This window comes from Nesterenkonia sp. YGD6 (genome assembly GCF_022565895.1).
Classification (GTDB): Bacteria; Actinomycetota; Actinomycetes; order Actinomycetales; family Micrococcaceae; genus Nesterenkonia.
Genome location: NZ_JAJOYY010000003.1, coordinates 224,917 through 282,587, shown reverse-complemented (window position 1 = coordinate 282,587; position 57,671 = coordinate 224,917). Strand labels below are relative to the sequence as shown.

Below are 57,671 nucleotides of genomic sequence, written 5' to 3'. Positions count from 1 at the left end.
GAAAGTCTGTCCAACTAGCCGCTATCCCGGGCGAAGGCCTGTGCTCACCCGGCCCACGTCCCTAGCAGAACGGAAACATCAGTTATGACTGGTCTTTCGACATACCACTCGCAGATCAGCCCGGTGGACGTTGTGATCATCGGTGCAGGTATCAATGGTCTGGCTGTAGCGCGGGAATCGGCAAGCTTGGGCCTCTCAGTGGCGCTAATTGATCAGGATGATGTGGGCGCGCGCACCTCGGCGATCTCTACTCGACTCATTCATGGGGGACTCAAGTATCTGGAGCGTTTCGAGCTCAACCTGGTGCACGAATCGATTCGTGAGCGCGACATTTTGCTGAGATGTGCTCCTCACTTGGTTCGTCCCTATCCCATGCTGATTCCCTTTTCGAAGACTCAGAGCCGACCCGGGTGGTTGCTCGCATGTGGACTGGTTCTGCATGATGTACTGTCCATCGGCAAGTTGTTGCCGCTGAACCGTATCGTGTTCCGCAAACGTCTCGCTCGTGATTGGCCAGCACTGGCCGATGCTGGACTCAAATGGGCTGGGCTCTTCCAGGACGCCAGTATTCCGTTCACGGAACGTCTTACGACCGAGTTGGCTATGGATGCGCAGTCCCACGGAGCGCTTGTGCTCACGCATACCCGGGTAGAAGAATTGGTTCGTGCCGATGGTCGGATTGCAGGACTGCGCTACCGTGACCGCAAAGACGGCACTCTGAAGCTTCTATCCGCGCGCGTCGTAATAAATGCAGCTGGACCCTGGGTGGACGACATCTTGGGATTTGCGGGTGGATACGATCGAAGGATCGGTCCGACTAAGGGCAGTCACTGTGTGGTCGACACATTCGCCGGCGCTCCCTCAACCTGTATCTTCTTCGAGTCGCCCAAGGACTCCCGTCCGATGTTCATCCTTCCGTGGGCGGGGAGGTACATGTTGGGGACGACTGACGTGCCCTATGACGGCAGCCTAGACACTATCGAGATGGACGACGAAGAAGTCGCGTACTTGCTTGACGCAGTCAACACGTTGATACCGCAAGCTGGCCTGGTGGCAACCGACGTGCTCTGGTCATACTCAGGCGTTCGACCGCTCCCGTATGTCGATAATCTGGAGGACCCATCCAAGGTTTCCCGGGATCATCAGATCATCGCCCATGATGGGCAGGACGCAGGCCTCATCACGATAATCGGGGGAAAACTCACGACGCATCGTTCGCTCGGTGAGCTCGTTTCTCGACACGTGTTGCGAGCCCTAGGACTCCCTAAGCGGCCGTCGCCAACGCGCAGAGCTTTACTGCCCGGGGCGCCGACCGATGTCTCTTGGGAGGAATACCGAGCAGAATATCTCGCGACCACGCGACTGCCGCCTCAGCTCGCGATTCGGCTCGTTGAGCTCTATGGCACGATCGCCGAACAGATTGAACAGCTCGCCATGTCCGGACCCGCAATGATGGAGGAGATTGACGAAGAGACCGGGGCAATTGCGGCCGAGGTCGTCCACGCGGTACGCAATGAAGGTGCGGTCACGCTCGAGGACATCGTCCTGCGGCGCACACTGATCGGTATCAATGGCGATGTTGGTCTCAGTGCCGCGCCGGCGGCTGCGGACGTGCTGGTCGCAGTCGGGGAGTGGACTGCCCCGTATGCCGAGGCGCAAACCACAGCCTATCGCGTCGCAGTCAAACGGCTGATGCCGCGGGCCCTGGTCACAGAAGCCACTTACGAGCAGGAAGGTGAGTCCAGCGCATGACTAGTCAGCGGTGTTTCATCGGTATTGATGTTGGATTGACCCAAGCGAAAGCCGCGGCCTTTGACGAGAACGGACTAGAGGTTCGGGCCTTCTCGGGATCCAACCCGCGAATCGCGGTCACGGGTGAACAGCAGGAAATCGACATGAACGCTCTTACCGGAGTCGTGTTTCGAGTTCTTCGGCAACTCACTGATTGGCTTGCCGCGAACCAGTGGACACCGGCCGCAGTAGGTGTGACTGCAGCCGGGAACGGCATCTATCTGGTCGACGAGCAGCTTCGCCCTGTCCGCTCTGCGATCGCGTCCAATGACTGCCGCGCTGAGCCCATCGTTGCCCAAATCCCCCGACAGACAGTCGATGAGATGCAGAGAATGACGGGATCGGTGCCGTGGGCGGGTCAACCCGTAGTCCTCCTGCGTTGGCTCTGGGAACATGAGCGAGTCAATGTCGAACGAGCACGCTGGTTGTTCTCCTGCAAAGATTTTATTTCATCACTCCTTACCGGGCTCGCAGTTGCCGATGTCTCTGATGCCTCCGCGATGGGAATCATGAATCTCGCTGCACACGACTATGAACCGGGCGTATTCGACATGCTCGGGCTCCCACGCGAACTCATGAGATTGCTCCCTCCCCCTGCAGCATCAGATTCCGTGGCAGGTCCCGTTACCAATGAGGCCGGTGTTCTAACCGGGTTGCCGGTCGGCATCCCAGTGGTGGCCGGGTGCATGGACTGCGTAGCAAGCCCTCTAGGTGCGGGGGCCACAGACGAGGGTGATGTCACCATCATCGTAGGCACTTGGGCGATCAACTCAGTAGTCGTACCAGTGTCAGAGAAGCCGCCAGCGGTGACTCTCAATGCGCTCCTTCCAGACAAGCGCTTCATGTTGGCTCAGGAAGTGGCGCCCACTTCGGCTGCGAGCATCGAGTGGTTCGCGTCATTGATGTCTGGACCCTGCAAGGAGTCAGTGAGCCCGCAGGCGCTCTTGGCCGCCGCATCTGATGTACCAGCCGGTGCCTTAGGAGCGCTCTTCATCCCGTTCATTCACGGTGCGCCTGAACACATCGGGGCTTCCGGAACCTTCCTGGGCCTCAAGGGGTGCCACGGTTATCCCGAGATGGCACGGGCGGTGGCTGAGGGCATCGCCCAATACCATCGAGTACAGCTGAAGAAGCTCTGTATGAGTGGTGCGTCAGTTTCAGACGATCCCTGGACCTTGGCCGGAGGTGGAGCCAAAAACGCTCTTTGGGCGCAGATGTTTGCGGACATCATTGGGCACCCAGTCCGTAGGCAGCTAGGTACTGAATTGGGCGCGAGGGGGGTTGCTTCGCTTGCTGCCAGCGGGGCCGGTAGCGACATTTCTGCTTGGCGCGTTGACCCGGACCCAAAGCTTGTCGTTGAGCCGAGCGCCGATTCAGAGATGTATCGCCGCCAAGGGGATCGATTCGATCGCGCGCTAGATGCCATGAGTTCCGTTTGGACGGAGCTGGCATGAGCGACATAAAGGGCGAGACTGCGCTGCAGGTGATCACGCGACTATCGAGAGTGCTCGGCTCAGACCCGTCGCTCGTCCTTCACGGGGGTGGCAACACCTCCATCAAGGGGTTTACCACCGATGTGACTGGGGCCGAGGTGGAGACGGTGTGGGTGAAAGGCAGTGGGTGGAACCTTGCAACTATCGAGCCGGAGGGGTTCGCTCCACTGCGACGCAAGCGAGTATTGGAACTGCTGAAGTGTGCTTCGCTCACTGATGCACAGATGGTGAATGAAGTTCGGCAAGCTTCTTTGGACGCGACGGCCCCCATCGCATCGATCGAGGCCCTCCTCCACGCGTTCATTCCGGCGCGCGTGGTCCTGCACTCACATGCGGACGCGATCGTGGCACTCACTAACCAGCTGGAGAACGGGCCAAACGTGAGTAACGTACTGGGGAGGAAAGTTCTCGTACTACCGTACGTGATGCCCGGCTTCAAACTTGCGCGTCAGATCGCGAGCTGTAACGAGGTGGCAACTGGTGAAGTCGATGCCATTGTCTTGTCCAACCACGGACTATTCACTTTTTCAGATGATCCAGACGAAGCCCTCGTTCGACATCAATCCATTGTGGCCTCCGCCTCTGCCGCAATGGGCAACCCGACGTGGGGGGATCCCGGCCCTGGGATCGAGCGTGCGGGGGACCCCCTCGACATAGCGCGTTTTCGGCGGGAGCTTTCAGCAATTGCCGGAGATCCCATGATTGTGCGTCAGTCTGAGTCAGCCAGGGCTACACAGTATGCCGGACGCCCGAACGTCAGAAGTTTGACCACCCGCGGAACCGCCACTGCAGAGCACGTGATTCACACGAAGCGTGTGCCGTTGATTGGGCGGGATGTGGCCGCGTTCGCAGCTGAGTATCGCCGCTACGTGGAGGAGAATCGCCATCGTGTCGGGGAAGTGGTGCCGATCGACGAGGCTCCCCGTGTGATCCTTGACCAGGAATGGGGCATGTTGACTGCAGGGAGGAGCGCCACCGCAGCTGAGGTGGCTCGCGATATCGCATTGCACACGATGGACATCGTCGATGCAGCTGATGGCCTCGCAGAGTACGCCTCCTTCAGCGAGGCGGAAAGTTTCGACGTCGAGTACTGGTCGCTGGAGCAGGCCAAGATCCGGTCCGGCAGTAGCAGACCCGCTTTCACAGGTGAGGTAGCGATAGTAACGGGGGCAGCCTCGGGGATCGGTCGGGCGTCTGCGGCCGCTCTCATCGATCAAGGCGCCGCTGTTGTGGGCATCGATCAGAATCCGCACGTAGCCTCAGCCTTCACGTCTGATTCCTGGCGAGGTGTCACGGGGGATGCAGCTGATGGGGCATTCCTGGCGCAGGCCGCGGAGCTCGCTGTCCGCGAGTTTGGAGGAGTCGATGTGCTGGTCATCGCAGCAGGGATCTTTCCGGAGAGCGCGGCCATCGTGGATATGGACGACGCGCATTGGGAGAAGACCGTGGCGGTCAACACCACTGCAGTAGCACGTGCCCTTCGCGCAGTCCATCCGTACCTGGCTCTAGCGCCCCGCGGCGGGAGGGTTGTGCTGGTCTCAAGCAAAAACGTGCCGGCGCCTGGACCTGGAGCGGCGGCGTACTCGGCAACTAAAGCCGCCGCGGCACAGCTCGCCCGGGTAGCAGCCTTGGAGTGGGCTACGGATGGTATTCGTGTAAACCAGGTGGAACCCGACGCAGTCTTCGACACCGGCATCTGGACCCCGCAGCTACTCGCGGAGCGCGCAGCTCATTACGGACTCTCCGTGGAGGAGTACAAGTCGCGCAATCTGCTCAATGTTGAAGTCACCAGTGACAAGGTAGCGGACGCCATCGTCGCGTTGTGTTCGTCAACCTTCTCAGCGACTACTGGGGCGCACTTGAGTGTCGATGGGGGCAATGCGCGAGTCATTTGAGCCCCACATACTTCTTGATTGGACCAGTCAGGGGGCGAGTGAAGGCACACGAGGTCTAGGGATCTGAAAAATCGGGGGTGAGTCGCCAGGGATGCTGCCACGATTTGGGCGATTCTGAACCGAAGTCATTCAGTCGCCTCAGCCGTCTAGATCATCGTCGCCGGTTCGATCATGGATCCACCGTCTCTGAGCATGTGAGGGATCAACTCGCCGGAATCTATGGTGATCGCCAAGTGGGGGCCGGTCGTGACGCTTCCGATAGCAACGTCCACGCTGTGCAGGTGTAGAGAGATCCAGTACGGTAATGGCCTCCCGGAGAGGGAACCTCGGTGACTATGAGCCTCCGGCGGCGCCCTCGCGAAGTGAATACGATCGTGCCCTGTTTGCGGGGTGGGCCCTCCGGGGCGCCGTCACGGTATTCAAGTGCACCCACGCACAGGCTCCTCTGGTCGCGCGGGAGCGGGGTGAACCACATCTTCCGATGGCTCCATTCAGCGTCATCGAGCCCTGAAGGTCCGCGCGCACCACGGCCATCCCGGACGCGTCCAGGAGAGCTCCATCTCGATCCCAGCTGGCAGGAATGGCGATGATGATTCCCGCAGCTGATCTCCCGAGTCCATCGGGAAGATTCTGCTGTCTTGCGCGGTATGGGCTGCGATTGTCGTATCGACGTCATCAGGCTGTCGGCGTTTGGAGTCAGTCCTAGTTCCCAAACCTCGCTGATCGGAACCCCAGGACGCAGAGTCTCAACCTAGGGGCCACGAGTCCATGACCGCTCCTTACCGCCGATGTCCCGGTAGTTACATATCTTCTGGCGGCACTTGACGGGCGGTCGTGGTGGGGCACTGGAGGCCGTCGGCGTCTCCATCGACGCTGATGATCCTCTTGCGCCCGGTGTGCGCCCAGCAGGGTGATCATCAGGCGCTGACATGGATCAATGCGTCTGATCAGTAGTAGTACGGGAACTCAGACCAGTCGGGTTCGCGCTTGGCGAGGAAGGCGTCGCGGCCCTCCACCGCCTCATCGGTCATGTATCCCATACGGGTGGCCTCCCCGGCGAAGACCTGCTGGCCGGCGAGACCGTCGTCGGGGGCGTTGAAGGCGAACTTCAGCATCCGGATGGCCTGCGGGGACTGCCGGGCGATGTCGGTGGCGTAGCCCAGGGCGACCTCCTCCAGCCGCTCGTGGTCGACCGCCTCGTTGACCGCGCCGGCGGCCACCATCTCTTCGGCCGAGTGTTCACGAGCCAGGAAGAAGATCTCGCGGGCCTTCTTCTGACCCACCTGGCGGGCCAGCAGCGCCGAGCCGTAGCCGGCGTCGAAGGAGCCCACGGTGGCGTCGGTCTGCTTGAACTTCCCGTGCTGCGATGAGGCGATGCTCAGATCGGCGACCACGTGCAGCGAGTGCCCGCCACCGGCCGCCCAGCCGTTGACCACGGCGATGACGACCTTGGGCATGGTGCGGATGAGCCGCTGAACCTCGAGGATGTGCAGCCGCCCGGCTCGGGCCGGGTCGATGGTCTCGGCGGTGTCGCCCTCGGCGTATCGGTACCCGTCACGGCCACGGATGCGCTGGTCCCCGCCGGAGCAGAAGCTGTGCCCGCCGTCCTTGGGGGAGGGTCCGTTGCCGGTGAGCAGCACCGCACCCACGTCTGGGGTCATCCGGGCATGGTCCAGGGCACGGTAGAGCTCATCCACGGTGCCGGGCCGGAAGGCATTGCGCACCTCGGGGCGGTCAAACGCGATGCGCACCGCTGGCAGATCTGCGGTGATCGTTCCGTCCTCGTCGCGCTGCACGCGCCGGTGGTAGGTGACGTCGGTGAAGTCGAATCCCTCCACGGTGCGCCACTGCCACGGGTCGAAGATGTCGGAGACCTTCGCGGGCAGGCTGGGGACGGTCGGGCTGCTGGGGGTATCGGATCCGGTCACATGGCCGAGTCTACCGAGGAGCATGGGTGCGTCGTCGTCATGATCTCGCTCGCGGATCTTCGCGACGCTCTACGATGTCTCGGGAGAGAGTGGGCCTGGACCACAGTCAAAGCCGCTGATGAGGCGGTGCTGGAGAGGGAGAGCATGACCGGGAAGCGTTTCACCGAGGAAGCCTGGGCGAGCACGGAGGCAATCCGTGCCGAGATCGAGAAGCTGCCGTTCCTGCAGCAGCTCGAAGACGGGTCGCTGCCGCGGGCGACCTTCGAGCACTATATGGGCCAGGACGCGCTGTACCTGACCGAATACGCCCGGGCGCTCGCCGCCTGCGCCGTTCAGTCCACCGACCCCGAGCACATCATGTTCTGGTCCCGAGCCGCCGCCGGCGCGATCGAGGAGGAGCGTGCGCTGCACGCGACCCATGTGGTGGACTTCTCCGCGGTGCAGCCCTCACCGACCACCGTCGCCTACACCTCCTACGAGCTCGCCCTGGTCTCGGCCGGCTCGCTGCCGGTGCTGGCGGCGTCGGTGCTGCCCTGCTTCTGGATCTACGACGACGTCGGCACGCGTCTCAAGGCCCGGGTCGGGACCCTCGATGGGCACCCCTACGCGGACTGGATCAGCGCCTACGGGGATCCGGAGTTCCACGAGCTCACCGAAGCTGCCAAGCAGGTCGTCGACGAGCTGGCGGAGACCGCCAGCGAGCAGACCCGGGCCGCGATGCACGCCGCCTACCGCCGGGCGAGTCAGTACGAGTGGATGTTCTGGGACTCAGCCCACCGGCAGGAACGCTGGCCGGTCGGCTGAGCGAGGATGTCATACACCGACTCGGCGGCCCCGCGCAGCCTCCCGAGCAGGGGGATCAGTCGGGCCTCTGAACCAGGAAGATCATCTCCGGGGAGTCATCGCTGAGCTCTTCGCGGTCCCAGTCGCCCCAGAGCTGAACCGGGCGGAACCCGGCGGCGCTCAGCGTCTGGCGCAGGACCGACAGCGGCCGGTAGCGCAGCGTCTCCTCGGCGATGAGCTCACGGGAATCGGGCAGGATGTTGTGCGCCCGGGCGGTGATGAGCGCGCCGTCCGCCGGGTCCTCGGTGACGCGGACGATCTCCATCCAGGAGGTGAACTCTCCGCCGTCGGGGTGCGGCTGGGTCTCCCGGGTGGACTCCGGATCCCAGGCGTCGAGCTCCAGCGCGGCCGGGTTGCGCACCTCGAAGGCCAGATGCCCGCCGGGCCTCAGCGCCTGGAAGGCGTGGTCCAGCACGGCCTCCCAGTCGGCCCGGGTGAGGAAGTACTGCGCCACGTGGCCCTCCATGACGACCAGGTCCGCCGCCTGCGCCTCCAGCTGATCGGCGAAGCCGTGGATCCAGCGCGGCGGCGGAGTCAGCTGCGACTCGGCGGTCCGGGAGCGAGCGACGTCGATCATCGCCGCCGCCGGGTCCACACCGGTGACCTCGATGCCATGCTCGGCCAGCAGGATCCCGAAGACCCCGGTGCCGCAGCCGATATCGGCCACGCGGGCGGCACCGAGCTCCTGGGCCAGCTCGAGGTAGAACTCGTGGTCCCAGCCCCCGGAGTTCTCCACGTCATAGATCGCCACAAGCTCCGGGTCCGTCACCCAGGCGAAGGCCGGGTCCACCTCCGGGGCTGAATGTCGGCTCGAGCTGCCCGGCTCCGCAGGGTCCCCGGGGCTTTCGGTCTCGGCAGGGCTCATCGGCGCGGCTGGCTTGCGCTGGGAATCTCAACGGCGCTGTGAATCTCACCGGCGCCCAGACGCTCGCTTGCGCCGAGGTGATGCGCGATGAACGCGTAGTCCCAGGCGCGTTCCTTCCAGGTCTCATACCGGCCCGACGCCCCGCCGTGGCCGCCTTCCATCTCGATCTTCATCACCACGGGGGCCTCGCCGCGCTGGTGCTCGCGCAGCACCTGCACCCATTTCGCGGGCTCCACGTAGAGCACCCGGGTGTCGTTGAGGCTGGTCACCGCCGCGATCGCCGGGTATGCCAGGTCGCGGACATTCTCATAGGGCGCGTAGGACTTCATATAGCGGTAGACCTCCGGGTCGGTGATCGGGTTGCCCCATTCCTCCCACTCCAGCGCCGACAGCGGCAGCTCCGGGTCCAGGATGGTGGTCAGGTTGTCCACGAAGGGCACCTGCCCCAGGATCGCCACATACTTCTCCGGGGCGAGGTTGGCAACCGCTCCCATCAGCAGTCCGCCGGCGGAGCCGCCCAGCGCGGCGACCCGTGCCGGATCAGCCCAGCCCTGGGTGATCAGGTGATCGGTGGCTGCGATGAAGTCGGTGAAGGTGTTGGTCTTCTTCAGCTTCTTGCCGTCCTCGTACCAGCCGCGGCCCAGCTCACCGCCGCCCCGGATATGCGCGATCGCGAAGACGACCCCGCGGTCCAGCAGCGACAGCCTTGGGATTCCGAAGCTTGGATCCATGCTCATCTCATAGGAGCCATAGCCGTAGACCAGCGTCGGATTCGTGCCATCGGCTGCGACATCGCGATGATGCAGCACCGTGACCGGAATCGCGATCGCCGAGCCGTCCGCGCGGGTGTCCCCGCTGGGTGCCCAGATCCGGGTGGCGCGGTAGGCGCCGAGATCCACGTCGTTCACCGGGGTCTCCCGGCGCAGGAGCGGCTCCGCGGTCTCATGGTCGATGTCATAGATCCGGGTCGGGGTCAGCCAGGACTCATACGCCACCCGGAACAGCGGCGCCTCGTACTCCGCGGCGATCACCGCACAGGTGTAGAGCTCCTCGTCGAACTCCGGGCCGGGCAGCGTCGAGGTCGGCACCGGGTCGGCGCCGGCGAGCGCCGCGCGCAGCTGCTCCAGGTTGAGCAGCTGGATGGACTCGATGGTGTCCCGGCGGGCGGTGACGATGATCTGCGCGGCGGTGACGCTCACGCCTTCGAGCTTGACCGTCTCCTCATGCGGCAGCACCGGCCGACCCAGGTCCAGCGGCCGGTCAGCGCTCGGCGCGGCGTTCGGGTCCTGGGCGGTCAGCGCCGCGGCTGTGGTCACCGAGAGGGCGTTGTTCGGTCCGGACTGGTTGTGTGTGACCAGCAGCAGGCGCTCGCCGTCGAGCTCGATCGGGTCGATGCTGTGCAGCAGGCGCTGCTCGGCGCTGATCAAGAGCACCGGCTCCGCCTGCGGGTCGGTGACGTCGAGGAGCCGGGACTCGTCGTACTCGGAGTTCCCGGAGATGATCACCAGTTCACGCTTGTCCGCGGAGAGCCCGACGCCGGTCCAGAGCTGCTCGTCGCTGACCTCCAGGATCAGCCGATCCTGCTCCGCGTCGGTGCCCAGGGTGTGCATGTACAGCTGGTGGGGCCGCCACGCGGCGTCGGCCACCATGTAATAGGCGCGCGCGCCGGAGGGCTCCAGCACGGGTCCGCCGTGGACGTTGCTGATCTGCTCGGGCTGGTTCTCCCCGGTGGTGAGGTCGCGGAAGCGCACGGTGTAGTGCTCGTCGCCGGAGGTGTCCTCGGAGTAGGCCAGCAGCGTCCCCTCGGCGTTCAGCGACATCCCGCCGAGCTGGTAGAAGGGGTGCTTCGCGGCCTCGGCGTTGGTGTCGAAGAAGGTCTGTTCACCAGGGAGGACGACGCCGGCCTCGACCTGCGGCGGGGTCCAGGACCCGCGCTCGCCGTCGTTCTGCTCGGTCTCCGCTGCGCTGCCGGCGGCGACCCGGCAGTACACCGGGTGCTGCTCGCCTTCGATGGTGCGGGTGAAGTACCACCAGTCTCCGCGGCGAGAGGGGACCGAGAGGTCGGTCTCCACCGTGCGGTGCTTGATCTCGTTGAAGATCGTCTCGCGCAGCGGCTTCTGCGCGGCGGTCACCGCATCGGCGTAGGCGTTCTCGGCGTGCAGATGTGCCAGGACCTCGGGGGAGTCCTTGTCCCGCAGCCATTCGTAGTGATCCACGAAGGTGTCCCCGTGATGGGTGCGTTCGGTGGGGACCTTCTTGGCCTGCGGGGCAGTTGAATCAGACATGCCGCCATTCAATCAGACCGCCGAAGTCCGCATCACTCCCCGGCGCGGACCAGCCCGCACTCATAGGCGTAGACCACCATCTGGGTCCGGTCGCGCAGCGCCAGCTTGGTCAGGATCCGCGACACATGGGTCTTCACGGTCTGCTCGGCGAGAAAGAGCTCAGCGGCGATCTCCGCGTTCGACCGGCCACGGGCGACCGCGGTCATCACCTCCTGCTCACGCTCGGTGAGCTCGGAGAGCAGCCGCGACTGGACCGGGGTCGCCGTCGGGCGGGCAGCATAGTCCGCGATCAGGGTGCGGGTGATCTTGGGCGAGAGCAGCGCGTCGCCGTCGGCCACCACCCGGACGGCCTGGACCAGCTCCTCCGGGGTGGCATCTTTGAGCAGGAAGCCGCTGGCTCCGGCGCGCAGCGCGTCGAAGACGTACTCATCGGCGTCGAATGTGGTCAACATCAGGATGCGCGGGGGAGTCCCTTCCATGCTGAGGATCTGCCGGGTGGCCTCGAGACCATTGACCTTCGGCATCCGGATGTCCATCAGCACGACGTCTGGGGTGGTGCCGCGCACCACCTCCTCGATCCCCTCACCATCGGCGGCGGTGCCGGTGACCGTGATGTCCACCTGAGCGTCGAGCAGGGCGGCGAAGCCGGCGCGGATCATCGACTGGTCATCGACGATGAGCACCCGGATGGCAGAGCCGGAGAGCGGGGCCGAGGAGTCGGCGGAGACGGCGGGGGGCATGCTTCAACGCTACCCCGGTACCGCGCCCGCCGATGCCTATGGTGTGATGTGAACACCATGCCTCCCCAGCCCAGGATTCCTCAGTGCACAGCCCTCGACCTGAATCCCTGACCCGACGGCTCCTGCGCGACAGCGCCTATGTGTTGCCGGGGCTGCCGATCGCGCTCTTCGGCGCCAGCCTGCTGATGACCCTGCTGGCGGTCTCCATTGCGACGGCGCCGCTGTGGGTGGGTGCCCTGGTGCTTCCGCTGGCCCTGGTCACAGCCTCGGAGTTCGCGGAGCTCTCCCGGCGTCGGCTGCGGATCTGGGGCGCGGTGCTCGCCCCGGTGAGCTATCGGCCCAGGGACCCGGGCCTGGCCGGTCGACTGCGCCCGGTGGCCGACCCTCGCCGCTGGCTGGATCTGATCTTCGAGATGATCCTCGCGCTGCCGGTGCGGCTGGTGACCTTCGTCGTGGCGGCCCTCTGGATCCTGATGGGCCCGGTGGGGCTCACCTACTTCTTCTGGTCCCGATTCATCCCCGGCGAACGGGGCCTGATCCGAATCCTGGAGCTGATCGAACCCGCGCTGGTGCCGGCCAGCGGGTTCTGGCAGTACGTGCTGGACGCCGCCGTGTTCTTCATCCTCGGCGTGGTCTTCCTGGTCACCCTGCCCGCCGTGATGCGCGGGCTGGCCGCACTGGATGCGCTGCTGGCCACGAGCCTGCTCGGCGCAGGCGGCCGGGGCCGACTGATCCCGCTGGAACACCCCCAGGCGCATCCGCTGGAGCGCACGCTCTCCCGCGCCGCCGTGGGTCGCCCGGGAGCCCGGGTCGAGGAGTCCTCAGCCTCCTTCAGCGCCGCCGCCTGGTCCTGGATCGGGATCTGCTTCGCCGCGGTGGTGCTCTTCGTGGTGGCCTGGCCGCTCACCACCACGGTCTATGGGATCCACCCGGCCTTCGCCCTGGTGCTGACCCTGGGGCACTGCCTGAGCCTGGTGCTCACGCTGAAGTTCCCCTGGGCCGGGATCGGCGCCTCGGTCCTGGTCTCGGCGGCACTGATGGGCGCCACCGCGGAGGCAGGGGTGGGGATCTGGCCCTGGCCGGTCACCGCGATGCTCATCCAGTGCGGGGTGATCCTGGTCGCGGCGCTGCGCGAACCCTGGTACTGCGCGGCCAGCGGCTGGGCGGCCAGCGCGCTGCTCACGTTCGCGGCCATCGTCATGGCGGCCCCGGAGCTTCCTGACGGGGCGGTGAGCACCGGCATCGTGTTCGCCTCGGTCGGCGGGGGCGTCGCCGTGCTCGGCAGCCTGACCCGGCAGTGGATCCGCGACGCCGACCGGCTGGAGGTCTCCGAACGCACCAGCGCCCAGCAGAGCCGGCGTCGTCGGGAGCTCGAGGAGCGCAACCGCATCGCCCGGGAACTCCACGACGTGGTCGCCCATTCCATGTCGGTGATCAGCGTGCAGGCCGCAACCGCCCGCTACCGGCTTCCTTCCATCACGCCGGAGGCGCAGCAGGAGTTCGAGGAGATCGCCCGGTCCTCGCGGCAGGCGCTGGGGGAGATGCGGATGCTGCTGGGCACCCTGCGCAGCGAGGAGGAGGCCCCGACCGGGCCGACCCCGGGGCTCGCGGAGATCTACTCGCTGGTCGAAGCCACCCGCGCCTCCGGCACCCCGATCCGGGTCACCGGGCTCGACGTCGTGGAGGCGTCCTCCGCCGTCGGCCTCGCCGCCTACCGGATGGTCCAGGAGGGACTGAGCAATGCGCTGCGCCATGCGCCCTCCTCCACGATCGAGGTCAGCGCCGAGCTGATCGGAGAGTCCGACAAGGATTCGGAGCCCGCCGACACCCGCCACCTGCTGATCCAGGTGCGCAACACCGCCCCGCCGCACCCGGTCTCGGTGCCCGCGCCGGGCGCCGGCCTGGGACTGGAGGGCATCCGGGAGCGGGTCAGCGCCGTCGGCGGCACGGTGGAGACCGGGGAGACCCCGGACGGCGGATACTTCATCCGCGCCTCCTTCCCGCTGTGAACCACGCGCACCCCCTACCCGGGTAGGGGGTGAAGATGGCTCCGCCGGGTGACGCGCGGGAGGTCTCAGCTCGATAACGTAGGAGCATGACAATCACTGAGACACGGTCGGAGGCCGCGCAGGGCCGCCCCGAGCGGGTGCGCCCAGCAGGTAACAAGCAGGTCAACGAATTCTTCGAACTCGCCCAGCGGGTCAAGGATGAGGGCCTGATGGACCGCGGCGCCTCCAGCTACGTGCTCCGCGTGATCGTGCTGACCCTGGCCTTCGCCGGTGCCTTCGTGGCGATGTTCACCCTCGGTGACAGTCTCTGGCAGCTCGCCCTCGCCGCGTTCTTCGGGATCCTGCTCACCCAGGTCGCCTTCCTCTCCCACGACGGCGCACACCAGCAGGTCTTCCGCACCGGCAAGCGCAACGAGTGGTTCGGCCGGGTCACCGGCAACCTCATCGTGGGCCTGTCCTACGGCTGGTGGACCAAGAAGCACGGCAGGCACCACGCCAACCCGAACACCATCGGCAAGGATGGCGACATCGCCCCCGGCGCCCTGGTCTTCGTCGCCGAGGACGCTGCGCAGCGCACCGGCTTCATGGGCTGGCTCGCCCGCCGTCAGGGCTGGATGTTCTTCCCGCTGCTGACCCTCTTCGCGATCGCGCTGCACTACAACGCGCTCAAGACCGTCTTCACCGCCAAGAAGCTCAAGCGCCGCAAGACCGAGCTGGCCATGCTGGCCGTGCGGCTGATCGGCTTCCCGGTGCTGATCTTCCTGGCCATGAGCCCCGGCCTGGCACTCGGCTTCCTGGCCGTGCAGCTGCTGGTCTTCGGCGTCTACATGGGTGGCAGCTTCGCCCCGAACCACAAGGGCATGCCGATCATCCCCAAGGATTCCGACATGGACTTCCTGCGCCGCCAGGTGCTGACCTCCCGCAACATCAAGGGCGGTCGGGCCATGGATGTGGCCATGGGCGGGCTGAACCTGCAGATCGAGCACCACCTCTTCCCGCGGATGCCCAGCCCCAACCTGCACAAGGTCAAGCCGATCGTTGAGGAGTTCTGCGCCGAGAAGGGCATCAGCTACACCGCGACCGGACTGGTCCAGTCCTACGGAATGGTGGTCACCTACCTCAACCGCGTGGGTCTCGGCTACGCCGACCCGATGGACTGCCCGATCATGAACCAGTACCGCCCCCGCTGACCCTTTCTGGGTCTCGGCAGGCCCGCAGCACGGGCCCTGGGCACCCGTTGCTCGCCGCCCGGTTCACTTGTGAACCGGGCGGTTCTGCTCTGCCCGGCGAGGAGCCTTCAGGCCTTCCGAGCAGTGCGGGTCAGCCGCCGGGTCTCGCTGGAGAACAGGGGAATCAGCGCCGCGCTGAGCAGAAGTGCCGGCGCGGAGGACAGCGCGGCTCCGGCCAGGAACAGCCACGGTGTCGGTGAGGCGGTCGCCTCGGCCAGCCCATGGCGAGCCACCGGCCCGAGCAGCGCGGCGAGCCCGAGCACGGTGCCCATCACGCCGAGCGTCAGGGACAGTCCCGCCTGACGTCCCCCGGGGATTCCCGGTTCCGCGGGCAGCGGCGCGAGTTCCGGGTCTCGCGCCTCCACGTGATGCACCACGGCTCCGCCGAGCAGCGTCCACGCCGCCACCACCAGGTAGGCCGCCATCATGTCGCTGGGCAGGTGCCAGCCCTCGATATAGATGTAGCCGCCCCACCCGGCGGCCCAGAGCCCGGCCAGGACCCCCCAGAAGGCGCGGTCCCGTGGTCGGCAGATCAGGAACGCCGCCGCCGCGGCCCCCGCGGCCATGGTCGTGTGACCGCTCGGAAGCGAGTTGGCCGGCCACTCCGAGCTCAGACTCACCAACGTGGGCCGCCCAGACCAGACCAGCTTGATCACCTGCGTGGTGACATTGGCGCCCAGCGCCACCGCGGCCCCGCACAGCAGGATGAGCCAGCGCTGGTGGGGCCCGCGCTGATGCGCCAGTGCCGCGCAGGCCAGCGCTGGCGGCAGCAGGATCCAGGCGGTGATCCAGTCGTTCTGCGGGCTCAGCGGCGGCAGCGGATTCCAGGTCCCGGAGGCGGTGCGCTGCATCATCTGGTCCAGCAGCTGGCCCGGTCCGGTGCGGACCGCGCCGAGGTAGAGCACCCCGAAGAGCGCCACACACAGCAGAAACCCGGCCACCCACCGCTCGAGGTGGAAGGCCGGGTTTCTCTGGTGCAAAGGCATGCGGCTATTCTGCCGCACCTCTCAGCGGTGGGTGTGCGCGCGCTCCGACTCTGACTCGGGTGACGTCGCGGGTGCAGGCTCAGTCCGGTGGTCGGCCATGTCGGCCTCGGTCCAGCACTCGATGTTGCGCAGATCCGGCATGTCAGAGGCGAGGAACAGCGGATCGAGACCCTGTCGCTTCTGCGCCTCATAGTGCTTGAGCAGGCGCACGGCGGTGCCGCCCAGCAGAGTGATCACGACCAGGTTGTACAGCGCGATGATGACCATCGTCACACCGGCGATGGCCCAGGCCAGGTCCACCGGGATGATCGCGCCGAGGAAGACGACGCCGGTGAGTGCCACCGCATAGATCTTGCGGCTCTTCTCGGAGTTCGAGATGAACAGCACGTTCATCTCACCGTAGGAGTAGTTGCCCAGGATCGAGGTGAAGGCCAGCAGCAGGATGATGACCGCCAGCGCGATCGCGCCGAAGGCTCCGAAGTTCGCGGTCAGCGCCGCCTGCGTCAGCTCACCGCCGACGTTGGTCTCAGCCCGGAACGCCTGATCCGGGAAGGTCACCAGGATGATGAACGCAGTGACCGAGCAGATGATCAGCGTGTCCAGGTAGACCCCCAGGGTCTGTACGAGCCCCTGCTTGACCGGGTGTGACACGTCGGCGGTGGCCGCGACGTTGGGGACCGAGCCCATGCCGGCCTCGTTGGAGAACATGCCGCGCTGGACGCCGGCGGAGATCATCGCGCCGAGGGCGCCGCCCGCCGCGGAGGTGAAGTTGAACGCCTCGCCGAAGATCATCCCGAACACCGCCGGGATCGCTTCGATGTTGAACGCCACCACGACCAGTCCCAGCAGGATGTAGGTCATCGCCATGATCGGGACGACCCGCTGGGTCACCTGCGCCACTCGGCGCAGTCCGGCTAGGACCACGAGCCCGGTGAGCCCGGTGAGCACCACGGCGAGGATCCAGACCAGGCTGGTGGTGTCATCCATGCCCAGCTCGGTGGCCGCTCCGGTCGCGGCGTCGACGATCGTGTTGGACTGCAGCGAGGTGAAGGAGAGCGCGAAACAGAAGATGAAGATCAACGCGAAGACGATGCCGCCGGAGCGGGTTCCCAGCCCACGCTCGATGTAATAGGCGGGCCCACCCTTGAAGGTGTCGAAGCGGCGGACCTTATAGAGCTGAGCCAGGGTGGACTCCACGAAGGAGGCCGCCGAGGTGAAGATGGCCATCAGCCACATCCAGAACACGGCCCCGGGGCCGCCCAGGGCGATCGCACCGGCCACGCCGGCTATGTTGCCGGTGCCCACTCGTGCGGAGGTGGTGATGGTGAAGGTCTGGAAGGCTGACAGCGATCGGGTGCGGCCGTTCTCGTCGCTGGTGGCCTTGTCGGTGATGGCCCGGAACATGTCCGGGATGTGGCGCAGCTGGACCAGTCGGGTGCGGAAGCCGAGGTAGAGGCCCACGAAGACGATCACGGGAATGCCGAGCCACGTCCACGCGGAGTCCTCGATCAGGCTGATCGTAGAGAGAAGATCGTCATTAGTCATAATGGGCTGACTCTACCGCCCACGGCACCCCAAGCCTCCTCCCAGCCTGTGTTCGGATGGTGAGGCAGAATGGGGGAAACTACGGTTTCACAGAAGGTGATCACGATGGACCACGCTCCCGAATCTGCGCTCTTCCGCCGCCTGGACGACCACGTCTTCCTCGCCGAGCTGGGAGGCCCCACGCCGCTCAACGTCGGACTGATCCTGGGGGAGGACACCGCCGTCCTCATCGACCCGGGTCCGGCCGAGGGTGACCATGAAGCACTGCTGGCTGCAGTGCGTGAGCTCAGCTCCGCCGAACTGGTCGTGGTCAGCACCCACGGCCACCCCGACCACATCGGGGCCAATGACTTCCTGCGCCGCCACGGCGTGCAGCGCATCCTCGCCCATGCCGACGCCGGGGTGGTGACCGCGACCGACCTGGTCTCCGCGGAGCCGGTGACGCTGCAGCTGGGAGGAGGCGTCGACGTCGTCGTCGAGCATCTGGGCCGGGGCCACACCCAGGGAGACCTGGTGGTCGGCGTCAGCGCCGAGGGCTCCGCCGGGATCATGTTCTGCGGGGACCTTGTCCGGGAGGGCGATGACCCGGAGTTCCATGACTCCTACCCGAAGGAATGGGTCCGCGCGCTCGGCCGGCTGTGGTCCATGGCAGGGGCCTACCGCCGCTTCATCCCCGGTCACGGGCACGAGGTCGACGCCGACTTCGTCGCTTCGATGCGCCGGAGGATGCAGCAGGGCTACAACGTCTCATCCCAGGCCATCCGCGATTCGGTCAACGACGCCACCAAGGCGATCCCGATCGTGCCCTACGGGCCGGGAGAGTCCCGAGAGCTCATCACCCGGCTGCGCGGCCGCTGAGCGACGGGCGCGCAGACCGCGTCGTCGCCGGCTCAGACTCGGTAGAGCTCGGTGAACTCGGGTGGGATCGGGTAGTGCACCGTCTCACCCTTCGGGGAGGGGACGGGGGCGCCGCGCTGGCGCCGGCCGGTCTCCGCGCCGAACAGGTTGATCCCGGCGGCGGCCATCAGGAAGCCCGGGCCGATGGAGAAGAACAGCCCCGCGAACCAGTGCCAGAGGCTGGGATCCTCCCCGGCGAGCGCGATCCCGCTCCAGCCCCCGGAGAAGAGGAAGCACAGCACCGCCACCACGGTCAGGGTCACGCCGAGGAACCAGGCGAGTCCGGCCAGCGGGGCGGTCTCGGGCTCATAGTCCACCACCGCGGTGTTCCATTCGGGGCCGGTGCGCATGACCAGCCAGCCACCGATCAGGGCCCAGACGGCCACCACCAGGTAGGCCGCGATCACGTCGGCCGGGCGGTGCCAGGTCTCGGTGAACGTGTAGGCACCCACCAGTCCGGCGTAGAACGCGGCCAGCACCGCGACGAAGGGACGCTGTCGCGGGGAACTGACCAGGAAGACCGCCACCGCCATCGACGCCGCCAGGGTGGTGTGCCCGGAGGGCAGGGAATTGCCGGTCCAGTAGGGGACGCCGTTGTCGAGGTCGGGGCGGTCGAGCCAGAGGGTCTTGAGCACCTGGGTGGAGAGATTCGCGCCCACCACCGTGGCAGCCGCGATCAGCGCCGCCAGGAAGCGCTGCCGGGCCAGCACGATCACCAGGAAGATCACCGCCGGCAGCGCGATGATCACCGGGCTCAGCCACCACAGGTCGAAGCCGCGCTCGGAGAGCGAGGTCACCCGCTCCGCCGCGGCGTCGAGCATCGCGTATTCCACCCACTGCCCCGAGTTGGAGCGGACGAAGTATTCGTAGACGGCGATGAAGACCGCGCAGCAGAGAAGGATTGAGACGATCCACAGGCCTGTGCGCCGGGCCGGGGGACGAAGTGCGCGGGCAGCTGACATGTCCATCAGTATCGCAGGTCCACCCCTGCCTAGACTGAACGGCATGGATCACCACACCCCGGGCCCCGCAGGCCTGAACGTCAGCTGGCAGCTCCCCGAGGTGGAGGAGATCCTGGCCCAGGCGCATGTGGTCTCGCTGCCGCTGCGCACCCGCTTTCGCGGTCAGACCCGCCGCGAGGCGATGCTCTTCCGCGGACCGGCCGGCTGGGGCGAGTTCGCGCCGTTCCCGGAGTACGGCGCCGGCGAGTCCGCGCAGTGGCTGCGCGCGGGGATCGAAGCGGGCTGGCGGGGGTTCGGGACACCGCTGCGGACCCATATCCCGATCAATGCCACCATGCCGGCAGTCTCCCCGGACCAGGTCGAGTCGGTGCTGACCCGCTTCGGCGCGGTGGAGTCGATCCCGGCGGTGAAGATCAAGGTCGCTGAACCCGGTCAGACCCTCGACGACGACGTCGCCCGGTTCCGTGAGGTGCGCCGGCTCGCCCCCGATGCAGGGCTGCGCGCGGACGCCAACGGCGGCTGGAGCATCGCCGAAGCCGTGCCGGCCCTGGAGCGGCTTGCCGAGGTCTCCGGAGGGCGCTTCGAATACGCCGAACAGCCGGTGGCCGGGGTGGAGCCGCTGGCGGATCTGCGCGAGGCGCTCGCCGCCGCGGGAGTCACCTCTGCGGGGGTGCCGCTGCGGATCGCCGCCGACGAGGCGGTGCGAAAGGCAGAGGACCCGCTGCGAGTGGCCAGGCTCGGCGCGGCGGACCTGATCGTGGTCAAGGTCCCCCCGCTCGGCGGGGTGGAGCGGGCCCTGCAGATCGTGGAGCAGGCCGGCCTCGACGCGGTGGTGTCCTCGGCGCTGGACACCTCGGTGGGCCTGGCCGCAGGCCTCGCGCTGGCCGCCCGGCTGCCCAGCCTGCCCTACGCCTGCGGGCTCGGCACCGCCGCATTGTTCGAGCACGACGTGACCCACGCTCCGCTGATCCCGGTCGCCGGCGTGCTGGCGATCCCCGGTGCGGTGACGCCGTCGTCGGACCTGCTTCACCGTCACCGGGTCAGTCCCGAGCGGGCGCAGTGGTGGATCGACCGGCTGCGTGCCGCCCACAGGGTGCTCGCCGCGGAGCTTCTAGGATTGAGCACATGACCACACCCCGGCGCCCGTTCCGTGAGTTCGATGACGCCTACGACGTGGAGTCCCTGCGCCTGGCCCGGCGGGTGATCCGCGGGCTCACCATGAGCATGCGGCACATCGTGCTGGCCCCGGGCTCGCGGTCGGCGCCGATGGCGTATGCGCTGCGCGAGGCCGAGGCGCTCGGCGCGATCACCGTGCATGTGCGCATCGATGAGCGTTCCGCGGCGTTCACCGCGCTCGGGATGGCGATGGCGACGAAGTCCCCGGCCGGGGTCGTGACCACCTCCGGCACGGCGGCGGGGAACCTGCTGCCGGCGATGATGGAGGCCGATCTCTCCGGGATCCCGCTGGTGGCGATCACTGCGGACCGGCCCGAGGAGCTGCACGGCACCGGCGCGAACCAGACCACCTGGCAGCAGGGGATGTTCGCCGGTCGGGTGCGAGATGAGATCCACCTCGAACAGGGCGAGGCGCGGCTGGAGCCGGAGTCACGCGATGACATGCTCGCCGCCGAGACCCAGGTGGGGCTGCTGCTGCGCGTCGCGACCGGGTCCGCCCCCGGTCCGGTGCACCTGAACATCGGGTTCCGCGATCCGCTGGTCCCCGCCGCACCGGGGGAGGGACGCAAGAGCGGAGCCCAGCGCTGGGCCCGGACCCCCTTCCTTCCGCGCAGCCGAGGCACCGACTCCGCCGAGCAGCTGCGCGCGGAGATCATCGGCACCGAGATCCTCAGGTCCGGGAGCTCGGCCACGGGAACACCTGCGGCCGGGGCCCCGGGGGAGCGTGCCGGTGGGACACCTGCTGAGGCCCGTGGTGAGGCAGCCGCCACGCTGAATCCCGCCGCGGCGGAACCCGACTCCCCGGCCGGGGCACGTCCTGAGTCACCGGCCGGGGCACGTCCTGAGTCACCGGCCGAGTCGCCGGCCGAGGCGGCGGCGAGGTTCGAGGCCGGGCTGGGCACCTCGCGCACGGTCTTCGTCATGGGCGCCGATGCCCCGGCCGAGGCGCGCGAGCTGGCCCGGCGGCTCGGGCACCCGCTGCTCGCCGAGCCCAGCAGCGATGCGCGCTGGAGCGATCTGGGCACCATCCAGGGGTACCGGCTGATCCTGCAGGCACCGGAGGGTTCCCCCGCCAGCGTCCTGGCGGGAAGCATCGAACGCGTCGTCGTCGCCGGCCGGCCCACCCTGACCCGTCCGGTCCAGCAGCTGATCAACCGGGACGACGTCGAGGCGGTGCAGTACGCCCCCGGCGGGGAGGCCTGGTTCGATCACCGGCTCGCCCGCCGGCAGCTGCCCGACGTGCTTGCCCTCGCGCAGTTCGCCGCGCTGGCCCCTCCAGGCTGGCATGACGCCTGGACCGAGCGCGGACTCGCGGCGCAGCGGCTCATCGACGCCGCACTGACCGAGCAGGAGGCCCTCGCCCAGGGGGAGCTCTCCTCGGTGCGGGTGGCGCAGTACGTGGCCGAGACCGTGAAGACCCCGCTGCTGCTGGGCTCCTCCTCGGTGATCCGCGACGTGGACCTGGCCGCGGTGCTCAACCGCACCGTGCTGGGCGCCCGCGACGATGCCCGCCGGGTCTACGCGATGCGCGGTCTCGCCGGCATCGACGGCAACCTCTCCGCCGCCTCCGGGATCGCACTGGCCCGCAGCACCCGGGTCACCGCTCTGGTCGGGGACCTGACCTTCCTCCACGACGTCAACGCGCTGCTGCTGCCGACCACCGAACGCGAGCCGGACCTGGACATCGTGGTGGTCAACGACTCCGGGGGTGCGATCTTCGATCAGCTCGAGCACGGGGCGGTCGGGCGCCGCGAGGGCCAGGCCGAGGCGGTGGAGCGGTTCTTCGGCACGCCCCAGACCGTGGACATCGAGGCGCTCGCCGATGCCTACGGCCACGAGTACCACTACGCGGAGGATCTCGAGTCCCTCGGCGAGGGACTCTCCGGTCTCGAGGACCGGGTGGGCATCCGGATCATCGAGGTGCGCACCGACAGGACCGTGCTGCGCGACTTCCACGCCAGACTACGCGCCGCCTCCGCCGAGCTCTGAGGACCTCCGCCGACCTCTGGCGACCCGGCACCGGGTCAGGGCTGGCGCACGCCGAGGGCTCCGAGCATCGGGCGCATCTTGGCCCAGGTCTCGGCGAGCTCCTCCTCGGGGACCGATCCGGCCACGATCCCGCAGCCCGCGAAGAGCCTGATCTGGGTTCCCTGCTCCTCCAGGATCCCGCCGCGCAGCGCAATCCCGAAGTCGGCGTTGCCATAGGCATCGATCCAGCCCACCGGCCCGGAGAAGGCCCCGCGGTCGAGTCCCTCCAGGGTGGAGATCAGCTCGGCGGCGGTGGCCGTGGGGGTGCCGCAGATCGCGGCAGTGGGGTGGGCGCGCTCGGCCACCAGCAGCGCAGGGGTCTGGGCGGTGAGCTGACCGGTCACATCGGTGGAGAGGTGGAAGACGTTGGGCAGCTGGAGCACCGCCGGAGGATCCTGGGCGTGCAGGTGCTGCGCCACCGGGGCCAGCTGGTCCAGCAGCGACTGGGCCGCCAGCCGGTGCTCATCGCGCTGCTTGGGGTCCTCCAGCAGCATGGCGCGGGCCTGTTCCAGTCCGGTGCCGCCGTCCACGGTGCCGGCGAGCACCCGGGCGGAGAGCTCGCGACCGCGGATCTTCACCAGCATCTCCGGGGTCGCCCCCAACACGTCGCCGGCCAGATAGGTCCAACAGTCGGCATAGTCAGCGGCCAGCGCGGCCAGCACCGGACCGGGAGCCAGCGGGGCATCGGCGGCGACGACGACGTCGCGGGCCAGCACCAGCTTCTCCAGCCGGCGGTGCCCGATCGCCTGGACCCCGGAGCGCACGGCCCGCAGGTAGTGCTGCTCCGAATGGGTGCCCTGGATCAACGAGGTCGCGGCGGCGGCGTCGAGCCGGTCCGTCTGCCCCGCACTGTGTGAACCGTCACTGTGTGAACCGACGCTGTGTGACGGGACCAGACTCAGCCGGCGGCCCTGAAGCTGCAGGGAATGCCTGGCCAGGAGACCATGGACCCGGCGCAGCGTCGCGTCGTCGTCGTCCTCAGCCTCGAAGCTCTCGTCCAGCGCCGAGGGACGGATCACCGTCGTGATCCACGCCCTGCCCTCGGCGGAGCCGAGGATCAGCTCGGGCAGGATCAGGTGTGAGTCCGCGACCGAGGCCGAGGAATAGGTGATCGAGGTCAGCGCCACCGGGCCGGCGCCGGGGATCCCGGTCAGCTCCTCCGGCAGCGGGGAGACCTGGGCCAGCGGGGCCAGATGCTGCTCATGCCATTCCGCCAGCTCCGCGAAACGCTCCGCGCCCCGTGTCCTGATGTGCGCAGCGGTGCCCAGACCGATCAGCCCCTCACCGCGCAGCAGCCAGACGCCGCTGGGATCCAGGGCCGGCAGCATGTCCGCCAGCGTGGTTCCCGGGGGCAGATCCACCACCAGCGTGGTGGCGTCGAGGGAACCGGGGAGCGCTGTCATGGCTGGACAAGTCTAGGACATGGCGGCGGGAGCGATCCGCGCATGTGGGAGAATGTCAAGGTGAATCGCCCCAGCACCGGAAGCCGCGCAAGCCTCGCGAAGAAGCCCGAGGACGTCGCCTCGATGTTCGACGAGGTCGCCGACCGTTACGACCTCACCAATGACGTGCTCTCGCTGGGCCAGACCAAGCGCTGGCGCAAGAAGCTCGTCGCCGCGCTCGACGTCACCCCAGGTGAGCGGGTTCTTGACCTCGCCGCTGGCACCGGAAGCTCCACCGAGCCCTTCCACGACGCCGGTGCGACGGCAGTGGCCTGCGACTTCTCCTCCGGCATGCTCCAGGTGGGCAAGCGACGCCGCCCGGACATGACCTTCATCGCCGGAGACGCGATGAACCTGCCCTTCGCCGACGACACCTTCGACGCCGTCACGATCTCCTTCGGACTGCGTAACATCGTGGACCCGCTGGCCGGGCTGCGCGAGATGCTGCGGGTCACCAGACCGGGAGGACGGCTCGCCGTGATGGAGTTCTCCGACCCCACGAACAAGGTCTTCAACACCGTCTACAACGAGTACCTGATGCGGGCGCTGCCGCCGACCGCCCGGGCCGTGTCATCCAACCCGGAGGCCTACGTGTACCTGGCCGAGTCCATCCGGGCCTGGCCCGATCAGGACCATCTGGCCGCCGAGATCTCCGCCGCCGGGTACGCCGCGGTGAAGTACCGGAACCTCAGCGGTGGAATCGTTGCGATTCATCACGCCACCAAGCCCAGCGCCCTCCCCGCATCCTGACTCTGGATAGGCTAGACACCGATGAATGAATCCGCAGCTGATCCCCTGACCGCGAAGCTCCCGGCAGGGTTCGACGTCCTGGCCGACGACGAGACGCTCGCCGCCGAGGTCGCCGAGGCCCTGACCCGGGTCGAGGAGGATCTCCTCGGCTCCCTGGCCAGCGCCGATGAACTGGTGAACGCCTCAGCGCGGTACCTCGCCCAGGCCGGCGGCAAGCGGGTCCGCCCGCTGCTCACGGTGCTGACCTCGATGCTCGGCAACGGTGTCGATGACCGGGTCCGTCGTGCGGCCGCGGTCATGGAGATGACCCATCTGGCCACGCTCTACCACGATGACGTGATGGACTCTGCTCCGGTGCGCCGCGGGGCGCCTGCCGCCCACCAGGTGTGGGGAAACTCCGTGGCGATCCTCACCGGGGACCTGATCCTGGCCCGGGCCTCACGGCTGATGTCCGAGCTCGGGGTGGAGGCCTCGGAGATCCAGGCGCAGACCTTCGAGCGCCTGGTCATGGGGCAGCTCCACGAGACCGTCGGCCCGCAGGCCGGTGAGGACGCCTACGCCCATTACCTGCGCGTGATCGGTGACAAGACCGGTTCGCTCGTCGCCGCCGCCTCTCGGCTCGGGGCGCACTTCGGGGGCTGCTCCGCGCAGACCACCGCGATGCTGCAGAACTACGGCGAGGCGGTCGGAGTGGCCTTCCAGCTCGCCGATGACGTCATCGACCTCACCGCCGATCCCGAGTCATCCGGGAAGACCCCGGGGACCGACCTGCGCGAAGGCGTGGCCACACTCCCGGTGCTGCTGCTGCGCCAGCAGGCCGAGGACGGCTCCTCGCCGCAGAGCCGGCAGGACGCAGCCGCGCTGCTGGCCATGATCGACGCCGACCTCAGCTCGGACGAGGCGCTGGCGCAGGCGGTGGCCGCCGTCGTCGCCCACCCGGTGACCGAGCAGTCCTGGCAGGTGGCGCACAGCTGGGCCGAGCGGGCCAAGCAGGCGATCGTCGAGCTGCCTGAGAGCACCGTGAAGTCCGCGCTGGTCTCCTTCGCCGACGCCGTGGTCGAGCGCGACGGCTGATCCAGCCGCGGGGTTCAGCTGCTGCTGGCCAGCACCTGATCCAACGCCGCGCGCAGCTGGAGCGCCTTCTCGGCGCGGACCGCGACGTCGACCGGGTGCCTGACCTGCCGGTAGAGCATGTCATCGGCGTAGCGGGGAAACACATGCAGGTGGTAGTGCCACACGTGCTGGTTCCCGGCCGGCTCATTGTGCTGGCGCACGGAGGTGCCCTCCGGCTTCCAGGCCAGCTTCATCGCCTTGGAGACCTCGCGGGACATGATCGCGATCTTCGCCAGCAGCGCGTCGTCGAGGTCATAGAGCGTCTCGCGGTGCCGCACCGGGGTGATCATCGCGTGGCCCTCATGCGGACCGAAGCCGTCACAGGCCATGAAGACCATCAGCTCGGGGTCCTGGTAGACCAGGTCGCTGAGCTCGCAGCGGTTCGCGGGATGGTCCACCTCGCCGCGGGCCAGCCCGCAGAACGGGCAGGAGTAGCCCGGCGGGGCGTGGGAGCTCCAGAGCTGCGCCAGATCGGGGGCACTCACGGGTTGTCCTCCTCCTCGAAGGAGAACTCCAGCAGGTCGAAGATGAACTCGCTGACCGTTGCGCCCTCGTCGTTCCACATGCCGGAGTTGCTGCTGCGCCGCACGATCAGCGGATCCGGGACGTCGAGGGTGTCCACGTCGACGCCCCAGGCCCAGCGCTCCTCCTCGTCCTCGAGGAAGAGCAGATGTCCGTCCTCGACGACGAGCTCATCGGGATCGAAGAAGAAGTGATAGGCCTCCATGATCTCCTCGCAGCGGCCCAGCGCGAGGTAGAACTCCTCGAGCACCTGCGGCAGCCGCGGACGCGCCTTGAGATCATCGGGCAGCTCGGAATCGGCGATCATCTGGCGCAGCTCCTCGACGGTGAGACCCTCGGCAGGGGTCCACTTCGCGTCGAGATAGGTGGGCACCAGGGCGCGGAACTTGTCGAGGAACATATCAGCCATGACTTCAGTCTAGAAGACCGGGAACAGAGTCATTCGCCGCCGACGTTCACCCCAATACGGCATACTGTGCTGAGTTAATCAATCAGAAGGAACCTATCCGTGTCCCAGAATTCCTCGCAGCGGCCAGCAGGCCGGGCCATCCGAGTCGCCGTCGTCGGAGCCGGCCCCGCAGGCGTCTATGCCTCCGACATCCTGGCCAAGGCGCAGAAGAAGAGCGACTTTGAGTTCAGCATCGACCTCTACGACCGGTATCCGGCCCCCTTCGGGCTGATCCGCTACGGCGTCGCCCCTGATCATCCGCGGATCAAGGGAATCGTCAAGGCGCTGCACAAGGTGCTGGACCGCGGCGACATCCGGCTGATCGGCAATGTGGAGATCGGCAAGGACCTCACCCTGGAGGACCTGCGCCGGCACTACGACGCCGTGATCTTCGCCACCGGCGCGATCAAGGACGCCGAGCTGAACATCCCCGGCATCGAGCTGCAGGGCAGCTTCGGCGCCGCCGACTTCGTCTCCTGGTACGACGGCCACCCCGACTACCCGCGCGACTGGCCGCTGACCGCCGAGCGCGTGGCAGTGATCGGCAACGGCAACGTCGCCCTGGACGTGGCCCGGGTGCTCTCGAAGCACGCCGAGGACATGCTCACCACCGAGATCCCGGAGAACGTCTACAACGGGCTCAAGAGCTCCCCGGTCACCGACGTCCACGTCTTCGGTCGACGCGGCCCGGCTCAGGTGAAGTTCACCCCGCTGGAGCTGCGCGAGCTCTCCCACAGCCGCGACGTCGACATCGTCCTCTACGAGGAGGACTTCGACTTCGACGCCGGCTCCGACGAGGCGATCAAGACCAACAACCAGGTCAAGACCATGGTCAACACCCTGGGCAACTGGCTGGTGGAGCAGGAGGAGCGCGAGACGGAGGCCTCCCGGAAGCTCCACCTGCACTTCCTTCTGCAGCCGGTGGAGATCCTCGAGGGCACCGACGAGGCCGGCCAGGGCACCGGCGCCGTCGCGGGCATCCGCTTCGAGCGCATGGAGCTCGACGGCACGGGCAGTGTGCGCGGCACCGGGGAGTTCCAGGACTTCGACGTCCAGGCGGTCTACCGCGCGGTGGGCTACCTCGGCTCAGTGATCCCCGGGCTGCCCTTTGATGAGCTGCGCGGCGTGCTGATCAACGACGCCGGACGGGTCAAGGACGACGACGGCGCCCACGTCCCCGGCATCTACGCCACCGGCTGGATCAAGCGCGGCCCGGTCGGGCTGATCGGCCACACCAAGGGCGACGCTCTGGAGACCATCGGCTGCCTGCTCGAGGACCTGCACCACCTGCCCGTGGCGCCTGAGCCGGCCGAGGACGCGGTGATCGAGCTGCTCGAATCCCGCGGGGTGGAGTACACCACCTGGGACGGCTGGCAGAAGCTCGACGCCCACGAGATCTCGCTGGGCGAGTCCTACGGTCCGCTGCCCGACGGCGGCGCCAGGGAACGGGTCAAGGTCGTCGATCGTGAAGACATGATCCGCATCTCCCGCGAGAGCTGAGATCCTGCCGGCGGAGAGCCGCCCCGCGCAAGCGCGCATGAGAATGCCCCCTCGCCGTCGGCGCGGGGGCATTCTCATGCGCGGAACGGCTCAGCTCGGGCTGTGGCCAGCCATCGCTTCGAGCCGGGCGATGCGCTCGGGCATCGGCGGGTGGGTGCTGAAGAGCTTCTTCGCCCGGGCGCCGAAGGGGTTGGCGATCATCATGTGGGCATGCGCGTCGTGCTTGGGGTCCTCCTTGAGCGGGTAGCGCGAGATCCCGCGCTCCAGCTTGTCCAGGGCTGAGGCCAGCGCCAGCGGATCTCCGGTGAGCGCGGCGCCGTCGGCGTCGGCGTCGTACTCCCGGGTGCGGCTGACCGCCATCTGGATCAGGCTGGCCGCCACCGGCATCAGGAACACCGCGACGATCGCACCGACCAGCGCCAGCGGGTTGCCGCCCTGGTTGTTGCCGCGGCCGCCGCCGAAGAGCAGGAAGAACTGGCTGATCGTGGTGAGGAACCCGGCGACTGCCGCGGCCACCGAGGAGATCAGGATGTCGCGGTTGTACACGTGCATGAGCTCATGTCCGGTGACCCCGCGCAGCTCGCGCTCGTTGAGCAGGTTCAGGATGCCCTCAGTGAAGCAGACGACGCCGTTCTCCGGGTTGCGCCCTGTCGCGAAGGCGTTCGGAGTGGGGGCCGGCGCGATGAAGATCCGCGGTGCAGGCTGCTGGGCGCGCTGCGCGAGATCTTCGACCATCTGGTAGAGCTGAGGCGCCTGCTCCCGGGTCACCGGGTAGGCCTTCATCGCCTTCAGTGCGATCTTGTCTGAGTTCCAGTAGGAGTAGGCCACGGAGACCAGGCCGATCAGCCCGAAGACGAAGATCATTCCGGGGGTCTGGGTGGCATAGGCGATCACGGCGCCGACGAGCAGGAGCATCGCGAAGAGGAACGCGAGCAGACCAGCTGTGCGCAGCCGTCCGTGGTGCTGGTGCATTGACGCTCCTAGGAGGGATCAGGGGTGGAGATGGCCCGCTTGTGACCAACAACATCCTACGCTCGCCAGGTTTCGGCTGATCGTTCACCTGCAGTTCACCTTCCCGTGTGACGCTCGTCGGGCACGCGGTGCACAGTGTTCTACGGCCCTTCATCCGGCAGTGATATCAACCCCTGTGATTCACCTCGCACAACATGCGAGGACCGGATCCGGGATGTGCCAGCGCCAACACTCAAGCAGGGCTCACCAATGCTCGTGTTCCAAGAGGAGATTGCATGTCCGCACCGTCGATGGAGGCCCCGCAGCGGGTCGCCGGCACTGTAGACGAAGCACCCGCCAAGCGACCCTTCAGCCCCTTCGAACGGTTCGGCCTCTCGGGGCGAACGCTCGACGTGGTGAACTGGGTCTCCGTGGCCCTCGCCATCTACGTGCTGATCACTGCGGTCAACGTGATCGGCACCGGATTCGGCATCGCCACCGGGGATCAGGCCGAGAGCCTCTTCGCCTTCGCGACCAACCCGATCATCGGGCTGATGATCGGCATCGCCGCGACGGCACTGACCCAGTCCTCCTCGACCACCACCTCGGTGACGGTGGGCCTGGTCGCCGGCGGGCTGCCGCTGGGGGTCGCGATCCCGATCATGCTCGGCGCCAACATCGGCACCACCTTGACCAACACCCTGGTCAGCCTCGGCATGGTGCGCGAACAGGAGTCCTTCCGGCGCGGCTTCGCCGCCGCCACCGTGCATGACTTCTTCAACCTCATCGCCGTGCTGATCTTCCTGCCGCTGGAGATGATGTTCAGCCTGCTCGAGCGTCTCTCCACCTTCTCCGCCGGTCTGGCCGTTGGGACCGACGGAGGCCCTGTCGCCTACGTGCTGGCAGGTGTCGGCTCCACCATCAAGGCCGGCACGAAGCCGCTGGCGAACCTGATCGAGGACTCGCTGAGCTTCATCCCGGGCAGCTGGCACGGGGTGGCCATGGTCGTCGTCGCGATCGTGCTGATCCTGCTGGTGATCAACTTCATCGGCAAGCTGCTCAAGGTGCTGCTGGTCGGCAAGGCCAAGCAGGTGCTGCATTCCACCATCGGTCGCGGACCCGTCGCCGGCATCGGCTCCGGTGCGGTCGTCACCGTGATGGTGCAGTCCTCCTCGACCTCCACCGCGCTGATCGTGCCGCTGGCCGGCTCGGGTGCCTTCACGCTCAAGCAGCTCTACCCCTTCACCCTGGGGGCCAACATCGGCACCACCGTCACGGCTCTGATCGCGGCCTTCGCCTTCGACGGCCCTGCAGGTGAGATCGCCCTGACCGCGGCGCTGGCCCACCTGTTCTTCAACGTGCTGGCCACCCTGATCATCTTCTGCACCCCCTGGCTGCGGGACCTCCCGCCGCGCGGCGCCACCTGGCTGGCGGATCTGGCCGCCGAGAAGAAGGTCTGGGCCTTCGCCTGGGTGCTGGGCGTGTTCGTCGTCATCCCGCTGGTGCTGATCGGTCTGAGCATCATCTTCTGATCCCCTCACACACCAGTAAACCCCGCCAGTTGAGGTTTCCGGTGGATACGTATCCACCGGAGAACTCAATCAGCGGGGTTTTTTGGTGTGTGGGGTGAGGGTCAGCGCATATTGACGAACTGCAGGTCGGCGTCGTCGAAGTTCTTCAGCATCGCGATGACCTCCTGCAGGTCGTCGCGGGACTTCGAGGTCACGCGCAGCTCGTCACCCTGGATGGTGGCCTTGACGGTCTTCGGGCCCTCATCGCGGATGAGCTTCGTGATCTTCTTCGCGGTGGGCTGGTCGATGCCCTCCTTGATGGTGCCCTCGATCCGGAACTCCTTGCCGGAGGCGTAGGGCTCTCCGGAGTCGAAGGACTTCAGTGAGATGCCGCGCTTGACCAGCTTCGAGCCGAAGACGTCCTCCACGGCCTTGGCCCGCTCCTCGGAGTTCGCCTTGATCAGGAGCTTCTCCCCGGAGTAGTCGATCTCTGCACCGGTGCCCTTGAAGTCATAGCGCTGAGCGATCTCCTTCTGGGCCTGGTTCAGCGCATTGGCGACCTCCTGCTTGTCCACCTTCGAGACGACGTCGAACGTTGAGTCCTTAGCCACGTGTACCTCCTGATCGGCATGGATATGTGCCGCTGAGTCTAATCGTGATGGACCGCCGAGCGGGTGTGGACTGTTCCGACGGTGACTCAGCTCCTGCCGCGGAGGAAGAGCGCATCTGGGCCTGGGCCGCGGTGCCGCTCCGGCAGGACAGCGCCTCTTCTGCGGTCGCACACTATGAAGAACGACTCCAGGTTCGGCTCTGAAAACAGATCCCGGAGTCTTGAGTCAAGCGACGTTCCTCAGACGAAGGTGGAGTTCAGGCCATCCTCGGTGGCGTGGAGCACCAGCTGGGCCAGACCATCGAGCAGCTCCTTGTCCTCGGGCAGCTGGGCGCAGGAGATGCGCAGCAGCCCGGTGGGCTGCTCGGTCATGTGTGAGCTGGTTCCGACGTCGGTGACGACCCCCTGGGCGCTGAGCGTGAGCGCTGCGGTGCGCTCATCGGGGACCTGCACCCAGATCGCCCAGCTTGCCGGGCCCGCGTGGGCGGTGAGCCCGACGTCGGTGAAGGCCTCGAGCGCCATCCTGCGGCGATTCGCGTAGCGCGTCCTGGCGCTGTTGATCCGGCGACCGGCAGCTGGATCGCGCAGCAGGAAGGCGAGCGTGTGCTGCAGGATGCGGCTGTTCGAGCTGACTCCGCCCGAGCGCTCGGCGATCGCCCCGGCGATGAGCCGCTTGGGGCCGGACATGACCGCAGTGCGAAGGTCCATGCCGTAGGCGCGTTCGAAGCCGATGACACGCAGGGTGCGCTCGGGCAGGAGGGCGTCCAACGAATGGGTGAAGGGGTCCATCTCAGCCAGCGGGCCCAGCGGGTCCTCTTCGATGATGACGGTCTCAGGTGAGGATTCCAGCACTGCCGCTAGCTCCTGGGTGCGGTCAGTGCTGAGGATGTGACGCGGAGAGAATGCGCCGCCGGGGCTGTGCACGAACGCGACGGCACCGGCGTCGAGTGCCTTCTTCAGCGCCTCGGGGACCGGGCCGTGTTCATCCACCGGGACCCCCATGGTGCGCAGGCCGAGGCTCTTGGGCACGGAGAGGTAGCCGGGGGAGGCGGGTTCCTCCACCGCGATCAGGTCACCGCTGCTGGTCACGGACCTGGTCCCGAGCCAGAGGCCTTCGGTGGCGGAGGAGACGGCGGCGAAGCTGCGTGCCCGGGGGCCCTCGGCCGGGTGTCCGAGCTTCTTCTCCACCGCGCGCTGCAGCTCAGGCAGGATGTGCTCCCGGCTCCAGCTGTGCAGCTGCGGCTGCTTGAGGCTGCGCACCATGCCCTCCTCCAAGGAGGGCAGAAGCCGCTGATCCGGGCTGCAGTGCAGCAGGTCGACTCCGGACCAGCTCCGAAAGCTCGGCCCGCCGACGTCGCCGGGTTCCACGATCCGGGTCCCGCCGCGGCGGCGAGTCTCCACCAGGTTGGACTCCCGCAGCAGGCTCCAGGCCTGGGCGATGGTGCCGACGCTGACGCCGATCTCCGTGGCAAGGTCGCGGACGGTGGGCAGACGCATCCCTCCGCTGAGCGTCCCGGCGCTGATCAGCTCCCGCACCTGTTCAGCGATGCCGCTGGGGCTGCGTTCACTCAGGTGTCGAGCCAGTGTCTCGGCCTCGATATCGGCCACGGTGCTCCTTGATGCTGGGTGCTGGGTACGGACCTGCACCAGTGCGGATGATCAGAACGGGGCCACCACGCACGCGTGGATGGTGGAGTCAACCCTACTCCCTGTGATGCAGTCGGATTCGAAAATTTCCAGTGTTGTCGCTAAAGTAATGGGGTGCCTCTTACGGGGCGTCGAAATCTGCTTCGGGAGGTTTCGTGTGGTTGCACGGCAGATTACCCGAGCGGCCAAAGGGGGCTGACTGTAAATCAGCTGGCATCGCCTACGGGGGTTCGAATCCCTCATCTGCCACCACATAGTTCAAGGGCGGTTCGGATCACAAGATCCGGACCGTCCTTCTTCGTCGGTCCTGCTCAGGTTCCGCTGGGCGCTTAAGTGGCCCCGCGTCACCAGGGGAGAGGCCGACAAGGCGCCGCTGCTCGCGTAGGGTGGCGAGGCATGGCTACCACTGATCTGACCACGACAGACTTTCAGCAGACCCTTGAGGACAGCGACATCCTGCTCGTCGACTTCTGGGCCGACTGGTGCGGTCCCTGCAAGCAGTTCGCCCCGGTGTACTCCCAGGTCTCCGAGCAGCACCCCGATGTCACCTTCGCCAAGGTCGACACCGAGGCCGAGCGTGAGCTCGCCGCCGCAGCGAACATCACCTCGATCCCGACCCTGATGGCCTTCCGCGAGAAGGTCCTGGTCTTCTCCCAGCCTGGCGCGCTGAATGCCGAGCAGCTCACCGAGGTCATCACCGCGGTGAAGGACCTGGACATGACCGAGGTGCACAAGCAGATCGCCGAGGACCAGGCCGAGCAGGACCCGAAGCCGCAGGCCTGATCTCTCCAGGCCTCAGCGATCCCGGTGATCCGCCGGGGTCAGCTTCGGACCATATTTCTGATCCCTGAAGCCCGAGAGCTTCAGCAGTCGAATGACGCGCTGTCGGTGCGGCGCATAGGGCGCCAGCAGGCGGAGCATGCCTGCGTCGTCCGTGCGGGCACCGGTCATCGCGGCCCCGACGAAGTTGCTCAGGTGATAGTCCCCGACGGAGGGAAGATCCGCCGCCCCGTGGGAGCGCTGCAGCGCCTCGGCGACCGTCCACTCCCCGATCCCGGGAATCGAGCGCAGCCGCAGACCCAGATCGGCCACTGACTCCGTCTCCACGCCGGTGTTCGCGCTGAGCTGGTGAATCGTCCTGGCGCGTTCAGCGACCAGCTGGATGGTCCTGGACAGGGCCGGCTGGACCCAGAGCTGATGCCACTCCCAGGAGGGGATCCGCCGAAGCTGCGCTCCGGTCAGCGGCAGCCGCATCCAGGGCGGGGTCGGCACCAGGACCGAGGTCGGGGGGTGCTCCCCATGGCGGCGCAGCAGCTGCCTCCACCCGTGGCGCGCCTGATCATGGGTGACCTTCTGCTCGAAGGTCGCCGTCACCAGCTGGTCGAAGAGCCCACCGGTGGCGGGCAGGCGCACGCCCGGATGCCGCCGGCGCACCCGGACCAGGGCGGCGGAGAGCTGATCTCCGAGGGCATCGAGCAGCAGCTCGGTCTCCTGCCAGCTGTCCTGGATCCCGAGGATCTGTGCGCCCCGCCGCGCGGCGAGATCGGTCACCACCGCAGAGTCGATGCCCGGACCGGCTGCGGCGGCCCGTACCTGAACGGTGGAGGCGCTGCTCTGGTCGAAGCGCAGGGTCGCCGCTCCGAGCTGCACCCCGGATCGGTCATAGATCCGCTGACACATCCACGCACCCGCGCCAGGAGTCCCGCGCGGGCCGCCGGTCATCGCTGCTGCGCCGGGATCGAGCCGGATGCTCGGGTCAGAGGCTCCGCGCTGCAGCACCGACAGCGTCCGGGGAAGGTCCACCGGCCCGCCGAGGTCCAGGAGCACCTCGTCCTGGGGCGCCGCCGGGGTCGCTGCCGTGGTCATGGTTCCACTGTGGCACAAGGCTGGGACATCGGCATCGCCGCCCTGCTCCCCGATAAGCCGTCCCGCGATCCTTTCCCGGCGCAGGTCAGCGTGGCGAAGTTTCGCCAGAAGACTGGCACTGACTGATCCGCTCAGGACATCGGTAGAGTTGGGCGCATGAAATATGCCCAGTCCGTCGTCGAGCTGATCGGCCGAACCCCTCTGGTGAAGCTGAATCGGATCACCGAGGGCGTCTCCGCCACCGTCCTTGTGAAACTCGAATACCTCAACCCCGGTGGGTCCATCAAGGATCGCATCGCGCTGAAGATGATCGAGGAGGCCGAGTCCGCGGGTCTGCTGAAGCCCGGGGGAGTGGTGGTCGAGCCGACCTCCGGCAACACCGGCGTCGGCCTGGCTCTGGTGGCCCAGCAGAAGGGCTACCGGGCGGTCTTCGTCACGGTGCCCAAGGTGGCCCAGGAGAAGCGTGACGTGCTGCGCGCCTACGGCGCCGACGTCGTCGTGGGCCCGGCAGGTGTCCCCGCAGAGTCCCCGCTGTCCTACTACGGGATCTCCGACCAGCTGGCAGGCGAGATCGAGGGCGGCTACAAGCCGGACCAGTTCTCCAACCCGGCCGCGCCGAACTCCCACTACGAGACCACCGGGCCAGAGATCTGGGACGACACCGACGGCAAGGTCACCCACCTGGTGGTCGGCGCCGGCACCGGCGGCACCGTCACCGGCTCCGGGCGCTACCTCAAAGAGGTCTCCGCCGATCGCCCCGGCGGCCCCGTGCGCGTGGTGGTCGCTGACCCAGACGGGTCCATCTACTCCGGCGGCGAAGGCCGTCCCTATTTCGTCGAGGGTGTCGGCGAGGACATCTGGGTGAAGAACTACGACGCGTCGATCCCGGATGAGCACCACGCCATCTCCGACGCCGAATCCTTCGCCATGGCACGACGGCTCGCCACCGAAGAGGGCCTCCTGGTCGGCGGTTCATCCGGCACCGCCGTCGCCGCAGCGCTGAAGCTCGCCCAGGATCTGGGGCCCGACGACGTCGTCGTCGCGGTGCTCCCCGACTCCGGACGGGGCTACCTGGGCAAGATCTTCAACGACCAGTGGATGATCGACCACGGATTCGGCGCGGTGGTCTCGAACTCCACCGGTGTCGAGATCAGCGTGAAGAGCTCCGCGGAGCTCACCGACGCGGTGAAGAGCGGACTGATCGGCGCCGACCCGACCGTCGACGACGCCGACCACGCCGCCAGCACCACGAAGCGGGACGCGTCGAGCATGGACGCCGACACCGTGACCGCCGGGGATGTGCTGCTGGCGAAGAGTTCGCTGTTCTCCGCCGCGATGCCCGAGGTGGTCTCCATCTCCCGGCAGACCACCCTGCGCGAGGCGGTCTCGGTGATGAACCGCTACGGCATCGACATCGTCCCGGTGATCGACCAGCCCGGGCGGGTCGCCCGGATCGGGGAGGTCTACGGGATCGTCGACGTCGCCGACCTCTCCGAGGACCTGATCGTCGGTCACGCCACACCCGATGAGCTGGTCACCGACCATCTGGCCATCGACCTGCCGCTGGTCGGGATCACCGAGACCCTCCCGCAGATTCTGAAGAAGCTCAGGAGCAACCCCACCCTGCTGGTCGCCGAGAACGGCGACATCGTCGGGGTGCTCACCCGCAATGACCTGCTTGCGCACCTCTCAGGTGCCCAGGAGAAGGAGACCCGATGACCGAGAACCGCCACGGATTCGCCACCGACGCCATCCACGCCGGACAAGAGATCGACGAGGTCTTCGGGGCAGTGGTGCCGCCGCTGCACTTCTCCACCACCTACGCCCCCGACGGGATCGGCAACCTGCGTCGCGGCTACGACTACGGCCGCGCGGGCAACCCCACCCGCACCTCGCTGCAGACCCAGCTGGCCGCGCTGGAGGGCGGGCGCCACGCCTTCAGCTTCGGCTCCGGCCTGGCCGCCGAGGATGCGATCATCCGCGCCGTCACCCGGCCAGGGCAGCGGATCGTGATGGGCAACGACGCCTACGGCGGCTCCTACCGGCTGATCAGCCGCATCCACGGCGACTGGGGGATCGCGAACACCCCGCTGGACCTCACCGACCTCGACCGGGTGGCGGCCGAGATGTCCGAGCCGGATGCGACGCTGCTGTGGGTCGAGACCCCCTCGAACCCGCTGATGTCGATCACTGACATCGCCGCCCTGGCGAAGATCGCCCACGAGAACAACGCGCTGCTGCTGGTGGACAACACCTTCGCCAGCCCCTACCTCCAGCAGCCGCTGGCGCTGGGCGCGGACATCGTGGTGCACTCCACCACCAAGTACATCGGCGGGCATTCGGACGTCGTCGGCGGCGCCGTGATCACCTCCGACGACGAGCTGGCCGCCTCCATCGGCTTCCAGCAGTTCGCAGTGGGCGCCGTCTCCGGTCCGCTGGACGCCTACCTGACCACCCGCGGGCTCAAGACGCTGGCGGTGCGCATGGACCGGCACTGCAGCAACGCCCAGGCCATCGCCGAGCACCTGGTGGACCACCCCGCCGTCGAGCGGGTGCTCTACCCAGGGCTCCCCGATCACCCCGGCCACGAACTGGCCAAGGCTCAGATGAGCGGCTTCGGCGGGATGGTCTCGATCCAGCTCGCCGGCGGAGAGGCCGCGGCCCGCAAGGTCGCCGAGGGCACCCGGCTCTTCATCCTCGCCGAGTCCCTGGGCGGCATCGAGTCGCTGATGAACTACCCGCACGAGATGACCCACGCCTCGGTGCGCGGCACCGAGCTCGCGGTCCCGGAGAACCTGCTGCGCCTCTCGGTGGGCATCGAGGACGTGGCGGACCTGATCGATGATCTCGACACCGCCCTCGCTGGGCTCGAGCGCCGTGGCTGAGTCCTCTCCGACCTGTCTGGCGGGCGCGGCAGATCGGCTGGGACTCACCGGGACCGTGGACGCGGTCTGCGTGGTGCACCAGCTGATCCGCGACGACGTCGGCCAGGTCGGGGTCAGTGGGATCGACAAGCGTCCGGTCTCCGGCCCGGTTCAGGTGCGCACCCTGGGGCTGCATGGTGACGTCCAGGCCGACCGCCAGCACCACGGCGGGCCTGAGAAGGCCGTCTACGCCTATGCGGAGGAGGACGCCCAGTGGTGGGCCAGGGAACTGGGGCGGGAGATCCCGTCAGGCAGCTTCGGGGAGAACCTGCGGCTCTCCGGGATCGATCTCGACGGCGCCCACCCCGGTGAGCGCTGGCAGATCGGGGACCGGGTGGTGCTTGAAGCCACGGTCCCGCGCATCCCCTGCGCCACCTTCGGGCGCTGGCTGGATCAGCCCGGCTGGGTCAGACGCTTCATCGCGGCGGGACGGCCGGGCACCTACTTCAAGGTCATCACACCCGGCACCGTGCAGGCCGGGGACCGCGCCGCGGTGATCGCCGTCGCGGAGCGTGCCGGGGTCGCCATTCGGGAGACCGCGCTGCGACGGGGCCCGGCGCTGGCCCGACCGGACGACTGAAAGTCCAGCTCAGGGACGTGGACGTGACCTTCGTCTCCAAAGGCGACAGTCGGGGTGGACCTGGGCTAGACTGAATGGGCATTCTCCGGATGATCCCGTTTTCTCTTGCTGACTCCGAGCGTGCCCCATCCACATGGGGCCGGACGCTCGTAGAGGGTTGTGTGTATCCACGGGTCGACTCCGGAGCCGACAAAGCGGCCGAGTCCCTGTGACTGATCCAGTCCCGTCCTAGATACCCAAGCAACCTGCCCTGCCCATGCAGGGGTTGTGTGCATTGCCTTTCGGCACGCCCAGCCCCTTCGAGCAGCGGTGGTTGATTGTGCAGGTTTCCTGGGACTGGATCTTCAGCGGGTCCTCTCGGTCGCATGACATGTGACGAGGAGTCAACATGACGATCCAGGACCACAACTCCGCAGAGCCCACCCCGGGCGACGCCGAGACCGCAGCTGCGGCGCAGACCGCAGCCACCACGGAGTCAGGCGCGACGCAGACGCCGGAGACTGCCACCCCTTCTGAGACCGAGGCTCCCGCCGAGGCCGCACAGGTTGAGACCGAAGCAGCCCCGACCGCCGAGGCCGAGAACACCACCGAGGCCGTTCCGGCCGTCGAGGCCGCTCCCGCAGCTGCCGCGGCACCGGTCGTCGAGTCCGCCCCGGCCGCTGAGGCGCCGGTCGAGTCCGCCCCCGCCGCTGAGGCACCTGTTGCCGAGGCCTCTGCAGAGGCGGCCCCCAAGGCCGTTGAAGAGCCCACGGGCCCGAAGTTCTCCGAGCTGGGCCTGGATCCCCGGGTGCTGCAGTCGGTGACCAAGCTCGGCTACGAGACCCCGTCCCCGATCCAGGCGCAGACCATCCCGCTGCTGAGCGAGGGCCGCGACGTCGTCGGTCTGGCCCAGACCGGCACCGGCAAGACTGCGGCCTTCGCGCTGCCGGCGCTGTCCCATATGGCTCGCGCGAACGACGCCGGAGAGCTGGGCAACTCGCCCTCGACTCTGGTGCTCGCCCCCACTCGTGAACTCGCCATCCAGGTCGCCGAGGCGTTCGCCACCTACGCGCAGGGCGTCCCCGGCATCACCGTGCTGCCGATCTACGGCGGCTCCCCCTACGGCCCGCAGCTCGAGGGCCTGCGCCGCGGCGCCCACGTCGTCGTCGGCACTCCCGGTCGCGTCATCGACCACATGACCCGCGGTTCGCTGAACCTCTCCACGATCAAGCACCTGGTGCTCGATGAGGCTGACGAGATGCTGCGCATGGGCTTCGCCGAAGAGGTGGACCAGATTCTGGCCCGCACCCCGAAGACCAAACAGGTCGCACTGTTCTCCGCCACGATGCCCAAGGCGATCCGCCGGATCTCCGCGGACTACCTCAATGATCCGGTCGAGGTCTCGGTCAAGTCCAAGACCTCCACCGGCACCAACACCCGCCAGCGCTTCGTGCTGATCAAGCACTCGGCCAAGAACGAGGCGCTGACCCGCATCCTCGAGACCGAGCCGCACGATGCCGCGATCGTCTTCGTGCGCACCCGCTCGGCCACCGAAGAGGTCTCGAACAAGCTCGCCGCCCGCGGCTTCCGCACCGCAGCGATCAACGGTGACATCCCGCAGAACCTGCGCGAGAAGACCGTGGAGAACCTCAAGTCCGGCCGCATCGACGTGCTCGTCGCCACCGACGTCGCCGCCCGCGGTCTCGACGTCGAGCGCATCACCCACGTCTTCAACTACGACATCCCGCTGGACACCGAGTCCTACGTGCACCGCATCGGCCGCACCGGCCGCGCGGGTCGCTCCGGCGACGCCGTCCTGTTCGTGACTCCCCGCGAGAAGCGCATGCTGCGGTCCATCGAGAAGGCCACCCGCCAGCCGGTCGAGCAGATGTCCATGCCGACCATCGCGGATGTGAACTCCTCGCGGCTCGATCGCTTCTCGGAGCGGATCACCGAGACCCTGGCCTCGGAAGAGCTCGAGGAGTACCGCGGACTCGTGGCCTCCTACACCCAGGAGCACAACACTCCCGCCGAAGACGTGGCAGCCGCACTGGTCGCCATGGTCCACGACGGACGGCCGCTGCTGCTCGACGAGAAGCGCGACGACGAGCTCGTCCGTGAATCCAAGCGTGAGGTCGGCGAGGACCGTGCAGGCGGCGATCGCCCGGATCGCGGCGAGCGCGGCCAGCGTGAGCGCGGACCGCGCACCGCCGGTCCCGGCAACGCGATGTACAAGATCGCTGTCGGCCGTCGCAACGGCGTGAACCCAGGACACATCGTCGGCGCCATCGCCAACGAGGCTGGGCTCAGCGCCCGCGAGATCGGCGGCATCGACATCCGCCCCACGCACTCCCTCGTGGAGCTGCCTGAGAAGCTCTCCTCCGAGCAGTGGGCCGCCCTGGCGAAGACCCGCATCGGCGGGGAGCTGCTGAAGATGGAGCGCGACACCGGCGCTCCCTCCGGCGGCACCGAGTCCCGCGGCGGCTCCGGCGAGTCTCGCGGCAGCTATGCCGGCAAGCGTGAGGGCGGCTCGAGCGATCGAGGCGGCCGCGCAGGATCCGGCGACAGCCGATTCGGCAACAAGGATCGCAAGCCGCGCTGGAAGTGAATCGTCCCCCTGAAAAGGGGTTCGGACTTCGCCGCCGCAGGTCCCGATCTGCGGCGGCGGAGACACCCGGTCAGGGGAGAGGCGGCTCACCTCTGACCGATTTTTGAACGGTGCTGAACTGGTGGTAGAGTTCAGTGCTGTTGCCCCAATAGCTCAGTGGTAGAGCGCAGTCTTGGTAAGACTGAGGTCGCGGGATCGATTCCCGCTTGGGGCTCTGATTGGGAGCCCGCGCAGCGCAGCACATTGCGCGGCGCGGGTCTTTCTCATTCAAGCCGATTCTCCTCCTCCCTGGCGGGGTGGAGGGTCGGGGTATGGCGGTGTAGCTCAGCTGGTTAGAGCGCACGACTCATAATCGTGAGGTCGGGGGATCGAGCCCCCCCACCGCTACCGAGAACGCCGCACAGGCGACCTGCATGTCGGGCCCCTACGCTTCACTGCGTGGGGGCCCGACGTGCATCCGCTGGCGTCAGCGAGGGGTTGAGCAACGAATATGCGAACTGCCCGTGCGCGCCAGTCCGCTCCGCCGTGGACCCGTGGGAAGACCTCCAGCCGGACCGTCTCAGCGTCCACCCGGGAGTTCAAGACCCTTCAGCGGTACGTGGCGGTCTCGGTCAGGACCTGTCGGAGAAGCGCTGCATAGTCGTCTGGCCGCTCGAAGGAGGCCCGGTGGCTGGATGCGGGCAGCTCCACCCACGTCTTGGCGGGGGCCTCCAGCTGTGCGAACCATTCTTGGGCCGGCTCGACCCGGCCGCGTGCTTCGTGCTCACCCATGACGACGTAGACCGGGACGTCGAGACGTGGTGCCTCGTCGCGCAGGTCCACATCCTGCAGCTGTGGGTACAGCAGGGAGTACGTGTCGAGCAGGCCGCGGATCGCGTTCACCTGGTCCATGAAGGTGTTCTCCGGCACCCAGATGGTCGCGGTCATCTCGGTCGAACCGTCGAACTCCGGGTAGGAGTAGATGGTTCGCTCCGTACCGACGATCGCTGTGTAGTCGAGCATGTCCGAATACGGCGGCGGACCCTGCGCGATCAGCTGCGCCTCGAGCTCCTCATCCTCTGTCGCGCTCGCCAGCTCCAGGCTCTCGTCATAGAAGATCTGGTCGGTCTCGCGGAGATCGACCATCTGCCCGGTGCCCACGAAGGCCCGATATCGCTCCGGGTGCTGCTGTACGGCCAGCACTCCTGGGAGCGTGCCCCACGACTGGCCGGTGAGGATGATCCGATCCTGGGCGAACCGCTCGCGCAGATGCTCGGTCACCTCGAGCGTGTCATCCACCACCCGTTGCAGCGTCATGTCCTCGACCGGGTCGATCGCGGAGTACGACTTGCCGGTCCCCGGCTGGTCCCAGGTGACCACGACGAAGTCCTCTTCCAGCGACGGGTCCAGCCGCATGGCCCCCAGGTCTGTGCCCCCCGGCCCGCCGGCGAGGTGAAGCAGGACAGGGTCCTCCACGTCTGAGCCGCGGATCATCAGGGTCTGGTCTGACCCATTGACCGACACGGTGACGAGCTCGGCGATGCTCCCCTCCACGGGTTCACCGGTGGCGTCGAGGACCGGGGCCGTTGACGCGGGGCGGGCGGCCAGGGCCGCCAGCACCAGCACCGTCACACCGGCCAGCAGCACCCCCGACCAGCCCCACCTGGTCATCCGGGTCGGACCACCTGTCCCCCGGCGGGCCGCGACCTCGACGCCGAGACGACAGCCCAGGATCATGGGCACCAGGACCAGCAGTCCGTGCACGCCCCGCCCGGCCAGGAAGCCGAGGACCGCGATGAGGGAGTCGAGGCGGATCTCGTCGACGGTGGCACCGGCCGTGCCGAGGCGGGCCACCTCGAACACGGTCAGGAAGACCACGGGGGTCAGAAGCATGCTCCACCGGCTGCGCAGCAGGGCTCCCGCGAGCACGCCGACTGTGAGCGCGCCGAGCATCGACCACAGCACCTCGCCGGCGTTCAGCGGGCCGCGGGGGGTTGCCCAGGCGGCAATCAGTCCGGCGCCGCCGGCCACGAGCACCGCCAGGACCACCGACACAGTGATCGACGGCTGGCCGTCCCGGACACCATGAGCCGGCGGGCTGGAGCCGCCGACGCCTGAGGTGGCCTGGGGCCTACGCTGCCGTTTCGGCCCCTCAGTGGCGCGCGTGTCACTCATGGCAGTCCTCCATCTGCGCGCCCCGCATCCGGGACGACTCGACTGACACGACCACCGTACGACGGCGCACAGACGACCACCAGGGGCCGATGCCCGACCAGAAGTGACCAAAGGCCTTGTCCTGCGGACCGGGACGAGGCGCATGCTGAGCTCGGCTGCAGGGGACCCACTGCTGCAGACCCATGGTGCCATCTGGAGGTCCAGGCGACGGCGACCCCCGCGCCGCCGATCGTGGCGGCTGCCGCAACCTGCTGACCACCCAGTACGGCACCTTCTTCACCCGCTTCGCCGACGACCACCGTGCGGAGAACTTCAGGTCGAGGGACCGGATCTTTCCTGCCACCGGTGTCACCGCCGCAGACGACACCTGGGAGTTTGATCGCGCCGAGCAGTCTCTGCCCTCGACCTATCGGTTCGAGGGTGAGGGCCACGCCATGGGCGCCAGACGGCCACATCTCCAGCCTGGATGACGAGGTCACCGATTACGTCCCTCAGCTGACCGGCAGCGGCTACGACGGCGTCACCATCCGCCACCTGTTCACGATGTCCAGCGGAGTCGAGTTCGACGAGGACTACGACTCGCCGCTTGCGGACGTCAACATGATCTTCCTCCGTGCGTTCGCTCTCGAAGAGCCCATGCTCGACTATTACGCCAACCTCGAGCGGGAACGGCCGCCCGGCACTTCCACAACTACGTCAGCTCCGACACGGGGGTCCTGGCCGAGGTCCTCAGCAACGCCGCCGGCACCTCGGTCGAGGGACTACCTGCGCCTGGGGCGCCTCTACCTCAACGAGGGGAGGCGCGACGGGCAGCAGGTGCTGCCCGTGGGATGGGTTGAGGCCTCCACGACGCCAGAGGCCCCTCACCTGCAGGGGCCAATACATCTGCGTCAACCCCGCCCGTGAGGTGGTGATCGTCAAGTCGAGCACTGACCATCACTTCGATGACAACGACCACGAGACCATCGCGGCGTTCCGCGCCATCGCTGAAGCCGCAGCACCTTGAAGCATGGGTAGACACGGCACGCTTCCAGCTTGGGGCTCACCCTTCGAGTGACCGTGCGATCGCGCATGGGTCATCAGCTTCAGCGTGTGCGACCAGCCAGGAGAATTCACCGCCATCGTGCTCACCTTCGCCGAGCATCGCCAACTATTGGTTGACCCACCATCGTCTTCTGACGCGGGCCGCTGCGCGATCAGCGCGACCGCCGTAGCCGGTTGATCAACCCCAGACCGCGTAGGCATCTGGAGCTCGCCGGCGCACGAGCGCCTCGGCTGGCCACGTCAGCAACAGCATCACGAGGCCGGCCACAGGCGCCGCGAACGAGACCGCCAGCGCGAGCAGCGTCACGGCCGTGCTCGATCCCCACCCGGCCACCACCCATCGGAACAACCCCTGGGGCATCGGCCGCCACCACGCGTCGACCGCGCCTGCGCGCAGCAGCAGGCCCAGGTGCAGTATCGCGATCAGACTGAGCAGCAGCAGGTACGGCACGACCGTGCCACGCAGCGTCGGGTCCCGACCGAGCAGGCTCGTCGGGTAGGGCACCAGCGCCACCGCGCCAAGCAGTGCGAGATTGATCGCGATCAGGCCCGGCTCGACGAACCCCAGGACCGCGAAGAACCGGTGGTGCACCCACCAGAAGTTCGCGACGACCGCGAAGCTCACCACGAAAGCGATCAGCTCCGCTCCCTGGCCGGAGACGGCGCCCATCGTGGTGTCGAGTCGTACCCCGGAGGCCTCCATCGTGGAGAACACCAGCAGCGTCATTGCGATCGCGAAGAGCGCGTCGCTGAGGTTGAGCACCCGGGCGAACTCCTGCGAGTCCCGGCCGTAGCGGCGGCGGCGGAGGGCGTCCTCATGGTCGCGGTGCGGCATGACGTGACTCTACGCGCGTCCCGACCGATCTGTCCGTTGCGGATCCCGTGGTCTACCGACTTTGCATTCCGCCGGGTCCCTTGGTGCTGCCTGTAAGCCTCATTCACGAATTCCTGCGGCCAGGGCTGTACCAGCAGCACACCCGAGCAGCCCCAACTCGTCTTCCGGGCCGGACCGTCCGCCCCGCATCCGGGACGACCTCGACTGGGACGACCACCGTTCAGGATGCCTGCGTGCTGTCCCGCTCTCTCAACGCATCCTCGAGGAGCGTGACGAGCGCCTCGAGCTGGATGTCGGCGGAGTCAGGGATATCCTGGTCGGTCCCGTCAAGAGCCCGGGCGGCCAGCCCCGCCTTGCTGTCGATGAGCTCGGCGATCTTCGTGTCGAGGGTCTGCGCGGCGATGATCCGCCACGCCGTGACCGGCTCCTCCTGGCCGATGCGGTGGATGCGGTCGATGGCCTGGGTCTGCTCGGCGTGGGTCCACGACAGTTCCGCGAGCACCATGTTCGAGGCGACCTGCAGGTTGATGCCGACGCCGGCGGCCGTCAGTGAGCACACGGCGACGGCGACGTCCGGGTCGTTGGTGAATGCGTCGATGTGCTTCTGTCGAGCCGATGCCGTCTGGTCGCCGCGGATGGAGGCGTACCGGATGCCTTGCTTGGCGAAGGTCGCCTCAGCGGTGTCCATGACATCGATGTGCTTGGCGAAGAAGACGACCTTGCCGGCGCTGCGGGCGAGCTGCGCGGCGTAGTCGGCCGCGAGGCCTGCCTTCGCCTGGCCTATCCGCCGCGTCATGGTGAACACGTTCTCGTTCGACTTATTCGTCGTCTTGCTCGCCCGCTCCCGCGCGGCGACCTGGCGGACGAGGACGTGGTCGATGCCTTCGACGACGTCGCTTGGCGCCTGTGCCGCCAGCGCGCGCTCATAGCGCGTGAGGAGACGACGGACGAGGCTCTGTTCGGCGGCCCGGATGGACCGCCCGGCCTCGTCGTCGAGCTCGACCGGGACGTCGGCCACGCGGCGGGCGGGCAGGTCTGCGGCCACGTCCACCTTGCGCCGCCGCACGATGCCGCGGTCGATCACGGCTGCGCGCGCGGCGGCGGAGAAGCCGCGGTCGGCCGGTGTCAGACCTATCTGCTCGAGCGCATTCATCAGCTCACCGAGCGGCTTGGTCTCATCGACCCAGCCGAGAAACTGCCAGATCGCCTTGAAGTCCTCGATGTCGTTGATCAGCGGTGTGCCGGTGAGGGCGATGAGCAGCGGGTCGGCGATCCGCGTGCGGATGCGCTCGGAGAGCTGCAGCACGTTCTGGGACCGCTGCGACTTCCGGTTCTTGATGTAGTGCGCCTCGTCGACGACCATCCCGCGCAGACCCAGTTCGCGGAGCCAGCCCGCGTGCCGATCGAGCACCTCATAGTTGACGATGATGATGTCCGCGAAGCCGTCGATCCGCTCCCCGTCGCCGTGGACCACCGTCGCGGGGCGGCTGGGCGTCCACAGCATGGCCTCGCGCGCCCAGTTCATCTTCACGACGTTCGGCACGACGACGAGCAGCGGGTAGGCGTCCGCCGCCTGAGCGGCGAGCAGCGCCTGGGCCGTCTTGCCCAGGCCGGGCTCGTCGGCGAGCAGGAACGTCCGGTGTCCCGCCGCCGCGGCGGCGACCAGCCTTGCCTGGTGCGGCATGAGTTCCAGCCCTTGGGTCGCCCGGCTGGCGGTCGGCTCTGGCAGGTCCATGCACGAGAGTGCGCCGCCGTCGGCGAAGGACCTCATCAGCGGTTCGATGAGCTCCCAGCCGACGAGGCGACGGGGCGCGGCGGTGCGCTTGGCGACGGCGGAGTAGTCAGGTTCGAGGAAAGGGTTCGCGAGCTGGCGAGATGCCACCGAGGCGGGCACCACCCGGCGCTGCGTGTCCGCCTTGGGCTCGGCCGGTTCGGGCTGTCCGGACTGTCCGGGCTGTTCGGCGGGATCTTCCGGCACCTCGATGCCGGCGGACTGGAGGAGCTCGCGGCGCAGCGAGCGCGCACGATCAGAGATGACCGCGTCGTCGGCGAGCAGCCCAAGCAGGGAGGGGTCGCGGGCGGCCGTCGTCGCGAGGATGGTGGCGATGCCGTCGAGGCGCTTGAGCTCTTCGGCGCCCCGGGCCCCCGGTTTCGTCTCCTCCGCCTTGACGCGGGCGCGTTCCTCGCGCATGAGAAGTGCCACGACCTGGAACTTGGTCCGGGTCGAGGGCAGGTCGAGACCGCGCTGTACCGAGGACTCGACCTCGCGGACTACCTTGGCGAGCAGGTGGATGATGCCGCCGTCGTCGTGTTGGCGGGGTCGCCGTCGGGTGCGCGTGCGCGCGACGTTCTTACGCTGGGCTCCTCGAGCCACGGAGTCCTCCTCGAAAGCGATTGGTTCTTCACATCGGCGGGACGGTGTCCGCACCGCACCCGCGGCGGGGTGAGGGACATCCGAGAAGTCTCGGCAGAGACGTCCCGGAGCACAAGCTGGTCCAGCGGATCCGCAAGAGATCGACGCGTCGAACGGGTCCAGCCGCGAGGGCCCCGCCAGCGTACCGCGTGCTGGGCGCCTCTCAGCCCTCGGGAGAGCGTTCACGACGCAGACGGCGCCCGGACACCGCCACGACGTGCGCGTTCCGGCGATGCCCGTTCGAGCGTATGGATGCCGACGGGCTGGAGATCCTATTGTGTCACCGTTCTCCGGTCGGGACAGGACAACTGAACGCGCTGACCTCATGCATGACGCCCGCGAAGGCCGAAGAGGGCAGTCCGCTGACTCAGAGGTCACCACTCAGAGATCACGACGCAGAGCTCTGGGACCTCTGCCCCGGGCGGTTCGATGCAGCTCCGCACGACCCCTGCATCTGCTGGTTCATCGGGAGCAGCAGCGCACCGGGTGGACCCGTCAGCGCGCCGCCTGCGAGGCTGTGGTCAGGTCTGCCAGTCCCGCGGCGAACCGGTCGAGGATGATCTCCACCAGCTCCGCCGGTGCCTGCGACGAGTCCTGGGGCAGCAGCGACCGGGTGACCACGTCGGCGCCTGCGCGTTCGAGCAGCTTCTGGAAGTAGCCCGGTGCCAGCAGATAGCTGATCAGCACGACCCGGCCCCGCGCGGTGTTCCGCGCCTGTGCCACTTCGGTCTTCACCGAGGGCTCTGCGAAGGAGAGGTAGGCGTCCTGGACCGGGCGGCCCAGCCGGGCCTGGAGCCGAGCCGCCATGTCCTGACAATCCCGCACGGCCGAGCTGTCCGAGGAGCCCGCTGCGGCGAAGATCAGGGTGTCCCGCGCGGAGTCGACCCCGGCCTGAACCATCCGGCGCAGCAGCAGATCCACCAGCCGGTCATCGGGGCCCAGCGCACCACCCACGGTCACCGGACGGTCCAGATCGGCGGTGTCCTCCCTGAGGTCCACATTGACGTGGAAGCCGGCGGAGAGCAGCAGGGGCACGACGACGACGGCCATCTCCTCGGGCAGGGAGGCCAGGCTGGCGGGGACGTCAGGCTGCTGCACATCCACGTGCCCGAGCCTGACCGGATCCGCACATCCCCGCGCGGCGGCGACCTCCTGGACCCGCTGCGCCAGCTGCGCGACCAGGCGCTGTCCCTCAGGATCGGAGGTGCCGTGGGAGACGGCCAGCAACGCGGCAGACGTTTCGACGGCGTGGGTCATCAGAGAAACCTCAGACTTTCACCTCGATGAATCCGGCTTGGACGCGCACCGGATAGGAGTTCAGCTGCAGCGCCTCATCGCTGAGGCACTGACCGGTGGCCAGGTCATAGGGCTGCTTATGGATCGGTGAGGCCAATGTAGGCCGGCCAGCTCTGGACCCGACGATACCGCGAGACATCACATTCGCGCCGGCGCAGGGATCCAGCTGGGACACCGCATGCACCGTCTCGCCCTGCAGCCGGATCAGCGCGATCTGCGTGCCCTGGACCAGAGCGGCCTCGCCCCACATCGGCTCCAGGTCCTCCAAGCGGCACACCCGATGCCAGAAGGGCTCGGTGCCTGGGGCTCCGGCAATGGACGTGGGCGTGTATGCGGTCGTGGTCGCGGTGCTCATCGCCCCAGCCTAGGCAGGAGCAGTTTCGTCCGGAACGCCAGCGTGTAAAGCCCTGATGACGCTGATCTCACCAGCGCTGAGAACAAGATGAGGACCTTGTCATATTGGTGTTACAAACGCGACACCGCTGAGAAATCGCGTGTTCCTAGGCTGGGGCGAACCCTCGACGGTCCGGCGCACCCCTATCGAACACCGAAGACCTCCGCCAGATCGACGTGAAGGCAGATCGCACTCATCGGCTACCGCGAAGGTGAACTCCCATGGACGCAACCCCACACTCGGCCCCGGCCGGGACCGAGCGGCATATCGCCGTCGTCGGAGGCGGCCCCGCCGCCCACCGGCTGACCGAGGCCCTCATCGCCCGGGACCCCGTCGGTCTCCGGATCAGCGTGTTCACCGAGGAAGCGTCGGCCCCCTATGACCGGGTGGCGCTGTCCCGACGCTTCGCGCAGTTCGACGATGAGCTGCTGCTGGGGGACCCGGCGCTCTGGGCCGATCCCCGGGTCCAGCTGCACACCGCCACCGCGGTGACCCAGGTTGACGCGCAGGCCCAGACGCTGCGCACGGCGGCCGGTGAGGTGTACGGCTTCGACGAGCTGGTGCTCGCCACCGGATCCTCCGCGCCCAGGCCACCGATCGAGGGCAGCGAGCACATCGCGGTCTACCGAACCCTGGACGACGTCGACTGGCTCCGGCAGCGCGCCGCCGAGCTCAGCGCCGAGCTGGGCCGTCCGGCCCGCTGCGCGGTGATCGGCGGCGGCCTGCTCGGCCTGGAGGCGGCTGGCGGGCTCAAGGGCCTCGGTGCCGAGGTCACGGTGGTGCATTCCCGCCCCTGGCTGATGAACGCCCAGGTGGACGAGTTCGGCGGCCGCACCCTGAACCGGCTGCTTCAGCAGGAGGGCTACCGGCTCCAACTCGGCCACCGGCCCACCCGGATGGCCGTGGACCCAGAGGCAGGACCAGAGCAGAGCCGCTATACGCTGGAGTTCGCGCAGGGCCCCGACCTGCCCGCGGACCTGGTCGTCGCCGCCATCGGCATCACCGCCCGCGACGAGCTCGCCGCTGCGGCAGGAATCGACTGCGCCGAGCGCGGAGGCGTGGTCATCGACGAGACCTGTGCCACCTCGGCGTCGAAGATCTGGGCCATCGGAGAGGTCGCGAGCTACCAGGGCATCTCCATGGGCCTGGTCGCTCCGGCCAATGCGATGGCCGAGGTGGTCGCGGACCGTCTCAGCGGGGGAGCAGCCTCGTTCGTCGGGTTCGACACCGCCGCGAAACTCAAGCTCGCCGGCATGGACGTGGCCTCCTTCGGAGACGCCTTCGCCGAGACCCCCGGCGCGCTCGAGGTCGTCTACGCCGACGCCGTCGGCGGCATCTATCAGAAGATCGTGGTCACCGACGACGCCACCACCCTGCTCGGCGGGGTCTTCGTCGGTGACGCCAGCCCCTATTCCTCGCTGCGCCCGCTGCTGGGCCGTGAGCTGCCGGCCGCCCCCGGCGCGTTCCTCTCCGCCGCCGGTGGCGGAGAGCTGGACCTGGAGCTGCCCGACGACGCCCAGGTCTGCTCCTGCAAGGACATCTGCGCGGGACAGATCCGATCCGCCGTCACCGGCGACGAGACCACCCCCGGCTGCACCGACATGGCCGCGATGAAGAGCTGCACCAGGGTCGGCACCCAGTGCGGCTCCTGCATCCCGATGGCGAAGAAGATCATGGAGAAGCAGATGCTCTCTCTGGGGTTCGACGTCTCCAAGGCGCTCTGCGAGCACTTCGGCCACTCCCGCGCCGAGCTCTTCGAAGCCGTGCGGGCCACCCAGCTGACCAGCTTCACCGAGATCGTCGCCCGGTTCGGAACCCCCGCCGACGCGCAGCTCAACCTCGGCTGCGACATCTGCAAACCGGTCGTGGCCTCGATCCTGGCCGCCCAGCACGGCGCCGAGTACATCCTCGAAGCCGGCCGCGGCACGCTGCAGGACACCAATGACCGGGCCCTGGCGAACATGCAGAAGGACGGCACCTACTCGGTGATGCCGCGGATCCCCGGCGGGGAGATCACCCCGCAGAAGCTCAAGGTGATCGCCGAGGTCGCGGCCGACTTCGACCTCTATACGAAGATCTCCGCGGCCCAGCGGGTTGACATGTTCGGCGCCCGGCTGGAGCAGCTGCCGCAGATCTGGCGCCGCCTGGTCGACGCCGGATTCGAATCCGGTCAGGCCTATGGCAAGGCGCTGCGCAACGTGAAGTCCTGCGTGGGCTCCAGCTGGTGCCGCTACGGGGTCCAGGACTCGGTGGCCATGGGCATCCGGCTGGAGAACCGGTACCGCGGACTGCGCTCGCCGCACAAGATGAAGTTCGGCGTCTCCGGATGCGCCCGCGAGTGTGCGGAGGCCCGCGCGAAGGACGTCGGCGTGATCGCCACCAGCGACGGCTGGAACATGTACGTCGGCGGCAACGGCGGGGCCACCCCGGCCCACGGACAGCTGCTGGCCAAGGACCTCGACGACCCGACGCTGCTGCGTTACATCGACCGCTACGTCATGTACTACGTGCGCACCGCAGACCGGCTCCAGCGCACCGCGCGCTGGATCGAGGAGCTGCCCGGGGGCGTCGACCACGTCCATGACGTGGTGGTCAAAGACTCCCTGGGCATCGGAGAAGACCTCGAAGCGGCCATGGCCAGACACGTAGATGGCTACGAGGACGAATGGGCCGCGACGCTGCGCGACCCGGAACGGCTGCGCCGATTCCGCAGCTTCGTCAACGCCCCGGACGCCCCGGACACCGGACTGGCCTACGTGATCGAGCGCGGACAGCGCCGCCCGGCCACCGAACAGGAGAAGCTCGACGCCGCGGCAGGGGAGGGCCCGGTGCTGCTCACCGGGCCGCGCATCCCGGTGCGCGAGGAGATGGCCCGAGAAGACGCCGCCCGGGCAGGCGCGCATCAGGAGCCGGGGGAGGCCCGCCCGGGCGCCCCCGTCCCCAACAACCTGGCAGCCGCGGAGGGAAGGTCATGATGGTTCTGGGAGAGGTGACACTGATCGGAGGCGGCCCTGGAGCCGCCGACCTGATGACCGTGCGAGCCCGTGACGCGTTGGCGATCGCCGACGTCGTCTTCTACGATCGGCTCGCGCCCACCGAGGGTCTGCGCGAGTGGGCCCCGGCGGCCGAGCTCTACGACGTCGGCAAGCGTCCCGGACATCACCGGGTCGCCCAGGAGGACATCCAGGCGATGATGACCGACGCCGCGCGCAGCGGTCGACGCGTGGTCCGGCTCAAGGGCGGTGACCCGTTCGTCTTCGGACGCGGCTGCGAGGAGGTCGCCGCATGCCGTGACGCCGGCATCCCGGTGACGGTGGTCCCGGGGATCACCTCGGCGATCGCCGTGCCCGCCGCGGCAGGGATCCCGGTCACCGCCCGCAACGTCTCGAAGTCCTTCACCGTGATCTCCGGACACGACCCGCTCAGCGAGCAGGAGCTCTCCGGCCTGGCCGCTCTGGGCGGCACCGCGGTGATCCTGATGGGTGTGGGCACGCTGGGACACACCATGGCCGGGCTGCAGCGCCACGGGCTCGCCGGAGAGACCCCGGTGGGGATCGTGGAGCGCGGCTTCAGCGCCGACCAGCGGGTGCTCATCGCCCCGCTCGGCGAGATCCTCGGGGTCGCGGCCGAAGCCAGGCTGCGCTCGCCGGCAGTGCTGGTGATCGGGGAGGTGGTCCGGCTGGCGGCGACTGAGCCCTGCTCCGGCGAGGCCCGCAGCGACACCGACTCCTCTCCGGCGGTCGCCGGGGAACAGGTCATCCGCGCCATGGCCGGGGCGGTGCTCTGATGACCGCAATCACCTCCTCCGACGCCCCTCTCCCCGCCGGCGGCAATGGCGGGTCTGCCGTCAGGACTGCGCCCGAGACCGCTTCGGCGGTGCCGCAGACCTTGGCGGGCTTCCGGATCGGGGTCACCTCAGACAGACGCAGCGAGGACCTCATCTGCGCGTTTCAGCGGCGCGGGGCCGAAGTCATGCACGCCCCTGCGCTGCGGATCGTCGCGCTGACCGAATCTGTGACCCTGCAGCAGGACACCCGCCGGGTGATCGACGCGGCACCGGACTTCGCGGTCATCACCACCGCCTACGGGATGCGCCGCTGGTTCGAGGCCGCGGACGCCTATGGTCTGGGCGCGGAGCTCTTCGACGCCCTGGAGCAGGCGACCATCCTGGTGCGCGGTCCCAAGGCGCGCGGTGCGGTGCGGGCTGCGGGCCTCGATGACGACGGCTCCGCCGAGGACGAGCGCACCGCGACCGTGGTGGACATGCTGCTGACCCGTGACGTGAGGGACAAGACCGTGGCGCTGCAGCAGCACGGGGCCAGTGATGATTCGCAGATCCACCGGCTCCAGGCGGCTGGCGCCAGGGTGGTCACCGTGCTGCCCTATACCTGGACCAGGCCCGATGAAGACTCGGACCTGCTGCGCATGATCGACGCGGTGATCGAACGACAGCTCGACCTGATCACCTTCACCGCAGCCCCTGCAGTGGAGGCGTTCCTCTCGGTGGCCCGTCAGTACGGAAGGTCGGAGGCGCTGGTCGCAGCGCTGCGCGGCGACGTGGTCTCGGTGGCCGTGGGCGCTGTGACCGCAGGACCCCTCTACGATGCGGGGCTCAGCCCGATCATCCCCTCGCGCTGGCGCCTGGGCGCGATGATCAAGCTGGTCTGTGACCACCTCGAGGAACATCAGACGCTGCGCATCACCACCCGGCACGGACCTGTCGAGATGCGCGGCTCCGAGGTGCGCCTCCCCCAGCTCACCGACCAGGCGGTGCGTCTGCCGCCGGGGCCGTTGTCGCTGATGCGGGCGCTGGTCAAGGCCGAGGGCGCGGTGCTCTCCCGGGAGCATCTGATGCAGGTGCTGGTCCAGTGCGATTCCGAGCATGCCCTGGAGATGTGGGTCTCCCGGCTGCGCAAATCGCTGCCGGTCAGCGGTCTGGTGAGCACCGTGGTCAAGCGCGGGTACCGGCTCGCGGTCTGACCCTGCTCGCCGTCTCACCGGGCTCACCGCCTGACCAGGCTCACTGCCTGACCAGGCTCACTGTCCGACCTCGCACATTGCTCGACCTGGTTCTCCGCGCGCTCCGCTCAGGCGTGCACCGCCGTCGGGAGCTGCCTGGCCTCGGCGCTGAGCAGCTTCTCGATGCGCACATGACAGGTGCCGCAGCCGGTGCCGGCGCGGCAGGCCGCCCCGACCTCCGCCACGGTGGATGAGCAGGCGGCCGCGTCCTGCACCTGGGCGAGGGTGGTGCCGGCGCACCTGCACAGCACGTCCTGCGCGCCGAGCTGCGCCTCGCGGGTGGCGTGCTCGGCCGCCAGCAGCGCGGTGCGGTCGGTCACCGGGATGGTGCCTCGTCCGGCATGGATGGCCAGTTCAGCGGCCGAGCGCGGCATCCCGACCGCGACGAAGCCGAGCAGCCGGTCCTCATCCGAGACGATGCGCAGGTATTGACCGCCCTTCGGATCTGACCAGGTGGAGACGGTGGGCGAGTCGGGATCCCAGGGGTCCACATCGGTGGTTCCGGCGCAGGCGACGTTGAGCGTGTGGGACTTCAACAGGATCACGTCCAGGCCCTTGTGGGCCGTCAGGTGCACCGGGGCTCCGGCGGCATCGCGCTCGATGATCTGCTCCAGCCCGAGGTCCCCACGCAGGGCCTGTGCGACGGTCGCAGCGTGCTCCCACCCCGGCGCGATCAGTCCCGCGGAGACCTTCCCATCCACGGTGGCGCAGTCACCGATCGCGTAGATCAGTGGGTCGGTCACGCTGCGGCACGCCTGGTCGGTCAGCACTCCCCAGCGGGTGGGCAGTCCGGAGGCGGCGGCCAGCTGGTCCCGCGCGCGGACTCCGGTGCAGGTGACCAGCAACGAGCCGGGCAGCTTCTCGCCCAGAGAGGTGCGCACCCCAGACAGGCGGCCTGATTCAGCGATCACGGTGGTGATGTCCGCCGCCGCCCGCACCTGGACCCCGGCACGGATCAGCTCGCGGCGCAGCAGCATCCCGGCATCGGTGTCGATCTGCCGGTTCATCGGCACATTGCCTCGGTGCACCAGGGTCACCGGGGCCCCGACCTCGGCGATGGCCAGCGCCGCCTCCACGCCGAGCACGCCCCCACCGAGCACGATGACCGGTTCGCCGCGGTGCACGACCTCGGCCAGCCGCAGCGCATCACCCATCTCGCGCAGGGCGAGGATCCCCTCCGGCAGTCCGGGGGACTTCAGCTCCGCGTCGATGGCACCGCCGCGGCGAGACTCCACCTCGAAGCTGGGCGTCATCGGTTCCGCGCCGGTGGCCAACACCAGCCGGTCGTAGGAGAGCGTGCCGCCGTCATCGAGCGTGACCCGCTGAGTCTCTCGGTCGATACCGGTGGCGGTCACCGCGGTGCGCACGTCGACGCCGGCCTCGCGAAGCGCGCGCGGGTCGGTCACGGCGAGGTCGGCGGGCTGGATGCGGCCCACCGAGACGTCCCCGATGCGGATGCGCTGGTAGGCCGGCTCGGTCTCGGCGCCGATCACGGTCAGCCGGAGCGTACCGATCGTGACCTCCTCGAGAAGCTCATCGATCAGCCGGGCGGCGACCGGACCGAAGCCGAGCACCAGCACGTGCGGGATCGGGTGAGTCATGCGGCTGCCTCCGTGGAAGTGGCGGGACGGATTCGGACCGGGGTGTTCTTGAATTCCGGCATCTTCGAATGCGGGTCGGTCAGGCCCCGGGTGAGCAGGTTGGCGGCGCTGCGGCCGGAGAAATGGAAGGGCGAGAAGAGGGTGTCCGCGCGGATCCCGGCGTCGAAGACGACCTTCGCGGTCAGCGCGCCCTGCGCGTTCTCCACAACCGCGAAGCCGTCCTCGGCCAACCCGAACTGGCGCGCCGTGGCCGGGTGGATCTGCACCGTCACCTGCGGGTGCGCGGCGTCCAGGGCCGGCACCCGCCGGGTCTGGTTGCCCGACTGATAGTGCTCCATCAGCCGTCCGGTGGTGAAGGTGAGCTCCTCGGCGTGCGGTGCCGCCTGGGCGCGTGGCCGGATCGCGCGCAGCGTCGCCCGGCCATCGGCGTGGGCGAAGCGGGCGGTGAACATCCGCGGAGTCCCGATGATCGGCTCCCCGGTGCTGGTGCGCTCTGGCCCGGCCGCATTGCCAGCACCGGCCGCACTGCCAGCACCGGCGGCATGTGCACGCTCCGCGGCCGGCTCCGCGGCTGCCGGGTGCGGCCAGTAGCCGGCGTGTCCGGCGTCCAACAGCTCCCAGCTCATCGCGGAGTAGTCCGCAGTCGCCCCCGCGGTGGCCCGACGGATCTCCTCGAAGACCTCCGCCGGATCGGTGGAGAAGCCGGTGGGCACGCCGAGACGCCGGGCCAGCTCCGCGAAGATCCACAGCTCCGAGCGGCACCCCGACGGCGGCTCCAGGGCCCGACGACGGCGCAGCAGCCGCCCCTCCAGGCTGGTCATGGTGCCGTCCTCCTCGGCCCACTGCAGCACCGGAAGCACGACGTCGGCCTCGGCGGCCGTCTCGGAGAGGAAGAAGTCGGCCACCACGAGCAGGTCCAGGGCCCGCAGATTCTTAAGCACCCGGGAGGTGTCGGGCGCCGAGACGGCCACATTGGAGCCATGGACCAGCAGCGCACGGATCCCGTCCGGGCCCTGATCAGTCCGGGTGCCCATGGTGTGCAGCAGCTGCGTGGCCGGGACCCCGGGGCCTGGGATCGATTCCGGCGCCACGCCCCAGACCTCGGCGATGTGCGCCCGGTCGGTGGGGGAGCTGATCGAGCGCAGCCCCGGGAGCTGGTCCGACTTCTGCCCCATCTCCCGGCCGCCCTGCCCGTTGCCCTGTCCGGTCAGGGTGCCGTAGCCTCCACGGGCGCCGGGCAGCCCGAGGACCAGCGCCAGGCTGATCGCGGCCCGTGCGGTGTCGGTGCCGTCGCGGTGCTGCTCCACGCCGCGTCCGGTGAGGATGAAGACCGGATCGCCGCCGTCGCGGGCGCTCACGGCCGCGGATCCCAGCCGACGGGCGATGAGGCGGATCTGGTCCGCGCCGACTCCGGTGGCGGCCTGAGCCCGCTCGGGCCACCAGGCGGCCGCGGACCGGCGGAAGTCCTCGGTGCCGCTGACCCGGTCCGCCAGATAGCGCTGATCGGTGTAACCCTCCTCGAAGAGCACGTTGGCCAGGGCCAGCAGCAGCACCAGGTCCCCGCCGGAGGTCGGAGCCACATGGAACCCGGCGCCGTCGGCGGTGAGCTCGGCGGTGGAGCTGCGCCGCGGGTCCACCACGATCAGACCGCCCTTGGATCGAGCACCCTCCAGGTGCTGCACGAAGGGTGGCATGGTGTCGGCCACGTTGGAGCCCAGCAGCAGGACGGTGCAGGCGGCATCGAGGTCCGTGAGCGGGAACGGAAGCCCGCGGTCCAGTCCGAAGACCTCTG

The 57,671-nt window shown here is 68.1% G+C and carries 45 protein-coding genes and 3 tRNA genes (2 of these 48 only partly in view); 27 read left to right on the top strand and 21 right to left on the bottom strand.

The genetic code is table 11. The annotated features are described in order from the left end of the window. The 4 genes from lsrF to LTI14_RS06575 form a co-directional block, all read left to right on the top strand. Positions 1 to 18: the final stretch of a 3-hydroxy-5-phosphonooxypentane-2,4-dione thiolase gene (gene lsrF / locus LTI14_RS06590; RefSeq protein WP_241476085.1), read on the top strand. Its footprint begins 855 nt before the window's first position; only the last 18 of its 873 coding nucleotides appear in the window; its start codon lies beyond the left edge, outside the window; the stop codon is at positions 16 to 18. Between the two features lie 105 nt (positions 19 to 123). Beyond that, positions 124 to 1,752: a glycerol-3-phosphate dehydrogenase/oxidase gene (locus LTI14_RS13330; RefSeq protein ID WP_241476084.1), complete on the top strand. Its 1,629-nt coding sequence runs from the start codon at positions 124 to 126 to the stop codon at positions 1,750 to 1,752. Then, positions 1,749 to 3,245, top strand: coding sequence for an FGGY-family carbohydrate kinase (locus tag LTI14_RS06580; protein ID WP_241476083.1), 1,497 nt, complete (start codon positions 1,749 to 1,751; stop codon positions 3,243 to 3,245). Before LTI14_RS13330 ends, LTI14_RS06580 begins: the two co-directional genes overlap by 4 nt. Continuing rightward, positions 3,242 to 5,179 (top strand): SDR family oxidoreductase, encoded by a 1,938-nt coding sequence (locus tag LTI14_RS06575; protein ID WP_241476082.1) that lies wholly within the window; start codon positions 3,242 to 3,244, stop codon positions 5,177 to 5,179. The genes LTI14_RS06580 and LTI14_RS06575 overlap by 4 nt, the downstream gene beginning before the upstream one ends. A gap of 947 nt (positions 5,180 to 6,126) precedes the next feature. Here LTI14_RS06575 and LTI14_RS06570 read toward each other — a convergent pair. Then, positions 6,127 to 7,131 carry a 1,4-dihydroxy-2-naphthoyl-CoA synthase gene (locus tag LTI14_RS06570; protein ID WP_241465459.1) on the bottom strand — a complete coding sequence of 335 codons (1,005 nt, stop codon included), beginning with the start codon at positions 7,129 to 7,131 and terminating at the stop codon, positions 6,127 to 6,129. A gap of 120 nt (positions 7,132 to 7,251) precedes the next feature. Here LTI14_RS06570 and LTI14_RS06565 point away from each other — a divergent pair, with 120 nt between their 5' ends. Next, entirely contained in the window at positions 7,252 to 7,911 is a 660-nt protein-coding gene (locus tag LTI14_RS06565) for a TenA family protein (protein ID WP_241465458.1), read from the top strand. Between the two features lie 55 nt (positions 7,912 to 7,966). Here LTI14_RS06565 and LTI14_RS06560 read toward each other — a convergent pair whose 3' ends face one another. The 3 genes from LTI14_RS06560 to LTI14_RS06550 are packed head-to-tail and all read right to left on the bottom strand — an operon-like array spanning position 7,967 to position 11,840. Beyond that, the gene (locus LTI14_RS06560) at positions 7,967 to 8,815 is read right to left on the bottom strand and encodes a class I SAM-dependent methyltransferase (protein ID WP_241465457.1); all 849 of its coding nucleotides are present in this window, start codon (positions 8,813 to 8,815) and stop codon (positions 7,967 to 7,969) included. Next, positions 8,812 to 11,100 carry a S9 family peptidase gene (locus tag LTI14_RS06555; protein ID WP_241476081.1) on the bottom strand — a complete coding sequence of 763 codons (2,289 nt, stop codon included), beginning with the start codon at positions 11,098 to 11,100 and terminating at the stop codon, positions 8,812 to 8,814. The genes LTI14_RS06560 and LTI14_RS06555 overlap by 4 nt, the downstream gene beginning before the upstream one ends. A 32-nt stretch (positions 11,101 to 11,132) precedes the next feature. Continuing rightward, positions 11,133 to 11,840 (bottom strand): response regulator, encoded by a 708-nt coding sequence (locus tag LTI14_RS06550; RefSeq protein WP_241465455.1) that lies wholly within the window; start codon positions 11,838 to 11,840, stop codon positions 11,133 to 11,135. A gap of 83 nt (positions 11,841 to 11,923) precedes the next feature. Here LTI14_RS06550 and LTI14_RS06545 point away from each other — a divergent pair, with 83 nt between their 5' ends. Both LTI14_RS06545 and LTI14_RS06540 read left to right on the top strand, forming a co-directional pair. Then, on the top strand, positions 11,924 to 13,849 hold the full coding sequence (locus LTI14_RS06545) for a sensor histidine kinase (protein WP_241465454.1): 1,926 nt from the start codon (positions 11,924 to 11,926) through the stop codon (positions 13,847 to 13,849). A gap of 86 nt (positions 13,850 to 13,935) precedes the next feature. Continuing rightward, entirely contained in the window at positions 13,936 to 15,039 is a 1,104-nt protein-coding gene (locus LTI14_RS06540; protein ID WP_241465453.1) for a fatty acid desaturase family protein, read from the top strand. A gap of 107 nt (positions 15,040 to 15,146) precedes the next feature. Here the strand turns inward: LTI14_RS06540 and LTI14_RS06535 are convergent, their stop codons facing one another. Together LTI14_RS06535 and LTI14_RS06530 are read right to left on the bottom strand one after the other, a co-directional pair. Then, complete coding sequence (locus LTI14_RS06535; protein WP_241476080.1) at positions 15,147 to 16,064, bottom strand: phosphatase PAP2 family protein; 918 nt, start codon at positions 16,062 to 16,064, stop codon at positions 15,147 to 15,149. A gap of 21 nt (positions 16,065 to 16,085) precedes the next feature. Beyond that, complete coding sequence (locus LTI14_RS06530) at positions 16,086 to 17,609, bottom strand: alanine/glycine:cation symporter family protein (protein ID WP_241476079.1); 1,524 nt, start codon at positions 17,607 to 17,609, stop codon at positions 16,086 to 16,088. Between the two features lie 105 nt (positions 17,610 to 17,714). On the opposite strand from LTI14_RS06530, the gene LTI14_RS06525 reads away from it, so the two are divergent. After that, positions 17,715 to 18,467, top strand: a complete 753-nt coding sequence (locus LTI14_RS06525; RefSeq protein WP_241465450.1) for an MBL fold metallo-hydrolase — start codon at positions 17,715 to 17,717, stop codon at positions 18,465 to 18,467. Positions 18,468 to 18,499: 32 nt separating this feature from the next. Here LTI14_RS06525 and LTI14_RS06520 read toward each other — a convergent pair whose 3' ends face one another. Continuing rightward, positions 18,500 to 19,468, bottom strand: coding sequence for a phosphatase PAP2 family protein (locus LTI14_RS06520; protein ID WP_241476078.1), 969 nt, complete (start codon positions 19,466 to 19,468; stop codon positions 18,500 to 18,502). A 43-nt stretch (positions 19,469 to 19,511) separates the two neighbouring features. Here LTI14_RS06520 and LTI14_RS06515 point away from each other — a divergent pair, with 43 nt between their 5' ends. Then, a complete protein-coding gene (locus tag LTI14_RS06515) occupies positions 19,512 to 20,597 on the top strand; it encodes an o-succinylbenzoate synthase (protein WP_241476077.1) in 1,086 nt (361 codons plus the stop codon). After that, positions 20,594 to 22,633, top strand: coding sequence for a 2-succinyl-5-enolpyruvyl-6-hydroxy-3-cyclohexene-1-carboxylate synthase (menD, locus tag LTI14_RS06510; RefSeq protein WP_241476076.1), 2,040 nt, complete (start codon positions 20,594 to 20,596; stop codon positions 22,631 to 22,633). Before LTI14_RS06515 ends, menD begins: the two co-directional genes overlap by 4 nt. Before the next feature lie 35 nt (positions 22,634 to 22,668). Here menD and LTI14_RS06505 read toward each other — a convergent pair whose 3' ends face one another. Further along, positions 22,669 to 24,075, bottom strand: coding sequence for an isochorismate synthase (locus LTI14_RS06505; RefSeq protein ID WP_241476075.1), 1,407 nt, complete (start codon positions 24,073 to 24,075; stop codon positions 22,669 to 22,671). Positions 24,076 to 24,135: 60 nt separating this feature from the next. Between LTI14_RS06505 and LTI14_RS06500 the strand changes: the two genes are divergently transcribed. Next, positions 24,136 to 24,864, top strand: coding sequence for a demethylmenaquinone methyltransferase (locus LTI14_RS06500; RefSeq protein ID WP_342357729.1), 729 nt, complete (start codon positions 24,136 to 24,138; stop codon positions 24,862 to 24,864). Positions 24,865 to 24,885: 21 nt separating this feature from the next. Then, positions 24,886 to 25,938 carry a polyprenyl synthetase family protein gene (locus LTI14_RS06495; RefSeq protein ID WP_241465445.1) on the top strand — a complete coding sequence of 351 codons (1,053 nt, stop codon included), beginning with the start codon at positions 24,886 to 24,888 and terminating at the stop codon, positions 25,936 to 25,938. Between the two features lie 14 nt (positions 25,939 to 25,952). On the opposite strand, the gene LTI14_RS06490 is transcribed toward LTI14_RS06495, so the two are convergent. Together LTI14_RS06490 and LTI14_RS06485 are read right to left on the bottom strand one after the other, a co-directional pair. After that, a complete protein-coding gene (locus LTI14_RS06490; protein ID WP_241465444.1) occupies positions 25,953 to 26,462 on the bottom strand; it encodes an HIT family protein in 510 nt (169 codons plus the stop codon). Further along, positions 26,459 to 26,908, bottom strand: a complete 450-nt coding sequence (locus LTI14_RS06485) for a hypothetical protein (RefSeq protein WP_241465443.1) — start codon at positions 26,906 to 26,908, stop codon at positions 26,459 to 26,461. Before LTI14_RS06485 ends, LTI14_RS06490 begins: the two co-directional genes overlap by 4 nt. Positions 26,909 to 27,007: 99 nt before the next feature. On the opposite strand from LTI14_RS06485, the gene LTI14_RS06480 reads away from it, so the two are divergent. Continuing rightward, positions 27,008 to 28,447, top strand: a complete 1,440-nt coding sequence (locus LTI14_RS06480; RefSeq protein ID WP_241476074.1) for an FAD-dependent oxidoreductase — start codon at positions 27,008 to 27,010, stop codon at positions 28,445 to 28,447. A 90-nt stretch (positions 28,448 to 28,537) separates the two neighbouring features. Here LTI14_RS06480 and LTI14_RS06475 read toward each other — a convergent pair whose 3' ends face one another. Further along, complete coding sequence (locus LTI14_RS06475; RefSeq protein ID WP_241470596.1) at positions 28,538 to 29,419, bottom strand: M48 family metalloprotease; 882 nt, start codon at positions 29,417 to 29,419, stop codon at positions 28,538 to 28,540. Between the two features lie 275 nt (positions 29,420 to 29,694). Between LTI14_RS06475 and LTI14_RS06470 the strand changes: the two genes are divergently transcribed. Next, a complete protein-coding gene (locus LTI14_RS06470; RefSeq protein WP_241465440.1) occupies positions 29,695 to 30,930 on the top strand; it encodes a Na/Pi symporter in 1,236 nt (411 codons plus the stop codon). Positions 30,931 to 31,031: 101 nt separating this feature from the next. On the opposite strand, the gene LTI14_RS06465 is transcribed toward LTI14_RS06470, so the two are convergent. Together LTI14_RS06465 and LTI14_RS06460 are read right to left on the bottom strand one after the other, a co-directional pair. Beyond that, complete coding sequence (locus LTI14_RS06465) at positions 31,032 to 31,520, bottom strand: YajQ family cyclic di-GMP-binding protein (RefSeq protein ID WP_241465439.1); 489 nt, start codon at positions 31,518 to 31,520, stop codon at positions 31,032 to 31,034. Positions 31,521 to 31,759: 239 nt separating this feature from the next. Next, positions 31,760 to 33,127 (bottom strand): GntR family transcriptional regulator, encoded by a 1,368-nt coding sequence (locus LTI14_RS06460; RefSeq protein WP_241476073.1) that lies wholly within the window; start codon positions 33,125 to 33,127, stop codon positions 31,760 to 31,762. A gap of 206 nt (positions 33,128 to 33,333) precedes the next feature. Here LTI14_RS06460 and LTI14_RS06455 point away from each other — a divergent pair. Both LTI14_RS06455 and trxA read left to right on the top strand, forming a co-directional pair. Further along, positions 33,334 to 33,418 (top strand) — tRNA-Tyr (locus LTI14_RS06455). 144 nt (positions 33,419 to 33,562) lie between these two features. Then, positions 33,563 to 33,949 carry a thioredoxin gene (trxA, locus tag LTI14_RS06450; RefSeq protein ID WP_241465437.1) on the top strand — a complete coding sequence of 129 codons (387 nt, stop codon included), beginning with the start codon at positions 33,563 to 33,565 and terminating at the stop codon, positions 33,947 to 33,949. 12 nt (positions 33,950 to 33,961) lie between these two features. Here trxA and LTI14_RS06445 read toward each other — a convergent pair whose 3' ends face one another. After that, a complete protein-coding gene (locus LTI14_RS06445; RefSeq protein ID WP_241476072.1) occupies positions 33,962 to 35,032 on the bottom strand; it encodes a DNA-3-methyladenine glycosylase family protein in 1,071 nt (356 codons plus the stop codon). A 156-nt stretch (positions 35,033 to 35,188) separates the two neighbouring features. On the opposite strand from LTI14_RS06445, the gene LTI14_RS06440 reads away from it, so the two are divergent. The 6 genes from LTI14_RS06440 (at position 35,189) to LTI14_RS06415 (ending at position 41,510) form a co-directional block, all read left to right on the top strand. Continuing rightward, positions 35,189 to 36,751: a pyridoxal-phosphate dependent enzyme gene (locus tag LTI14_RS06440; protein ID WP_241476071.1), complete on the top strand. Its 1,563-nt coding sequence runs from the start codon at positions 35,189 to 35,191 to the stop codon at positions 36,749 to 36,751. After that, positions 36,748 to 37,917, top strand: coding sequence for a cystathionine gamma-synthase (locus tag LTI14_RS06435; RefSeq protein WP_241465434.1), 1,170 nt, complete (start codon positions 36,748 to 36,750; stop codon positions 37,915 to 37,917). Before LTI14_RS06440 ends, LTI14_RS06435 begins: the two co-directional genes overlap by 4 nt. Then, positions 37,910 to 38,536, top strand: a complete 627-nt coding sequence (locus LTI14_RS06430) for an MOSC domain-containing protein (protein ID WP_241465433.1) — start codon at positions 37,910 to 37,912, stop codon at positions 38,534 to 38,536. Before LTI14_RS06435 ends, LTI14_RS06430 begins: the two co-directional genes overlap by 8 nt. Positions 38,537 to 38,924: 388 nt before the next feature. Beyond that, entirely contained in the window at positions 38,925 to 41,123 is a 2,199-nt protein-coding gene (locus LTI14_RS06425; protein ID WP_241476070.1) for a DEAD/DEAH box helicase, read from the top strand. A gap of 142 nt (positions 41,124 to 41,265) precedes the next feature. Next, a tRNA-Thr gene (locus LTI14_RS06420) sits at positions 41,266 to 41,337 on the top strand. A gap of 99 nt (positions 41,338 to 41,436) precedes the next feature. After that, positions 41,437 to 41,510, top strand: a tRNA-Met gene (locus LTI14_RS06415). 201 nt (positions 41,511 to 41,711) lie between these two features. Here the strand turns inward: LTI14_RS06415 and LTI14_RS06410 are convergent. Further along, the gene (locus LTI14_RS06410; protein WP_241476069.1) at positions 41,712 to 43,277 is read right to left on the bottom strand and encodes an alpha/beta fold hydrolase; all 1,566 of its coding nucleotides are present in this window, start codon (positions 43,275 to 43,277) and stop codon (positions 41,712 to 41,714) included. A gap of 182 nt (positions 43,278 to 43,459) precedes the next feature. On the opposite strand from LTI14_RS06410, the gene LTI14_RS06405 reads away from it, so the two are divergent. Both LTI14_RS06405 and LTI14_RS06400 read left to right on the top strand, forming a co-directional pair. After that, the gene (locus LTI14_RS06405) at positions 43,460 to 43,747 is read left to right on the top strand and encodes a hypothetical protein (RefSeq protein ID WP_241476068.1); all 288 of its coding nucleotides are present in this window, start codon (positions 43,460 to 43,462) and stop codon (positions 43,745 to 43,747) included. Then, on the top strand, positions 43,698 to 44,183 hold the full coding sequence (locus tag LTI14_RS06400) for a serine hydrolase (protein WP_241476067.1): 486 nt from the start codon (positions 43,698 to 43,700) through the stop codon (positions 44,181 to 44,183). Before LTI14_RS06405 ends, LTI14_RS06400 begins: the two co-directional genes overlap by 50 nt. 316 nt (positions 44,184 to 44,499) lie before the next feature. On the opposite strand, the gene LTI14_RS06395 is transcribed toward LTI14_RS06400, so the two are convergent. The 4 genes from LTI14_RS06395 to nirD form a co-directional block, all read right to left on the bottom strand. Further along, positions 44,500 to 45,156, bottom strand: coding sequence for a TMEM175 family protein (locus LTI14_RS06395; RefSeq protein ID WP_241465428.1), 657 nt, complete (start codon positions 45,154 to 45,156; stop codon positions 44,500 to 44,502). 220 nt (positions 45,157 to 45,376) lie between these two features. Next, complete coding sequence (locus tag LTI14_RS06390; RefSeq protein ID WP_241476066.1) at positions 45,377 to 47,530, bottom strand: DEAD/DEAH box helicase; 2,154 nt, start codon at positions 47,528 to 47,530, stop codon at positions 45,377 to 45,379. Positions 47,531 to 48,064: 534 nt separating this feature from the next. After that, positions 48,065 to 48,826, bottom strand: a complete 762-nt coding sequence (locus LTI14_RS06385) for a sirohydrochlorin chelatase (protein ID WP_241476065.1) — start codon at positions 48,824 to 48,826, stop codon at positions 48,065 to 48,067. Positions 48,827 to 48,836: 10 nt separating this feature from the next. Then, entirely contained in the window at positions 48,837 to 49,220 is a 384-nt protein-coding gene (gene nirD, locus LTI14_RS06380; protein WP_241465425.1) for a nitrite reductase small subunit NirD, read from the bottom strand. Positions 49,221 to 49,480: 260 nt separating this feature from the next. Between nirD and nirB the strand changes: the two genes are divergently transcribed. The 3 genes from nirB to LTI14_RS06365 are packed head-to-tail and all read left to right on the top strand — an operon-like array spanning position 49,481 to position 54,239. Then, complete coding sequence (gene nirB / locus LTI14_RS06375; RefSeq protein ID WP_241476064.1) at positions 49,481 to 52,234, top strand: nitrite reductase large subunit NirB; 2,754 nt, start codon at positions 49,481 to 49,483, stop codon at positions 52,232 to 52,234. Beyond that, positions 52,231 to 53,046 carry a uroporphyrinogen-III C-methyltransferase gene (gene cobA / locus LTI14_RS06370; protein WP_241465423.1) on the top strand — a complete coding sequence of 272 codons (816 nt, stop codon included), beginning with the start codon at positions 52,231 to 52,233 and terminating at the stop codon, positions 53,044 to 53,046. The genes nirB and cobA overlap by 4 nt, the downstream gene beginning before the upstream one ends. Beyond that, on the top strand, positions 53,046 to 54,239 hold the full coding sequence (locus tag LTI14_RS06365) for a uroporphyrinogen-III synthase (protein WP_241465422.1): 1,194 nt from the start codon (positions 53,046 to 53,048) through the stop codon (positions 54,237 to 54,239). Before cobA ends, LTI14_RS06365 begins: the two co-directional genes overlap by 1 nt. A gap of 107 nt (positions 54,240 to 54,346) precedes the next feature. On the opposite strand, the gene LTI14_RS06360 is transcribed toward LTI14_RS06365, so the two are convergent. Together LTI14_RS06360 and LTI14_RS06355 are read right to left on the bottom strand one after the other, a co-directional pair. Next, on the bottom strand, positions 54,347 to 55,879 hold the full coding sequence (locus LTI14_RS06360) for an FAD-dependent oxidoreductase (RefSeq protein ID WP_241470590.1): 1,533 nt from the start codon (positions 55,877 to 55,879) through the stop codon (positions 54,347 to 54,349). Then, positions 55,876 to 57,671, bottom strand: partial view of a molybdopterin oxidoreductase family protein gene (locus tag LTI14_RS06355; protein ID WP_241470589.1) — the 3' portion only. It continues 490 nt past the right edge of the window; the window shows 1,796 of its 2,286 coding nt (coding positions 491-2,286); the start codon falls outside the window, past its right edge — the gene reads right to left on this strand; it ends in the stop codon at positions 55,876 to 55,878. Before LTI14_RS06355 ends, LTI14_RS06360 begins: the two co-directional genes overlap by 4 nt.

Excerpts from the sequence above, each read along its gene's own strand:
- LTI14_RS06520 (WP_241476078.1), bottom strand. The coding sequence starts at position 19,468 with ATGTCAGCTGCCCGCGCACTTCGTCCCCCGGCCCGGCGCACAGGCCTG.
- LTI14_RS06470 (WP_241465440.1), top strand. The coding sequence starts at position 29,695 with ATGTCCGCACCGTCGATGGAGGCCCCGCAGCGGGTCGCCGGCACTGTA.
- LTI14_RS06535 (WP_241476080.1), bottom strand. The coding sequence starts at position 16,064 with ATGCCTTTGCACCAGAGAAACCCGGCCTTCCACCTCGAGCGGTGGGTG.
- LTI14_RS06525 (WP_241465450.1), top strand. The coding sequence starts at position 17,715 with ATGGACCACGCTCCCGAATCTGCGCTCTTCCGCCGCCTGGACGACCAC.
- LTI14_RS06575 (WP_241476082.1), top strand. The coding sequence starts at position 3,242 with ATGAGCGACATAAAGGGCGAGACTGCGCTGCAGGTGATCACGCGACTA.
- cobA (WP_241465423.1), top strand. The coding sequence starts at position 52,231 with ATGATGGTTCTGGGAGAGGTGACACTGATCGGAGGCGGCCCTGGAGCC.
- LTI14_RS06540 (WP_241465453.1), top strand. The coding sequence starts at position 13,936 with ATGACAATCACTGAGACACGGTCGGAGGCCGCGCAGGGCCGCCCCGAG.
- menD (WP_241476076.1), top strand. The coding sequence starts at position 20,594 with ATGACCACACCCCGGCGCCCGTTCCGTGAGTTCGATGACGCCTACGAC.
- nirB (WP_241476064.1), top strand. The coding sequence starts at position 49,481 with ATGGACGCAACCCCACACTCGGCCCCGGCCGGGACCGAGCGGCATATC.
- trxA (WP_241465437.1), top strand. The coding sequence starts at position 33,563 with ATGGCTACCACTGATCTGACCACGACAGACTTTCAGCAGACCCTTGAG.
- LTI14_RS06550 (WP_241465455.1), bottom strand. The coding sequence starts at position 11,840 with ATGCCCCCCGCCGTCTCCGCCGACTCCTCGGCCCCGCTCTCCGGCTCT.
- LTI14_RS06435 (WP_241465434.1), top strand. The coding sequence starts at position 36,748 with ATGACCGAGAACCGCCACGGATTCGCCACCGACGCCATCCACGCCGGA.
- LTI14_RS06530 (WP_241476079.1), bottom strand. The coding sequence starts at position 17,609 with ATGACTAATGACGATCTTCTCTCTACGATCAGCCTGATCGAGGACTCC.
- LTI14_RS06445 (WP_241476072.1), bottom strand. The coding sequence starts at position 35,032 with ATGACCACGGCAGCGACCCCGGCGGCGCCCCAGGACGAGGTGCTCCTG.
- LTI14_RS06425 (WP_241476070.1), top strand. The coding sequence starts at position 38,925 with ATGACGATCCAGGACCACAACTCCGCAGAGCCCACCCCGGGCGACGCC.
- LTI14_RS06410 (WP_241476069.1), bottom strand. The coding sequence starts at position 43,277 with ATGAGTGACACGCGCGCCACTGAGGGGCCGAAACGGCAGCGTAGGCCC.
- LTI14_RS06505 (WP_241476075.1), bottom strand. The coding sequence starts at position 24,075 with ATGACAGCGCTCCCCGGTTCCCTCGACGCCACCACGCTGGTGGTGGAT.
- LTI14_RS06365 (WP_241465422.1), top strand. The coding sequence starts at position 53,046 with ATGACCGCAATCACCTCCTCCGACGCCCCTCTCCCCGCCGGCGGCAAT.
- LTI14_RS06405 (WP_241476068.1), top strand. The coding sequence starts at position 43,460 with ATGGTGCCATCTGGAGGTCCAGGCGACGGCGACCCCCGCGCCGCCGAT.
- LTI14_RS06515 (WP_241476077.1), top strand. The coding sequence starts at position 19,512 with ATGGATCACCACACCCCGGGCCCCGCAGGCCTGAACGTCAGCTGGCAG.
- LTI14_RS06485 (WP_241465443.1), bottom strand. The coding sequence starts at position 26,908 with ATGGCTGATATGTTCCTCGACAAGTTCCGCGCCCTGGTGCCCACCTAT.
- LTI14_RS06440 (WP_241476071.1), top strand. The coding sequence starts at position 35,189 with ATGAAATATGCCCAGTCCGTCGTCGAGCTGATCGGCCGAACCCCTCTG.
- LTI14_RS06395 (WP_241465428.1), bottom strand. The coding sequence starts at position 45,156 with ATGCCGCACCGCGACCATGAGGACGCCCTCCGCCGCCGCCGCTACGGC.
- LTI14_RS06570 (WP_241465459.1), bottom strand. The coding sequence starts at position 7,131 with ATGCTCCTCGGTAGACTCGGCCATGTGACCGGATCCGATACCCCCAGC.
- LTI14_RS06555 (WP_241476081.1), bottom strand. The coding sequence starts at position 11,100 with ATGTCTGATTCAACTGCCCCGCAGGCCAAGAAGGTCCCCACCGAACGC.
- LTI14_RS06475 (WP_241470596.1), bottom strand. The coding sequence starts at position 29,419 with ATGCACCAGCACCACGGACGGCTGCGCACAGCTGGTCTGCTCGCGTTC.
- nirD (WP_241465425.1), bottom strand. The coding sequence starts at position 49,220 with ATGAGCACCGCGACCACGACCGCATACACGCCCACGTCCATTGCCGGA.
- LTI14_RS06385 (WP_241476065.1), bottom strand. The coding sequence starts at position 48,826 with ATGACCCACGCCGTCGAAACGTCTGCCGCGTTGCTGGCCGTCTCCCAC.
- LTI14_RS06560 (WP_241465457.1), bottom strand. The coding sequence starts at position 8,815 with ATGAGCCCTGCCGAGACCGAAAGCCCCGGGGACCCTGCGGAGCCGGGC.
- LTI14_RS06360 (WP_241470590.1), bottom strand. The coding sequence starts at position 55,879 with ATGACTCACCCGATCCCGCACGTGCTGGTGCTCGGCTTCGGTCCGGTC.
- LTI14_RS06565 (WP_241465458.1), top strand. The coding sequence starts at position 7,252 with ATGACCGGGAAGCGTTTCACCGAGGAAGCCTGGGCGAGCACGGAGGCA.
- LTI14_RS06580 (WP_241476083.1), top strand. The coding sequence starts at position 1,749 with ATGACTAGTCAGCGGTGTTTCATCGGTATTGATGTTGGATTGACCCAA.
- LTI14_RS06495 (WP_241465445.1), top strand. The coding sequence starts at position 24,886 with ATGAATGAATCCGCAGCTGATCCCCTGACCGCGAAGCTCCCGGCAGGG.